Origin of the sequence: Paenibacillus typhae (assembly GCF_900099765.1) — a bacterium.
Taxonomy (GTDB): domain Bacteria; phylum Bacillota; class Bacilli; order Paenibacillales; family Paenibacillaceae; genus Paenibacillus_AQ; species Paenibacillus_AQ typhae.
Genome location: NZ_FNDX01000035.1, coordinates 1 through 57671, shown reverse-complemented (window position 1 = coordinate 57671; position 57671 = coordinate 1). Strand labels below are relative to the sequence as shown.

The window sequence follows — 57671 nt, the reverse complement described above, 5'->3', positions numbered from 1 at the left end:
CGCACAGGTGCCAAAAAAGGGTCCCCCGCAGGGATTCCTATTCTTGCAGCCGGATGAGGACTATAGCTTAGTAGCCCTGCCGGTAAGCAGGGCCCATAAGGTGGACTGTGAGGATTTAGTATTGTAACAGCTCAACCAGCATCAGTGACGGCGAAGAACTCAGCAGAACACACTCTGTTTCCTGATCAGGAAACGGAAGGCAGGAATAAGGCACTGGCAGGAACAGCCTCCTTGATCTGGCTGGCGCTTTCCCACATCAGTTTGGCCTTTGCATCTCCTTGGTTCTCGTAATATTCCACTTTAATATCATATAATTGTCCGGCCTGCAGGCTGATGCTTCCTACACGTTCGGTTCCGCTCTGCTTCACCCAGCTGTCGATGATCAGATTGCCATCGACCCAGACGCGGATGCCGTCATCTGAAGTGGTATATATGTTGTAGTTTTCACTGTACAGCGGTTTAATTTTTCCGCTCCAGCGTACGGAGAAAAAATCAATCCCAATCGCTGCATCCGGCGTGCCCTGGCGCCAGTTGAAATCAAGCACAACATCGGTACGCACCAGTGCAGGTGCACCGCTAAGTTGAATATTGTTAAAATATTCAGCCTGCAGTCCGTTTACTGCCACCGCTTGTGCAGGTGTGGCTGTTGGTACTGGTGTAGGCGCTGGCGTTGGTGCCGGTGCAGCTGTAGGAGTTGGTGCCGGTGTTGCTGTTGGCGTTGGCGCCGGTGTTGCTGTCGGTGCCGGCGTTGCTGTTGGCGTTGGTGCCGGTGTTGCTGTCGGTGCCGGCGTTGCTGTTACCGCTGCAGCGGATGCCAGCGAAGCTGTAGCTGCTGTATTGTCAGCAGCACTCTTAACAAACAGTGCGCCGGTTGGAACCACTACCTTCGCCTGGCTCGGGCTCTGCCACATCAGGCGGACGCTGGCATCGCCGGCATTCTCATAATATTCTACTTTAATATCGTATAATTGGCCGGCCTGCAGGGCAATGCTGCCTGTACGCTCGGTACCGCTCTGCTTCATCCAGCTGTCGATGACTGCTGTGCCGTTAACCCAGACACGGATGCCGTCGTCCGAGTTGGTGAAGAACTGGTAGGTTTCACTGTAGGCCGGCTTGATCTGACCGGTCCAGCGGATGGAAAAGCCGTCCACCGGGAGTACCGGATCCGGAGCAGCCTGACGCCAGCTGTAATTAATCTGTGCATCATTGCGTACAAGCACCGGAGTACCGGACAGCGTCATATTCTTGAAATACTCACCTTTGAGCCCGTTAACGGCCGGCTCTTGCACTGCGGAATCCGGAGCCAGTCCCGGCTTGACAGCCAGCACCGGCGCTTCAGTTGGTACTGGCGTCGGAACCGGTGTGGCTGTTGGTAGTGGTGTTGGTACTGGTGTTGGCGCAGGTGTTGGTACTGGTGTTGGCGCAGGCGTTGCCGTCGGCACTGGTGTTGCAGCTGCTGCTGCCTGGCTGGATGCCGGATTCTTAACAAACAGTGCGCCGGTTGGAACCACTACCTTCGCCTGGCTCGGGCTCTGCCACATCAGGCGGACGCTGGCATCGCCGGCATTCTCATAATATTCTACTTTAATGTCGTATAATTGGCCGGCCTGCAGGGCAATGCTGCCTGTACGCTCGGTACCGCTCTGCTTCATCCAGCTGTCGATGACTGCTGTGCCGTTAACCCAGACACGGATGCCGTCGTCCGAGTTGGTGAAGAACTGGTAGGTTTCACTGTAGGCCGGCTTGATCTGGCCGGTCCAGCGGATGGAAAAGCCGTCCACCGGGAGTACCGGATCCGGGGCTGCCTGACGCCAGCTGTAATTAATCTGTGCATCATTGCGTACAAGCGCCGGAGTACCGGACAGCGTCATATTCTTGAAATACTCACCTTTGAGCCCGTTAACCGCCGGCTCCTGCACTGAGGAATCCGGAGCCGGTACCGGAATTGCCGTCGGCTTTACTGTCGGCGCTGGCGTAGCTGTTGGCGTCGGCGTTGGCGTCGGTGTCGGCGTCGGCGTTGGTGTCGGCGTTGGTGTCGGCGTTGGTGTCGGCGTTGCTGTCGGTGCGGCCCATACCTTATACTTGTCGCGGGTCAGGGTATAGCTGTCATTCATAAAGTTTTTAATGGTATCATTACTGTTGTTTTCATACAGCATTTTCCCCCAGTTCATCATGAAAACATAGTTTTGCTGGGAGAGCTTCAGCTTGGCAATGCTCGGCATTTCACCGTTTTCACCGATACCAATCGGTTTACCGGCGGCCAGGCTGAGAAGACTGTCATAATATTTGTTCAAAAAGTCATTATTATATATATCTACTGCGAGCACATCCACTTTATCCGCACCCGGATAGGTCAGCTCGTAGGGATCGGAATTGGAATTGGGAGCATTCGGATTCCACACCCACAGCAAATTGTTTAATTGATGAACGTTGACGAAACGGTCATACATGATATTCCACAATTGAGCAAAGTTATTTTTCTTGCCCCACCAGAACCAGCCGCCGTTCATTTCATGATAAGGTCTCCAGAGGATGGGAACCCCTGCGTCCCGTAAACTTTTGAGCGAAACAGCCACTTTATCCAGATCAGCAATCAGGGCATTATACTCCGCTGTTCCAGGTGTTACATACTTGTTAAACTCAGCCTGGCTGATGTTTTTCTGTACATTGCCCCATTCATATTTGGTGCCGGGCAGATTCTGGTGAAAAGTCATTGCTACGATACCGCCCGCTTTATGCCAGTTGGTGGCGCTCCAGACGATGTTTTTACGCTGCGCTGCTACCCCACTCTCCGTCTGTCCGCCGATTGCTCCAAGCTCATAGCCGTGCAATGCGGCATACTGTCCGCTTATCGTCTTCAGCTTGTTGCTGATTTCATCCGGACTTTCGAAATAGTCATGCTGTCCTGTAATGATCCCCTTCCCGGAGATGGCATACATTTTGTCCAGCAGCTTAACCGCCTCTGCTGAAGCGTTGGGATTTACTGGGGCTCCGATCACGGAGGCTGCTTGCACAGATGACGGTGCAAAACCTAAACCTATGGGTACAGCGGACAATAAAACGGCCACGGACAATACGGCAGACAACAGACGAGACTTACGGTAAGCTTTCAACATTCATCTTCCTTTCGGTAGCCAGGCTGCCACTTGGTAGAGGCCCTATAGCTTTGCGTCCCTATCTTTCGAGTAGGTTTGCCTTTGTCGTTTTGGAAGGAAATATCCTTCTTACCGTAAGTATCGACTCTATGAAGTTGTAGGTTTATAGCAAAAATGAATAAATCTTAATAAATAGTTCCAATTACCTGTTTCACACTTTTCACAATTGGTTAAATAGATAAATTAGACCTATGAAATAAACTGATGCAATTCAATGTCTTCCCAGTCCAGTGTAATCCGGATGTTATCCTCTTCCACCAGCTCCGAGCCGCTCTGCACCTCGATAAACTCCACATCTGTCAGTGCCAGGATGGCATGTTTGGTTCCTTCCGGGATGCGGACGACATCGCCTGCCTTTACCTTATGCATCTTCTCATTGATGACGATGCTGGCCTCCCCGCTCACAAAGGTCCAAATTTCACTGCGTTTGTGGTGAAGCTGGTAGCTGATATTTTTACCCTGCTCGATAAAAATCCGTTTCGTCAGCACCTCATTGCCCTCATCATATTTCACATAGTCGATAACCTTGTAATGGCCCCAGCGGCGTTCCTCGTACATCGGTCTTTGCTCATGAGATTTGAGCACTTCCTTGATGCGCGGGCTTTCCGCCTTATGCGTAACAAGAATCCCGTCAGGGCTGGCGGCGATAATCAGATCCTTGGCCCCGATAACGGTAATCGGAATATCCAGCTCATTGATCAGGCAGGTCCGTTCGGAATCAGAGGTTACTACCCCTTTGCCTACCAGATTGCTGCTCATTTCTTCGGTCAGCGTATTCCATGTACCAAGATCCTTCCAGAAGCCGGCATACGGCTGAACGACGATTTTCTCCTCTTTTTCCACCACTTCGTAATCAAAGCTGATGGAAGCCATCAGTTTGTATTGCTTCTGCAGCTCCTCGTAGTTAAGCGGCAGACCCTTGCTCTGCAGTATATCCAGCAGATAACCGAGGCGGAAAGCGAATACGCCGCAGTTCCAAAGTGCTCCCTTGCTGATGAGCCCTTCTGCCTGCACACGGTCAGGCTTTTCCTGGAAGTGGCTTACCTGCAGGTAGCCGCTTGCCCCCGCCGCATCACTGGTAGGAATAATATATCCGTATTTCTCTGAAGCATGTTCAGGCACTACGCCCATCAGCGCCAGGTTCGCGCCGCTCTCCTCCATCGTCTGCTCCAGCCGGACTACCGTATCGAAGAAGGAGGCCTCCACATACGGATCGACAGGCAGAATGGCCACTGTTTCCGCCGGGGAAACGCCGGCGATGGAATACAGGTAAGCCGCTGTCAGCGCAATCGCCGGGAAGGTATCGCGGCGTTCCGGCTCCACGATAATCGGCACATGACTGCCGAGCTGACTCTGGATGGATTCCACCTGGCTGCGGCCTGTAGCGAGGTAGGACGAGCCCGTCATCCCTGCTTCCTCCAGCTGTCTCCAGACCCGCTGTACCATTGATTCCGGTTCACCCGCCGGGCTTTCCAGTACCTTCAGAAATTGCTTGGAGCGAGAATCGTTGGACAATGGCCAGAGTCGTTTACCTGAACCGCCTGATAGAAGTACTAGTTTCATGGGAACCCCTCCTTGGTATATATGACGCGAAAATTTCGGATTGTTATTGGGAGCATTTCACAGGAAAGAAAATCAAAACCTCGGGCTGTTGTTAGGGTCACTCCAAGGAATGTTTGGGCTTCCGGCCGCTGTTGTCTTCGGATTTCCTGATTTGAACCGCTGGCCGCGGTAGAAATCCGAAGACAGCATATGCTTCCGAAGCGAGCTTTCCTGCGGAAAGCTTTCAGGCGGACGCATTCGCTCCTACAGCTCCAAAATTCCTCTCCGATCCTTTTTACAACAGGTAACCTGTTTGCTGTTCACGCAGGGAAGACTCCCTGCTAAAGATCCGGAATTGCCGCTTGGTTGAGCGGCAGCTAAAGATTAAGAGCTAAAGATTAAGAGCTAAAAATTAAGGGCTATAGTTATGTCAGAGTTTTGCACTATGCACGAAAGTGATAAGAGCGTACAAGCCTTCAAAAAAATTTACGAGCTTAAACCGCGCCGGCGACCGGAGAATATCCGCTAAGCCCGCCCATCTGCGGGCGGCCGACGGAATGATACTCAAGGCCGGTACCCTCGATCTGCTCCTTCGAGTAGACGTTACGCCCGTCGATCAGGATCTGGCGGCGCATGGTGCCGGACAGGTGATGCAGATCAATATCCTTGAACTGTGCCCAGTCGGTCAGCAGGCAGACAGCATCACTGCCTTCCGCCGCCTCCTCCGGTACACCGCACCAGCGCAGCTGCGGATGGTCGTACTGTGCGCGGAAGTTGGCAGCGGCGATCGGATCATACAGCTTCACGGTAGCGCCCTCCGCTACCAGAGCCTCCACGATCTCCCGGGCCGGAGCCTCGCGGACATCATCGGTGTTCGGCTTGAAGGCCAGGCCCCAGATGCCGATCACGGCACCGCGCAGGCTGCCAAGCGATTCATGCAGCTTGGAGATAATCATGAACCGCTGGTCCTTGTTCACCTCGACCACCGATTTCAGCAGCTTGAACTCATAGTCCACGTTGCCGGCAATCTGGATCAGGGCATTGGTATCTTTCGGGAAACAGGAGCCTCCGTAGCCGATGCCGGCCTGCAGGAACGAGGAGCCGATTCTCCGGTCCATTCCCATGCCTTCCGCCACCATGGTCACGTCAGCTCCCACCTTTTCACAAATGTTGGCGATCTCGTTGATAAAGGAGATTTTGGTCGCCAGGAATGCATTGGATGCATATTTGATCATTTCCGCGCTGCGGATGTCCGTTACGAAGATGTTTTCCGTGAAGCCCTGATGAAGCTGGCGCATAGTCGGCTCAAGCTGCGGATTGTCAAGACCGATAACGATACGGTCCGGGTGCAGGGTATCGCGGATCGCGGAGCCTTCACGCAGGAATTCTGGAGCGGAGACAATATCGAAGGGGTGATTGGTGCGGGAAGCGATGAGCTTGCGGATTCGTTCATTCGTTCCGACCGGAACCGTGGACTTGGTCATGATGATTTTGTAGCCTTCCATGGCATCGGCAATTTCAGCGGCAGCCCCTTCGATATACTGTAAATCGGCTTCGCCGCCAGGCAATGACGGTGTTCCTACAGCCAGGATCACGATATCGGAGCGGCGTACCGACTCCTTGAGATCCGCTGAAAAGGACAGTCTGCCTTCACGCAGATTCATTTCGATCAATGCCTCAATGCCCGGTTCGTAGATCGGGGATTCCATCCGGTTAAGCTTGTTGATTTTTTCCTCATCCTTATCGACACAAATCACATGGTTTCCATTCAATGTAAAGCACACGCCTGATACAAGACCGACATAGCCGGTACCGATAACTGCCAGCTTCATACAATCATCCTCCTTTTAGGAAATTAACGTAGGCTTGCTCTACATACTGCTTGAACTGCACCATAAACGCCTGTTCATCGAACTTGCGGGCATGCCCCATAATCCGGCCTATATCCCATGCGTAGGACTCCACTTCGTTTATGGCCTTCAGTAAATCGTCAACTTCCTGATGCTGAAAAAATACGCCGTTCACATAAGGCACGATTGTATCCAGCGCCCCTCCGGCCTGGTAAGCAATAACCGGTCTTCCTGCAGCATTCGCCTCCAGCGGCGTGATGCCGAAATCTTCTTCTCCCGGGAAAATAAAAGCCCGGCACTGTGACATAAGCCCCGTTACCTCGGCATCCTCCAGCCGGCCCAGGAAGGACACATTGCCCTTGGCCATGCCTTCCAGACGCTTACGGTCCGGTCCGTCACCGACGATGAACAGCTTCAGCCCGTTGCGGTTAAAAGCTTCCACTGCGAGATCGATCCGCTTGTAGGATACAAGCCGTGAGACGATCAGGTAGTAGTCACCGATTGAATTGGAGCTGGTGAACCGTGCCGTATTAATCGGCGGGAAAATAATATCCGCATCGCGGTGATAATAGTTCTGGATCCGCGTCTTCACAACGGAAGAGTTGGCTACGAACTGGTTAACATTTTTACTCGTCCGCTGATCCCAGGTCTTGAGCCGCTGCATGTAGATCTTCAGCAGTCTTTTGAACAGTCCGGAATTGGTCTGCCGCTCCATGTATGTGTCATAATCCCAGGCAAAGCGCATCGGCGTATGGCAATAGCAGAGATGGAACGTCGATTCGGGCACCTGAATGCTTTTCATAAAAGCACTGCTGGAGCTCAGGACGATATCATATCCGCGAAAATCCAGATCACGGATGGCCATGGGATATAGCGGCAGCACCCCTTTAAAATTGGTCTTCACTCCCGGAATTTTCTGCAGCCAGGAGGCCCTAATGTCCGCGTCTTTGAGGTTGTCGGTCAATCGGCTTCCGTTAAACACGGTTGTGAAGATCGGAGCCTCCGGATACATGTGGTGGAATACCTCCACTACTCTTTCCGCCCCGCCCATTTGGATTAAGTAATCGTGCGCTATCGCAATTTTCATGTGAATCATCCTCAAAGTTTTATGGAGCCGCATCATCAAGCACAATCAGGTTGCCGCCAGCAGTCCTTTGTAGTAATCAACAATGTCCTTGACGGTATTCTCGATGACAAAATGCTCTTTCACCCGTTTCGTTCCATTCTCGGCCATCCGTCTGCGCTCCTCGGGATGTTCCAGCATCCATGTGATGGATTCTGCGAGTATCCCTGCGTCTCCAGGCTGGATCAGCATTCCGGTTACACCCGGTACTACGATCTCTACAGGCCCGCCTTCATTTGAGGCGATGACCGGCAGCCCGGCTGCCATGCCTTCAACAATGACCTGGCCGAACGGCTCAGGTGTAACCGACGTGTGAATCAGCAGATCGGCTTTTTGCATTAATCCCTGTATGTCATCCACATGGCCCAGCAGACTGACATTGGTCAGATCATTCTGCTGAATCGTCCGGATCAATTCCTGTTTGTATTCCTCTTCTCCGAACAGCGCATCGCCGGCCAGCCAGAATTTCACTCTGCTGTCCTGCTTGAAGGCCTTGGCTGCCTCCAGCACGACATGCTGGCCTTTCCAGTGTGCCAGCCGTCCGACCAGCAGCACGTTGAAGTCCTTCTGGTCCCGTCTGCGGGTCCCTTCACTGATCGCCTTGGCGAAGGCGGAGTAGACAACGAGTGTCTTTTTCGTCTGCGGCAGCTCCAGAGCGCTCAGTGTAGAGTGCGAATTGGCGATGACCCCGTTCGGCAGCATGCGCGACATCGTGCGGATCGCCTTGGCGACCACCGGCTTTAAGTAAGGGGCACCGATATGATCCCGGATATGCCAGATCAGCGGTACGCCCGCTTTCTTGGCGGCGACTGCACCGTAGAACGCTGATTTCAGCGAATTGGTATGCACGCAGTCCACCTTCTCCTGCTTCAGCAGGGGAGCCAGCTTGCTGCCGTAGGCCAGCAGCTTGATTGCTGCTGCCGGAGCACCAAGATTGACGGCGTTGCGGCCGCGGCTGCGGATACTCTCATCCAGCGGAATTACGCGGACATCAATGCCCTTTTCGCGCAGCCGTTCAGCAAGAGCACCTTCTTCGGCCAGAATGACCAGCGGCTGCACATTTTCTCCGATATTGGTGAGGATATTGAATAAGGCAACCTCTCCTCCGCTCCACTTGGCGGTGTGATCAATATAGGCTACTTTTAGCATCCTGCGGCCACACCCTTTCCCAAAGTCTGCAGAAATACCGATTCAACCTGATCCCCGACATGCTGCCAGGTGTACTTCTCAAGGACATGGCCGCGGCATTCTTCACGGCTCGGCAGGAGCTTGCGGTTGCTGAGCATATGAATCATACCCTCTGCCATATCGTCGCTGGCTGCACTCTTGAACAGCAGCTCCGGCCGGAAGCCCTGGAGAATTTCCTTGTTGCCGCCTACCGGGGTAGCCATAACCGGAAGTCCGGAGGACAACGCCTCGACGGTAATCAGCCCGAAGCCCTCAAGCGCCTGTGAGGGAACCACGAACATGTCGGCTGCCTGGTAGTAGGAGGCCAGCTCATGGTCGGGAATATATCCGAGCAGCCGGACCTTGTTCCCAAGGCCGTAATCGGCGATTTTTTCTTCAAGCTCGCCGCGCAGCGGCCCTTTGCCGCCGATTAGCAGAATCGCGTTCGGGAAGCGCTCCGACACCTGCTTCCAGGCATCCAGCAGCTGCAGCAGCCCCATGCGGTTCATCAGCCGCCGCACGGTCAGCACGGTGGTTGCCCCTTCGGGCAGATTCAGTGTCCGCCGTACCGCCAGCCGGTTGTTCGCCGGAACAAAGCGTTCGATATTGGCCGCTCCCGGAATCACGACAATCTTGTGCAGCGGCACTCCGTGCAGCTGATGCAGCATGTCGCGGAAGTACTCGCTAAGGACAATAAATTTATCTGCCAGCTTGTAGGCTTTGCGTTCGATGGACTTGGCGATGGTCGTCTTGACCCGGTGCTTGATGCCCTGGCCCTCGATCTTCATCTCTTCATTCCATGGACCGTGGAAGGTCATGATGACCGGAATCCCCCGCTTCTTTGCCTCAATCGCCGGCCCTACCCCATAAGGGGCAAAGTGCGAGTACAAGATGTCGATGCGTCCGCTGCCGCTGCCCATCAGATCTGCCGCTTTGCGCTGGAAGGCATCTCTGCGCTTCCAGATCGTCTCCTTGGGATCGCCCGCATTATGGATGATCAGATCCTTGGGAGTCGGCGGTGTCTCCTGGCTGCAGATCAGCGCATGCACCTGATTGCGTGTGGAGAGCTGCTCGCAGACAGATTTGAAATACGTGTTGAGCCCGCCGGGCTGCAGCGACGGCCAGCTGAGGCCGGTCGTCATAATGTTCAGTCCGTCACTGTACGGCATAGCTTCTCTCCCCCTTCTTCTTCCCTTTCTCCGCCTGGCCCTGCGCGTTATGCCGGGCCAGTCTGCCGGAGCTGGTTAATTCGTAATGCTTGAAGCCGACCATGAATTCATACATCACCCAGAATACGGATACCGCAAATCCGGAAATGCCTTTCTTGAACAGGCCATGCAGGAAGTATTTCTGCAGGAAGCGTGCCGGCGGCCGCAGCAGCAGGTTTCTCAGCTTGAACGGCTTGCCTTTCTCGAATGCCGCCTGTGCCTCAAGGTCGGTGTATTTATTGAAACGGGCCACATGGTCGTTGATGCTGCGGAAGCCCTGATGCCAAAGCACCCCGTTCAGCCGGACCGTCTGTTCCTCCTCAACCTCGGGCATCTCATGCACCAGGGAATTACGGATACCGTACTCCTTGCGGTTGTACAGGCGGACCAGGTACTCCCCTTTGTCCAGCCATTTGCCCAGGAAATCACCGATCCGGTAAAGCGAGAAGGCTACGCCCCGGTCTGTCAGCCCCGGCTTGCGCTGCAGAATATCCTGTGCCAGCTCATCGCTGACCACTTCGTCGGTATCAATCAGGAAGACCCAATCATGGACGGCGCGTTCCACTCCGAATTCCCTTTGTTTGGCATATCCGGGCCACGGGTTGACGTATACCCGGCAGCCGAGGCTTTCAGCCAGCTGCACCGTCCCGTCCTTGCTTCCTCCGTCGATTACGACTACCTCGTCGGCGAAGGGCCGGCAGGACTGAATTGCTTTGGATATGCGAACTTCGTCATCCTGAGCAATGATGACAACCGAAATCGGGTAACTGCCCGGGCTGCCAAGCACGCTTGTTACTGAATCCATGAAGGTTTCCTCCTTTACTTAACTGCTGGATCCGCGGGTTTCTTGCGGATGTAAGAATTCATCGTTGTCTTCATCCATTGGATGTCCTCCCTGCTGATCAGCAGGCGGGGAAGCTTAACTTTCAGGTTGTATCTGATATTAAGAATAATGAACAGGAAGCGCAGGATTGCCGATGACAGCATCGCCACTCCCGCTCCGAACAATCCGAACTTTGGCACCAGCAGGAAGAGCAGCGGGATTACCAGCAGCAGCCCCACCCCCTGCAGGATGGATACAAACTTCGGTTTGCCGAGCGCCATAAAGGTCTGAGCCAGAATCAGGGTGCCTCCGCTGATTGTTACCTCCAGCAGCAGCAGCCGGAATACTGTTAGTGCGGTATTGAAATCCTTGCCGTACAGCAGCGGGATAACAAAAGGGGCTACCAGCATCAGAAACAGTGCGCCGAGCAGGGTGCAGGTGGTGCTGATCCGGAAAGCCTTGAAGGTCAGCGAGATTGCTTCATCTTTCGAAAGCTCGGAGGCTTTCGGGAACAGCACCACAGTAATGGAATTCGAGAAAAAGTTGACCATCCGCGACAGGCTTACCGCCACGGCATACAGCCCCAGGTCGGCCGGCCGCAGCAGGCCGGCGATAATGATCTGGTCAATGTATGTAGAGAACTGGCCGAGCAAGTCATTACCGTAAGAGCCAAGCCCGTAGGTGAACAGTCTTTTGAAATTACGGTAAGTGTTTCTCATCTTTACTTTGTAGGTACGCAGCAGGAGCAGTGTCATCCAGATGAACAGCGGCACTGAAGGACCCAGATAAGCCAGTGCGGTTGTATATGGATTCATACTGCCGGTAAGGATCAGAATGCCGATGACCGCCAGCGTCAGGAGCGGCACCAGATACCTCTGCCAGTTGAAGGTCTTGTAATCCCCCCTGAACTGAAAGGCCGCATTGTTGATCTGTGAGACCACAATTAGCGGGCAGAGGATCATGGACACTTGCGCGAACAGCACAACCTCTGAACTGAAGGAATCTAGCCAATACGGCAGAACGATAATCCCTACTGTCATCGCTATTATCCCGAAGCCCAGGCCGATCAGCAGCGCCACCCGGTACAGCACCCCGGCTTCATCGGGGTTCTTCTTGGCGTTGTAGATCAGCGCCGACGGAATCCCGAAGCTCATACTGAACGCCAGGAACTGCGACCAGCTCACCATCGCCGTCTGTTCCCCGCGGCCGGATGGTCCGAGGTAGCGGGCGGTCAGCACGCCGGTCAGCATATTGACCAGCAGGATCAGCACGCTGACCATCATGGTTTTGACTGCCGCCGAGCTGTTGTTCTTGCTCTTGGTAAACCGTTTGAGCGAGGACCAGACCGTGCTAGTGGGAAGTGATTTGGCGTTCGACTGCTGCATGCGGTGTTCCCTTCTTTCTACTCTCAATAATCTCTTTGGCGCCGAGGCCAAGGCCAATCAGCATCCAGATCAGGTACCCCTTCAGTCCCGGGAAGCCGTTATCGGACAGCAGGCTGACTACCGCTCCTGTCCAGGCTGCCAGTGAAAGTCTGGCGTACGGCTGAAGACTGTCCCTGCTCGTGACCCTTTGGGCAATCTGTTTGATGACGACGCCCAGTGCGCCGAAGAAGAACAAGGCCCCCAGTACTCCGAAGGTGAGCAGCAATGCGATAAACCCGTTATCCATATTGCCGTACTCGCCAAGTTCGCCTCCGTTACCCAGCTTGGTACTCTGTCCTACACTGCCGATCCCCTGGCCGACGGGGTTCGAGGCTACCAGCGGCACCATGTTCTGCCAGAGGGCGAGCCGCTCATTGTAGGAGTGATCCTCCTGTACCGAGGTTAATGTCTCCATCCGTGCGACCAGCCCTTCTGCACCCGGAAGCTTGGGAACGATCCAGAACAGTGCTGCGGCGACAAAGCCGAGCTGGAGCAGCGTCTTCCACTTGCCTTTGGAAGGGGAGGAAGCGATGTAGACCAGCAGCATGACCAGCAGCACCAGCCAGGCCGAGCGGACCAGCGTGGTCAGCAGGCAAATTACGACGAGCAGGACGCCGAGCCAGCGCAGCGTGCCCTGCCATCTCCGCTCCAGAATCATCGGCACCAGGGCGAATACCAGGAAGGTAGCGGCCGGCCCGGGTGAATTCAGCGTGGAGAACACCCGGACTTCCAGCGGATACGGCGTTCCGATGGAGATCATATCGGCATTGCGCATCCAGAAGGCATCCCACGGCGGAACAGTCAGATACTGGATGATGCCGTAGATGGCTACCAGCACTGCAATGTTGGCAAAAGCGTACAGCAGCCGGTCAATATCCTTCGGCGTGAACCGGGTAACCGCAAAGAACGGAATCAGCAGCAGCGGTACGATGTAGTTCGCCAGATCGTACACCGAGCCCACGCCGTTCTTGGCCAGCCCGATCATTGCGCCGTAAGCCAGCGCCACCGAGAACAACAGAATGATCCGGGATGACGACTTGCGGATCCGGTGAATCTCCCGCAGCACCGGGATGGCAAGGGTTGCACCCGTCAGCAGCGGTGCCAGGCTGAGCAGGGATACGGAATGGTACACCCCTTCCGACCAGTCGGCGATCCGCCGCAGCTCCGGGGCCACTGCCCAGATGAGCAGCGTGTAGGCAATCAGCAGCTTGGGCTTCAGCAGTGCCAGCAGGAAGGCCGGAAAGAGCAGCCCTGCCAGAATGGCTCCCTGCATACTGTCGGAGGCACTGAGCTGTGCGCTGGCGAACCCGATGATCAGCGGAAGGCCAAGACATATAGCGCAGATCAGCGCTGTCACCGCGCCGGATTTCATCATGTTCAGGGATGGCAGCGATATACTGCTCTCATTCTGCTCCGTCATCTTCGTTCCCCACCTCCTGCCGGCAACTGTAATTATTCAAGGCTTCTGCCCTTTACCCGGTCTTTCTTGCGCAGCTCCTTGAGCAGCAGAACCAGGAATTGGGCATCGTCTACAAGATATCTCTTCCAGAGCCTTCCCGGCTCCTGGCTTAGCCGCCAGAACCATTCAAGCCCTGTCTTCTGCATAAAGTCCGGCGCCCGCTTCACGGAACCGGAGAGGAAATCGAAGGTTGCGCCGACGCCGATCGAAATCGGAGCCTGGTAAGAGGTGTAATGGCGGTAAATCCATTTCTCCTGCTTCGGCGCGCCCACTCCGACGAATACAATGTCCGGCTGGCTGTCCGTCAGCATCTTGATGATGTGCCGGTTTTCCTCCTCGTTATGCTCAAAGCCGTAGGAGGGAGAATAGCAGCCGACAACATTGATGCCGGGATAAGCCGCTTTTAAATTCATTGTCGCTTTTTCCGGTACACCTTCCGCCGAGCCGAGGAAGAACAGCCGGTACTTCCTTTGCTCGAAGGCGTTGCCCAGACGGCTGAAGAGATCCGAACCGGATACCTTCTGCTTGAGCGGCTTGCCAAGCATCTTTGAAGCCCAGATCAGCGGCATCCCGTCTGCGACGACTGCGCCCGCCTCTGAATAAACGGCCTGGAACTCTTTGTCCTTGCGCAGCTTGATTACATGATCGACATTGCAGGTCAGGATGTAGGACTGGTTCCTTTCCTGAATCGTTTTGTCGATGTAATCAAGCAGGTCCATGAAGTCATAGTTATTAAAGTTAACATCGAACATATTCACTTGATTCATCGTATCACTTCTTTTTGTGGGGAATCGGTTGGCTGTGAAGATCGATACAGGCAGTTCAGGTACCAACAGAACGGAATAATGAATTGGACCGTCGACAGCGTGTTATCTGAAAAGGAATATACTAGAAACGCTGCAATCAGGAGTGCGTAATAAGGTCTGACCCGCGGCGCCAAAGCTCTGTAAACCACAAGAAACACAGCCAGTAAAGAAAGCATTAGCAGGATGGCACCGATGTACCCTCCATCGTAGTAAAACCGGATGTACTCGTTATGCGGAACAACAAACCCGTAATAGAGTGTACCGTCATTGGCTACGGTGGCTGATCCAAGTCCCCGGCCCGCCCAGGGCGACCCGGCTGCCTTGTTCAGGAAAAACTCCCAGGCTTCCGTCCGGCCCGACAGGTCAATCCCCGTCTCGGTAGTCCGCTCAAAGGAGCGTTTTCTGAGGTTATCCAGCTGCAGATAGACAGCTCCGGAGAGTACGATCCCCCCGCCCAGAAGCAGGAACAGGTACTGTGACTTGCCTTTTAGGTACTGGCGCGAGATGTCGTAGAAATAATAGAGAACCATAGGTACGAGTGCCAGCATCGGCCCTCTCGTTCCTGTTCCGACAAGAATCAGAAAGTTCAGACCCAGCAGGGTGTAAAAAAGCCGGATATGCTGCGGGCTGCGCTTGATCTCTATGAAGCAGATCGCCACGCCCATGAACGCGAGCATCGCCAGATGCGGTGCAATATTCGCTCCCTGCAGCCGTACAGCACCTGTAAATTCAATGGACAGAAGGGAATGCATGCCTGCTATCTGCAGCAGTATTCCTATCCCTACACTGATTACGGGCAGACTCGCCAGAATGCGGATCTGCTTGTCAGCGACCTCCTTCTTCCAGTTGATCAGGAGAAACACGAAGGGGAGCGACAGTCCGATAAAAGCTTTTACAGCAATGGATGAGCTCATCTCCGGCAGCCAGATGGAGAAGCCGAAGGTGATAATCACCAGAATGAACATCGCCCACAAGGGGGGACTCAGCTTGAATCTCAGTCCGTTCACCAGAATGCAGGGTACCAGCAGCATCAGGATAACCAGCTTGTAAAGCGAGAGGATTTCGAAGCCGAACATGCTGCCGCTGAACAAAAAGTTGATCGAGACCGCTGTGGTCAGCAGTACGAAATAACTGATAACATCAGGGCGTGAGATGGAGACAGTCAGTAAAATAATCAAGAGTACGGCCGCTACCGCAAATACCGGCTGGTAAATGACCGCGGTCCCCAGAAACAATGCGGACACGAGGTAGAGCATTCCGTATGGTAAAGCGTTTAGTTTGGTGCCCCACTCAAAATTAGTCATTGTCTTCCCTCACCCCGCTGCAGATTCCCTCTTCCGGTTCCAAAACATGTGTAGCGTTCCGCGAATGCTCTCCAGGCGGCATCTGTTCAGGAGCTTTCTGCCCTGGCTTCTGGAAAAGACCGAATCGGCCATGACGTACACGATTTTGGCGGCCGTTGTACCCAGCAGCAGCAGATTGCCCTTCAACCCTTCGCTTTTCATGGCGTTGGAGATGCCCTGGCTGTAATACCTTTTCATAATCCAGTCTTCGGTCAGACGCCCTGCTGCCACGAAATGGTCTACGGCCATCTGCGGATGATACAGGATGGTGTGTCCCTGCTTCTGCAGCTGCCCGAAGAGCCAGGTTTCCTCACCGGAGATGAGGGAATCACCCTTCCTTCCGAGATCCAGCGGGAACAGGCTGATATCGAAGGCCGGCTTGCGCATCGCCATATTGGCTCCGCACGGATGCAGCCGCTTCGGATATTCTCTGACCTTGCCTCCGAGATCCACGATAGTGTAAGGGAGCTCAAACGGCTTGATCAGCCATTCCGGGCGCTTGCTTTCGAAGATCGGGGCCACCTTTCCGCCCATGGCCATGACTTCCGGCCTTTCTTCAAAGGTGCTGATTATGGTTGTAATCCAATTCCGGCAAGGTATCGCATCGTCATCGAGAAAGGCGATGATCTGCGATTTGGAAGCCAGAATTCCTGTATTCCGGGCCGCCGACAATCCCTGTACCGGCTCCAGAAGATAACGGATATCCATTTCTGTACCATGGCTTCCGATGAAGCCCTTGATCGCTGCTGCCGTACCATCCGGTGAATTGTTATCCACCACAATGATTTCAGCCTGATGCAGATTCTCAAGTCCGATCAGCGACTGAAGGGTTTTAACCAGCAGGGCCGACCTGTTATAGGTGCAGATGATAATGGAAACCTTTGGGATGTCTCCGTACTCAGTCATCGGCAATCACCCAATTCCCATATTTTTAATAAGCGTCCTTGGAACCTAGCAGCATCAGTCCGGTTTTGAAAATGATCTTCAGATCCAGCATCGTGCTCCGGATATGGATATAAGTCAGATCCAGCTGCACCATTTCGTCAAAGCCGACGCTGTTTCTGGCGTTAACCTGCCAGTATCCGGTACAGCCCGGCGTAACCAGCAGCCGCTGCTTGTCGTAATCCGTATACTGCGCCACCTCTTCAACGAGCGGAGGACGGGGGCCGACCAGACTCATGTGGCCCATCAGCACGTTCCAGAGCTGAGGCAGTTCATCAATGCTCGTCTTGCGCAGAAATTTTCCGATCCGGGTGATGCGGGGGTCATTTTTGATTTTGAACATTGCCCCGCTCACTTCGTTGTAAGCCTTAAGACTTTCCTTCAGCTCCTCGGCATTGGAAACCATGGATCTGAATTTATACATTGGAAACAGCACTTCGTCCTTGCCCACTCTGGTCTGCCGGAAGAACACCTTGCCTTTGGGATCCTCCAGCTTGATCAGGATAGCCACAAGTGCAAAGAGCGGCAGCAGTACGAGAAGACCAAGCGCGGAGAAAAGAATATCAATGATCCGCTTCATTACCAGATAGGAATCCATCCCTTTGCTTCCTTCTTTGGCATGCAGCATGTAAAGTTTCGGCAGGACGGCCTCGTAGTCTTCCGGCAGTTTTTGCATGCTCATTTCTCCTCATTCCTCCTAAAGGTTTAAATATATTTTTAGCTGCTGAGTGTGGTTTGTCCGGCTTTGCTGAGCCATTCCGCCATTGCATCCATCACCGGATAACGGAGATCATCGCTCTGGAGGGCAAATTCCAGTGTGGTCAGGATGTAACCGAGACGTTCACCGACATCATATCTGGTCCCGTCAAAGTTATAGGCATATACCCGTTCGCTCTGGTTCAGCTTCTGGATGGCATCGGTCAGCTGGATTTCGCCTCCGGCGCCTTTTTCCTGCAGATCCAGGTATTTAAAGATTTTTGGAGTAAAGACGTACCGTCCCATGATTGCCAGATTGGATGGGGCTGTGCCCAGAGGAGGTTTTTCCACAAAGTTGTTAACTCTGTAGAGCCGTCCGTCCTGCAGATCCGGTTCGATAATCCCGTAACGGTTGGTGAATTCATCCGGAATTTCCTGTACCCCGATTACTGAATTCTGTGTTTCCTCGTACTGGTCAATCAGTTGTTTAAGGCAAGGTGTACTGCCTGTTACGATGTCATCCCCGAGCATAACGCCGAAAGGCTCGTCTCCGATAAAGCGCCGTGCGCACCATACGGCATGCCCCAGACCCATCGCTTCTTTTTGGCGGATGTAGTGGATCTCCACTTTAGCGGAACGCTGAACCTCTTTGAGCAGCTCCAGCTTTCCATCCTCCAGCAGTCTGGATTCCAGCTCAAACGCATTGTCAAAGTGATCCTCGATCGCCCGCTTGCCCTTTCCGGTAACGATGATAATGTCCTCAATGCCGGAAGCGATGGCTTCTTCCACGATATACTGGATAGTCGGCTTGTTGATAATCGGAAGCATTTCCTTAGGCATGGCCTTTGTCGCAGGAAGGAAGCGCGTTCCTAACCCAGCTGCAGGGATAATTACCTTCTTTACCTTTTTCATCATCGCACTTACCTCCTGATCGTTATGTGTAGGATTGTAAATCTTGGGGCTTTACCGGGTCTGATTCATGGCGATGCCTAGAATATTCGACCCGCTCTGCTCAAGCAGCGCCTTCAGCTTGCGGACCGCTTCGCGTTTCGTCTTGCCGTGCCTGGCCACCAGGATCACTCCGTCGGAGAGCGGGGCCAGAATACGGGCATCACTGTATTCCACTGCCGGCGGGGTGTCGAGCAGGATCAGATCAAAGCTGTCCTTCAGCTCCTCCAGCAGAGCGCCCATTTTGTCGTTGCCCAGGAGATCCGGCGGACTGATGCGGGTCTTGCCTGCCGGAATGACGGCCAGGTTGGCCAGATTGCCGTATACGGCAATATCCTTCGCAGCCTCCTGACCGCTCAGGTAGGCAGCCAGCCCTTCACTGCCTTCCACCTCGAACACGGCATGCAGTCCGGGATGGCGCAGGTTACAGTCTACAACGGCTACCTTCTTGCCGTCCTGGACAAAGGATACCGCCAGATTGGACAACACCGTTGTCTTGCCCTCCCCGCCTTCGGCAGAGGTGAGGAGAAGCACCTTTCCGCTATCCCCACCGGTCAGCCCCAGCTGCCGGATGTAGGTGCGGAGCGAGCGGAAGGATTCGGAGATATGCGAGGAAGGATTCAAGTCTGCAATTAAGCTTTTATTCAGCCGTAACATAAGTACCCTCCCCTACTCTTGCTTTGGCGCTTGCCGCACTGCCCAGATCACGTTTACGGATGACAGGGATGCTGGCAATAACCGGCAGTCCGACATCGAATTCCGCTTCCTTCTCGGTACGGAGTGTTCCATTCAGCGTTTCCAGCAGCAGGATGATACCGATAGCAGCCATTAATGAAATAACAAAGCTGATAATCAGGTTCATGGCTACGCCGCCGTTAGTTGGTGCTGGAAGATCAGCCGGATCAGCCGGGGTCAGGAAGGTAACATTGTCCAGCATCATAAGGGACGGCAGGCTGCGTATGAAGCTTTGCGAAACCGCGTTTACAATGTTGGCTGCCGTGCTGTAGCTTTCGTCCTGGACACTCAGATTAATCACTGAGCTTTTCTCCGAGGATCTTACCTGCAGCTTCGCGGCCAGCTGTTCTTCCGTGAGACCAAACTCAGGATGATCGGCCACAACACTGCCCAGAATTGCTGGGGACTTCATAATTTCCTTGTAGCTCTCGATGAGGTTCAGGCTGAAGTTCAGGTTGTTGAGATTGTTGCTCTCGGGTACATTTGCGGTATTGTTGACCAGCAGCTGTCCGGAGGCGGAGTAGACGGGTGTAACGAAGTTCTTGCTGACATAGAAGGTAGTAGCACAGGAGATCAATACAAATACCGTTATCAGCCAGAGCCTCTTTTTAATCAGGTTAATGTAATCCAAAATCGTCTTTTCCACAGTAACCCTCCTTCCGCATTCATTACGTTCTGAAAGCATTCATGAAAGTTTCAGATATCTTGTGTCTTATTCTATCAATCTGTGCGGATTGCCACATGGCTCCTCCCATTACTTTAATGTTCACTTTCGAGTAAGTGAATTTGGTGCCTACGTGGGGCAGAATGGTATACTTTAGTACCATATCTCCGGCCGATCTTTTCCGGCAAATGGAAGATAAGCCTACGGCAGCCGTCATTTCATCCTCTGAACCTCTAACATTCCGTACATAAGTTGTCAGCTAAAGAAAATACGGACGCACGCAAACAGGACCGCCTTTAAGAAAGAGGGTCCCATTTTTCTGTAATATCCTTACATTTGCGCAAAACATTCTTAAATTTGCACAAAAAAACACGGACAATCCTGTCCGTGCTCTGCCGCCTGTATAAGCTTTATAAAGTGCTGTTAATCATAGGACATTTCGAATTTCGTCAGTCCGACTGCATTGGCATACAGCGCCGCCTGAGTGCGGTCGGCTACCTGCAGCTTCGCCAGAATCTGGCTTACATGCTTTTTGACGGTGAATTCGCTGATGAAGAGGCGCGAAGCAATATCCTTGTTGCACGCTCCCTGGCCGAGCTCGATCAGAACTTCCTTCTCCTTAGGTGTCAATTCGTCGGTAGGACTGCTGCCGCTCATCCGCATCTTATCTTCCATCAGGCCCGGATCATAATACTTCCGTCCCTTGTAGACCAGCTGGATCGCGAACAGCAGCTCCTCCGGAAGAGCCTCCTTCAGGACGTATCCGTCAACCAGCACCTCTTCCGCCTTGAGAAAATCCTCCCGGCTTGCCGAGGAGGTAAGCAGAATGAATTTGCTGGTGAGTCCGCGCGCCCGGGCAGCCTTGATTACATCAAGACCCGACTCGTCTGCCAGCCGTAAATCAATCAGTACAAGATCAGGCTGAGTCTCTTCTATAACCTGAAGAGCTTCCTGGCCATTCGTTGCTTCGCCTGCAAAATGCAGATTGGGCTGCATGGAAATAACCGCAGCCAATCCTCTTCTTACCAACGGGTGATCATCAACAATGACGATATTCACTTGAATGACCTCCTGCCTAAAGTTTATGCATTCTTTAATTCAGCCACGCCGACAGGTATCGAAATCAAAATTCTTGTTCCTGCATTCTCGCTGCTGGAGATGTGGAATTCTCCGCCCAGCGACTGAGTCAGATACTGCATATTCTTCATGCCAAGCCCGCCGGTGGTATCTTCAGATGTAGTCCACAGAAGATCCGTATCAAAACCGATACCATCATCTGTAATAGACAGTCTGATCCATTTGGGCTTCAGAGACAGCTCGACATCCACCCGGCTGGCCGCGCCATGACGTATGGCGTTACCTGTCGCTTCAGAAATAATCCGGAAGAGCGCCTTGTGGTAAGGATAAGGGAGGCTGAAATCATCCCCCGTTATTTTGAGTTCAATTTCAACATCATTGAGCCTCGACAGGCTCTTCAGATGCGATCTGACCATCCCGAGCCAGGTTGGCCCGCCGCTCTTCTTGGAACTGAGGCTGTAGATCGTAATCCGCAGCTCTTTGGCAACCCTGGTTGCCGAATCATGAATCAGGTCAATCTGCTCTTCAAGCTCAGAGTCGGACATTTTGCGCCAGGTCTGCTTCAGGGAATGCGTTGCGTATACGATACCGAACAGGCTCTGCGATACGCTGTCATGCATTTCATCCGCAATCCGGTTCTGCTCATTCGTGATGATCAGCCGGTTTTCAATGACACCCAGCTCATGCCGTTCCAGAATAATGGCACTCAGCTCTGACAGGAACATCAGCTGCTGAATATACCATCTGCGCCCTTCAAGTCCCTCTGAGGATTCCAGCTTCACGCCGATCATACCGACAAACCGGGTGCTCATTCTCACCGGCATCAGCAAAAAATCGCCGAGGCCCGGCATACTTTTGAACACCGGCTCACGCTGCAGCCTCCACTCGTGCTCATGCTTTTCCAGCTCTGTGAACAGAAAACGTTCTTCTTCATGCTGCCAGCCCGTCTGCCGGCTCTGCGGAGCGGGCTCACCGCTCTTTTTGGCAAACCAGAATAAGGCTTTATCCAGCTTGGTCAGCTTCACCACATAATCCGTTATGACCTGGCCGATGTTCATGAAGTCATGCTGGCTGGAGGTTTCGACGATGTGATAGAGCGATTTGATATGCTCCATGGTTTCGTTGGTCCGCGCGTTCGCTTCTTCCCGCTGCCGCTTGATCCTGTTAACCATCTGCATAACTATAACCGCAAGAACCAGGGCTAGAAACAGGTTGCCGTTCTGAAGCACTGCTTCTGATAAAGATTTGCCCGCAGTGTTCACAAACATATAACAAAATCCGGTTACGACAGCAATATAGCTCAGCAGCAAACTCCACCCGAAATACACGGACAGCGACCCTGCCGCAATCAGAACAGGGTTAAGTACATAGAGCTTAAACACACTGTCAAACCCGCCGGTCAGTAAAGTCAGTGCAATAACGCCGGCCATCTCTATGCTGACTGCCAGCATAAGAACCCGCGGTCTGGCCCGGAGCCTCCGGTAAATCATTACGAATACTTGGGCGATTAAGAAAAGCGAGATAATTAATAGGGATTTATAAATGACGGAAGGCCCCGTATGGTCCAGGAGGTACATCAGCGATGTGAGGGACAAAGAGAAGTATCTGTAAAATGCTATCATTCTGTCTTCCGCGGTTGTTTTGATTTTCATCCCACCACCCTATTCTCCACCTTTTTTGGAAAATGCGAGCTCATCAAAGCTTTGTTTAAAAGCATCATACATGAGAAAAATCACAATAACAAGTTTCTCTATTTATTGACAACGTTTTCTTTTCAAAAAAATAACATTATGGCCTAATTTTTTTTTATGATTTTATTATATTTTTATTCCCTCACCTTATACCTGGCACCGGAAATCACACGCGCTGGAATCAAGGGCACTTTTGCCCTTGATTTTGCTTATCCGGTTGCATTCCGCCAAACAGCAGGAGCCGCGGCAGGCAAAACAGCCTGTCCGCGAAGCGGACAGGCTGTTTACAGAAACATTATTGGTTACGGGCATTCAGGGCGGCTCGGCTCGACAGGATTCCGGGTCTAAGACGGCTGCGGCTGTTTATTATTGCAGATACAAATCTGATAGCGCTGCTCCCCAACGATATGATAGCCGGTGGAGAGGACCCTAATCGTATGATTATTACTCACATCAACCTTATGGAGACTACGGCAAGCAATGCAATAAAACTCTCTCATGGTTTCATCTCCGGCAAACGCATAGTCAAAAAGCACTAAAAAAATGCTAATATTATCTAAAATAATAGCATTCTGTTTTTAAGAGTGTCAACATAAATCTGCATAATCCGACAAAATTCTGCTATTGGACATTGCTGCGGCAGAGCTGCGGAGAGAGCCCCATATATTTCTTGAACAGCCTTGAAAAATAAAACGGGTCGCTGTAATGCAGCATGCCGGAAATTTCCTTGACCTGTAGCGAGGTATTAAGCAGCAGATGCTTTGCTTCCGCCATTTTCAGCCTGTGCATATATTCATGCAGCGGATAACCGCTGCCGCTGCGGACCAGCCGGCGCAGGGTGGACATAGAGATATGGTGCTTCGCAGCAATCCCCGGCAGGTCAGGCTGCTCATATATGCAGGCTTCCAGATCGCCGCGTATTTCCGTCAGTGTCCCCTGCCGGCGGAACCGCGGGTGTTCAGAGAACAGGCAGGAGCACTCCAGCAGCGTGGACTCCAGCCGCAGAGCTGCCCGGTCGGCATCGGCGGGAACGCCCCCGTCCATCAGACTCAAAACCTCCTCAAAAAAAGAGACCAGCTCCTCCGGACTGCCGGTCTGAAAGACACTTCCGCCTGCTATGAGCCCCCCTTCCAGCCACTCATCCGCCCGGCTACCCATAAAGTTGATGTAATATTCATCCCAGCTCCCGCCAGGGGGCGGACCAAAGCTGTAGCTGCAGCCCGGCCGGAAGAAGAACAGGCTTCCTGCGCGTACCTGCTGCGCTGCCTTCCCGTTCTCGGATATACTGCCGGAGCCCGCGGCAATATAGACCAGCGCCCAATGCCCGAACACTACCCCTCTCCGGAACAGCGTTCTTCCCGGCAGATGCCCGGCCTGCCCGATGCGGATGGCTGTCAGCCTTAGCATGGAAGCATCCAGCTTGGGGTCAATGATTCTGAGCGGATACGGGCTGATCATATAATCCATGATCTTGGGCATACCCTCTATTCCTCCCTTTATTGCCGCATGATATCGTTATTGCAGGTGAACATATTCTACATGAACAAGAGGTGTTTAAGCTATGCCTGAAATCTGTAATCTGCAGCTTTTGCCCGGTCCGCAGACCCTTACAATGTCTGAAGGGCTATTCCGCATTCCGTTAAAAAGCTCCATTATTCTCCCTGCAACACAAAACCGGGACATCCTGCCCGCAGCCCGCAGGCTTCAAGAGGCAATCGGCCGAATTCTTCAGCTCAGCCTGTCCCTGTCGGTCGGCATCCGCTCATCAGTCCGGCCAGCAGCCAGCTTCTGCTGCAATCCGCTGCTCCCTGCTCAAGGTTACGAGATCACAATTGCAGCAGACGGCATTACCATAACGTACAGCACACCGGAAGGCGCTTATTACGCCGTTGCAACACTTCAGCAGATTCTGGAGCAGTGCGGCAGGGAAGTGCCCTGCCTGTTCATCCGCGATCAGCCGGACTTTGCCGCCCGCGGCCTGATGCTTGATATCAGCCGGAACAAAATCCCCAAGCTGGAAACCCTGTATAAGCTTATTGACCTGATGTCTGATCTTAAATTCAATCAGCTGCAGTTATATATAGAAGGTTCTCCTTTTGCCTACGAATCCTTTCCGCAGGCCTGGGAGCTCGAGACGCCTGTTACCGGTGACGAAATTCTGCTGCTGGATGCCTACTGCCGGGAGCGGTATATTGAGCTCGTACCGAATCAGAACAGCTTCGGCCATATGGAACACTGGCTGACCCGCCCGGAATTCAACCATCTGGCGGAAATCCCCGAAGGCTTCATGCTGCCAGATCATATGTACGACCACGACCTGTATCCGGACGGCTTGTTCATGCAGCCGGGAACCTTCCACACAGGAAACCCGGAAGTTCTGGAGCTGCTGGAAACAATGTACGATGATCTCCTGCCCTACTTCACTTCAGCCCAGTTCAATGTCGGCTGCGATGAAACCTATGAACTGGGACTTGGCAAAAGCAAGGCACTGGCCGATTCAGCAGGCAAAGGCCGGCTATACCTGTCATTCCTGCTTGAAATTCATAAGCTTGTCACGGCCCGGGGCAAAAAAATGCAGTTCTGGGGCGATATTATTATCCAGCACCCCGAGCTGATTCCGCTGCTGCCAAAGGATATTATTGCCATGGAATGGGGCTACAGTGCGGAGCATCCGTTCGAAGCCGATACCCTGAAGTTCCGTGAGGCGCAAATTCCGTTCTATGTCTGCCCGGGTACAAGCTCCTGGAATTCCGTAACCGGCCGCACCGACAATATGTTGGCCAATCTGCGCAGCGCGGCTGTTCATGGCAAGGAAAACGGTGCAATCGGTTATCTCATTACCGACTGGGGCGATTTCGGCCATTGGCAGCATCTGCCGGTCAGCTATGCCGGATACGTATACGGGGCCGCGCTGGCCTGGAATGTCCGGAACAACCTGGAGGCCGATGTGGCCGGATACCTGAACCGCTCAGTCTTCCGGGACCGCTCGGATAAGACCGGACAACTGCTGCTTGACCTTGGCAATTATTACAAGATGGAATCCGGCGCCCTGAGGCCAAATGATTCCGAGCTGTCAATGCTGCTGCGCAGCCGGCTGGATAACATGGGCATTGCCCAAAAGCTCAGCCCGGACCAGCTTGATCAGCTTGAGACCTATATCCTTGGCATTGAGAACCGCCTGGAGGAGCTGTCCCCCGGCTGCAGTGATGCCGGGCTTGTCTTGCAGGAGCTGGCGAACGGCATCCATTTCCTGAAGCATGCCGTGCAGCTGGCCCGGATCAAGCTGCAGCTGGCCGGAGAGCCGGATGCTCTTAATCCGGCTGTTATCCGCAGAATGATCAAAGATCTTGACCTGCTGATTCATGAGTACCGCGGGCTATGGACCCGCCGCAACCGGCCCGGCGGACTGGAGCAGAGTGTCAGCCGGCTGCTGCGTCTTAGAGGTGAATATGAGGCCCTGCTGCACTCTCTTCCGGAGCGTCCGGCAGCACCGTCTGAATAAAAGCAGAACTCATTAACGCCCGGCTTCTTCTGCCGGGTCTTTCCTTCTCTCAAGAAACATCTGCCGCGCTTCCTCATACTGGTTCACCAGCATTTCACGCTCCCTGCGTTCATGCGCCTCCCGGTCCCCGGCCTCCCGCAGGCTCTCTTCATGCTGGATTATCGTCCAGATGTCGGAGAACAGGTAATCCCTGATTTCAACCACAGCACCGGCAAGCCTGCCCTCCTGCCAGACCAGTCCGCCGGAAGTGCGGATTACGGTACGTCCGTCAGGTGTGACCGCCTTCTGCCCGAGGCGGATTTGCATCAGCATTTGCCCGAATGTGTACCATTCCATCAGCTTCATTCCCCCTCTCAAGTCCTAATTGAAAAAGATGTTATTGCAGCATACAATCAGATTAACCTACAGCTAAAGATTTACATACAAACCTTATAGTGACAGGGGATAAGCCTATGGATTGGCTTAACGATTATGAACAGGAGCTTCGGGCGGTATTTCAGGAATGCAAGGCGATCATTTCCGGATTTCCGGAGCCGCTGGACTCCCGAGGGCTGACCTATCTTGAACAGTTCGATGTCTTTGAGGCCCGCAGCAAAAAGAATTATATCTGCTATCTCCTCCCGTTCTGGCTCCGCAGTGAATACGGGCTTGATGCTGGGCAGACGCATAGTATGTCCTCAGGCAATGTTCTTCTGATGCTCTACTTCTTCCTGCAGGATGATCTGATGGACAACCGGAGCAGCTCTGCAGCAGAACTGCTGCCGCTTGCGAATCTGCTGTATGCGGAGTTTCTGGAGCTTTACCGTCCGCTCTTCCCTGCGGAATCGTCCTTCTGGACGCATTTCAAACGTTATCTCTTCGAGTGGGCAGACAGCGTCAGCGGAGAAAAGGACGGGGATTATTACTTTAACGACCGCAGCCGGATTGCCGGCAAAGCAGCGCCCCTGAAGCTGTCTGCCATAGCCGCTCTGCTGCTCGCCGGCCTGGAGTCCTCTATTGCCGCTGCAGAAGAGGCAGTGCAGGAAGTGCTGATCACCCTGCAGATGCTAGACGACTATGAGGACTGGGAAGAGGATCTGGCTGATGGCAGCTATAACTGCCTGTTGTCCCTGGTCCGCCACCGGCTGCACCCGCAGGATGACAAAGCCGTTCTTAGTCCGGACAAAGTAAGGGCATTTATTTATACGTACGGCGGACTTAGGGAGTATGCAGCAGCGGCCGCAGCCAACCATGAACGGCTGATCTCGGGCGTTTTCCGCATTAACGGGCTCACTGCATTCCATCAGATGCTGGCGGACAACCTCCGGCAGATTGCCGCAGCAATTGAAGCGGAAAAGCTGCTGCTGAAGGAAGGCGGCTTACAGTACTGGCTTTCCAGGCATATGAAAGAAGAGCTCAGCTCTAATAATTCGGATAACAACCAAAAATAGTCATAGATTCAAATAAATTGCTATGTTATGCTTACGGGGTAATATTACCATTTCGGGGAAGGGTGATTATTGTGTCAGAGGCGATTTTTAAGAATCAAGTGATTCAGAAAGCATGGGAAGATCCGGGTTTCAAAGCTAAGCTGCTTGCCGATCCGAAAGAAGCTCTCAGAGAAGCACTAGGTATCAATCTGCCTGAGCATATTACACTCAAAACGGTCGAGGAAGGCTCCAATGAGTTCTATCTGGTTATTCCTCCAAATCCGTCCTCCGGTGTTATGAAAACGGATGTCACCACCCTAGGTTCCTGGTAAGCATACATCACGCCTCTGACTTCACAGGGAGCCTGAACCTTCCGGAGGCTTTGCCAATGGCAAAGTCGTAACGGACTCGGTTCCGGCTCCTTTTTGGCTTTCAAAACGGATTTCGCCCGCCATCGCTTCAATGATCCGGAAGGTCACCATCAGGCCAAGGCCCGTTCCCTTCGTTTTATTCGAGAAGTACGGCTCACCAAGCCGGTTCAGCACCTCAGGCTCCATTCCCTCTCCGTCGTCCTGAATATGAATATACACGTATTCACCGACACCGTAAGCGATCATCTGTATGGTGCCTTCCTCTCCAAGCGATTCAATGCTGTTCTTGATAATGTTGATAAAAGCCTGCTTGAACTTGGAGGAGTTGCCTTTGACCCATAAACCTTCTCCGGCCTGCATGAGCATTTTGCCCCCGTTCAGATGGCATAGCGGCAGCATAATGCTCTCGATATGCTTGAACTCCTCCCTGACATTCAGAATCGAAATCTGCTCGAATTCCGGTTTGGCAAAGGTCAGAAAATCCGTAATGATATTAGCTGCACGGTCCAGCTCACTGAGCGCCATGGATAAATACTGTTCCTCGCTGCCGCTTGCCTTCTCACTGAGAAGCTGCAGAAACCCTCTTGTCACCTGCAGCGGATTACGCACCTCATGAGCTACCGAGGCAGCAAGCTCACTGATAATTTCCATTTTTTCGGAACGCTGCAGCTCGTTATTGAACAGCTCCAGCTCCCTTGAATATTTGACCACCTGCCGGTGGTTCAGAGCCAGCCTGCGGCCCAGAATGACAATCAGTGAAAGAATGAACACGACCAGCGCCCATTTCCAGTAGAACAGATCGTAGTCACCGTTGTTGATATAATACCAGACCAGCTCGGCTACTCCTGTTAAGGCGGCTGTACCGAAGCCTATGGCAAATGTAATCGCGTCCTTGTTCTTTTTTAGCGAAAAGAAGATTACACAGGCAATGAGCAGGACAAACTGGGTGATCATAATAAAACCGATTACTGTAGTAGAGACAAAATAATAGAACTCCACAAAGCGGTTGTCTGCCAGTGTATTAATGATCAGGCACAGAATGCAGAATGCAGAGTATGCCGTCTGAAAAATGCGGAACCGCCGGATGATGGCGAAGCGGCCGCTGCCAAATATTTTCTCAAACAGAAACGTAAGCGCTGGCAGCAGCGACAGCAGCCCCAGATCCAGAAAGATGATGCTTAACGCTCCGTATTGACTGTAAAACGTATAAATAAAGGGCGAATAGGTAATCGCCAGTATACCCGTGGCCGCAATGACAATGGATAAAGACACGGCAATCGTAAAATGCTCCCTGTCCAGGAAAAAACCGCACATAAACAGAACCAGCGCCACAAAAATAAAAGAGCCGCCTAGAATGACATCAATGAGCCCGTTTTTGACAAAATGGCGGATAAGCTCGCTATGCTCGCCGATCACGATTGAATTCTTGATTCCGATCCGGTCCTGGAGCGTCGAAGTCCAGATATACATGGTTTTACCGTTATCCTCGCCTGTGAGCGGTACAAGCAGGGAATAGTTGTCCTTGATGTAGCTGCGGTCCCCCTCCAGCACCAGCCGGTTCTCTACAAATACCTTGATATGCAAGGCATAGAGCTTTTCGATGTAAACGGCAGGCGATACATAGTGAAAGGCCGGAAGCTGGATGCGGATCCACGCGGAGGATAGCCCGTCCGGAAGATCGCCTGCAGGATTGGCCGTTCCGCTGTCGAACCAGGCCCCCTGATCCCCGTCCGGGACTTCAAGGCCTGTGTCGCCCGGGCTCTGGCCCCACTGCATCTGCCATTCCGTTATTTTATTTGCAGCATAATGCCCTTCCCCGGAGGCTGACAATGACACGAACGACAACATTATCAGCAGCAGCATCGCTGTTATATGTACACTTTTACCGATCAAGCGCATGCAAGCACCCCAAGAGAATGTATTGGTATAAATGCGGGACAGATCACAGCTAGTATTTCGCCCAGCAATGCCCTTATCCCTTTTAAATACCCTTTTTATATCAAATCTTTTCTATTTACTGTGATCTGCTGGTAATTTTACAACAACCTCGGTTCCCTGGCCTTTTTTACTGTGGAATTGAATGGTGCCGTTCATCGCTTCGACGATCCGGAAGGTGACCATCAGCCCCAGGCCTGTTCCCTTGGTTTTATTGGAATAATACGGCTCTCCCAGACGGGACAGCTCGCTCGGCTTCATGCCCTCCCCGTTATCCTTCACACTAATGATGATATGCTGGCCCGACTTCCAGGCTGAGACCGTAATCAGTCCTTCTTCGTACAGCGATTCTACACTGTTCTTGATCAGATTAATGAAGGCCTGCTTAAACTTGGCGGGACTGCCCAGCACATAAAGCCCTTCCTGCAGCTTCAGTTCAATGGTACCGCCCTGCAGATTAGCCAGCGGCACCAGGATGCCGGCAACATGCCGCAGCTCCCCGGACAGCTCGAATATATCCACTTCCTCCAGTCCGGGCTTGGCAAAGGTGAGGAAGTCTGTAATGATCAGGGAGGCCCGGTCCAGCTCCTGCACCGCCATATCGAGATATTCCTTCTCTTTGCGCCCGGACCGTTCACCCAGAATTTGCAGGAACCCTCGCGTCACCTGCAGCGGATTCCGTACTTCATGTGCTACAGAAGCAGCGAGCTCGCTGATGATCTCCATTTTTTCCGAGCGCTGCGCGGTATTGTTGAACTGCTCCAGTTCCCGGGAATAGGCGAGTGCCTGCTCGTAGTTTCTGGCAAAGCCCCTGCCGAGAATGATGATCAGCGAGAGGATAAACGCCACCACGCCCCATTTCCACCAAAAAAGATGGAAGGGGCCTGTGGAGGTAAAATATAATACCAGCTCGCTGATTGAAATGACTGCAAAGACGGCGAAACCGGTGGAGAAAATAGCGGCATCCTTGTTGCCCCGGTAAGCATAGACTACGGCCAGCCCGAGCAGATAGGCCAGCTGAACAATCATCAATACCCCCAGCACATTCACCGTCATGATCACATACAGCTTGTCCAGCCTGAAGGACAGCAGGACATTCACCAGCAGAAAGACAAAGCACAAACAGGAGTACCCCAGCTGAATATTACGGAAGCGGACAAGATGCCGGCCTTTGCCGGGTCCGAAAATCCGTTCGAAATATAACGTAAAGGCCGGCAGCAGGATAAATAATGCCGTATCAAAGCTGGCTTCGATCAGCCGCTCCCTGCTGCCTATAACCAGCGACAGAAACGGGGAGTAAGTAATAAACAGCACGCCGAATGCAAGGATCACCAGCACAAGATAGTACCCGCCGGACAATGTCTGCATCCGTATAAAAAATAAACATACCAGCAGGACGGCAGCCATAAAAATGAGCGAGGTCCCCAGGATCACATCCACCAGGTCATGTTTGACATATAGCGACATTAGACCATCATAATGTCCCGCTCTGATCTGCCCCCCTACCCCGAAGCCCCTGTCCCCTCCGGTGCTCCACAGATACAACGGTCCGTCACCCTGCGTAACTGTTAACGGAATCAGTACTTTACTGCCGCTCAAATTAACGTTCTGCCTCGAATCGTAGATGAGCGTGTTATTGCGGTAAGCCTTGAGCGTTGTTCCGTATACTTTATCAATAAGCAGCGCTGAATCTGTCTGCATTTGCGGAATTTCAAAGCGCAGCCAGGCTGCGTCAACATCTGCGGGAGGCAGCGGTCTGTCTATATCCGCTGAACATTTCATCCACTCCTCCTGCGGAGCAGCTGCTGCTTCATCAACAGTCTCCTCCCCGGATTGCGCCCATTTCAGCTCCCATTCCGGCAGGACAATATCCTGTTCACCGCTCCGCCCGATCACAATCCCTGCAGTCACCAGAAAGGTCAAGAGCAGAAGCATGAATATGGCGGCCACTCTCTTTGGTGATGACAGCTTCATTAGACACCTCAATAAATCATAAGTTAGATTTTAATAGTTCGTATGATTCTTACTTTCGACAACCTTCGCACTTTCCCTGCCTCCATCGGCAAATTCCAGCGGAAACCCTGTTTTTATTATCGGTACGGTTAATCAATCTGAAGAATGAATATATTAAGAATGCCGTGCCAAGCCCGGGAGGTGCAGATTCGCCGCTGTGTAATCGGGTATAGAATTACTATAGATCAGGGTAAGGAGGTCCGGCTATGACTGACAAAAGGAAATCTGATGCCAGCGCGGAACGGGATGACGACGGGCTCGTAACCGAGCGGGATATAGATGAGGATTTCGGCTTGTTTCAGGAAGGCTCTTATCCCGGTGCACTACGGGATGAGGAGCAGGAAGCTGCCATCAATCACGCTGTCCCCAAAGAGGGACAGACTTAAATCTAAGGAGCTGAACGGCTATGGGTAATGATTTCAACAAAACTGAAGCCGATTTTGCATATGAGCGCTATCAGAAAATGGGCGACGCTCCCCCGGAACAGGATATTCCGCTTGAGGACCGGCGCCCTCTCGGCACTATTACGGAGCAGGGCGTAAGCGGTGTAACGCTGGATGTGGAGCGCCAGCCGCTGGAGTCCTCACTGGCCAGTCATGAGCCTGCTCATGAAAGACCTGTTGATTATGTGGACGGCATAGCGGATGAAGGGGCTGATCCGGCACTTGAAGGCGACTCCATCCTCGCTGCCGATATCGGTGTAAACGAGCCTCAGCCGGCACTTGGCCGCAGGGCCGACCGGGATAGCAGCGTCATCGCTTCCCCTGCCCCGCAGCGGGACGAGCTGCTGGAATCGGATTCGGTTTTCGCCGCCGGAGCAGCCGGTTTAACCGGCAGTGTCATCGACTATGCCGATGAAGAGGACAGCTATGAGGAGGAGCAGCCGCTGGAGGATGTTCCGGATGCCGATGAGCTGCAGCCCGGAACTGCGGTTGACCCGGCCGCCCCGCCGGTTGATGCTATGCCCGGAACCGATCTGCTGAACGGTTCTACAGGTGAAGAGGATTAGTCAATGAGCTTTAGTTAAAGATATTTAAGCGATAATGTGCAAAGGCTAAAAGCAAATCCGGAAACGTTTTCCGGTGCTTTTGGCCTTTTGTTATTTTTATTTTAGATATTGCCGCTTGCCTGTGTATCTGCTGCTTCTCCGTGGGCTCGCGCTTCAACGACCTTGGCCTCCAGGTTCCGCAGCTTGACCAGCAGCGCTGCTGCAAGCAGCATCATTCCGTTAATTACGAATACCCAGCGGATCGGGATGAACGCGCCCAGAAGTCCGCCGATGATCGGCCCGGCCATGGTAGCTAGCTGCGAGGCTGCCTGATTCAGGCCGAACGCGCGGCCGCGGAAGCCGGGTTCAATCGTCTGGACAATCATTGCATTGACTGAAGGCAGCACTCCCGCATAGAACAGGCCGTAGACAAACCGCAGAATGGCAAACTCTACATAGCCGGACACGAAATATTGCAGGATGTTGCCGATCCCGCCGCCGATCAGGCCGATGAACAAAATAAACCCGAAGCCCTTCCGGCTGCCGATCCGCCCCCACTGCGGAGCCATTATTACCGTCGCTATGCCGACAGCGGAGAAAACAATACCCGAGCTAAGCGATGCCGTGTTCTTTGAAATCCCCATATCCAGCAGATAAATCGGCAGCAGCGGCTCCAGAATCATAACTGAAAAGGTGCTGATCCCGGCCAGTGACAGCAGTGTAATGAACGCTTTATTTTTGACTGCCTCCCGGATGTCATCGCTGACACGCGATCTTGCAGCAGAACGGTTAAAGTTCTCCTCCCTGGCAAAAAAGGTGGCAATCAGCGCTGATACGAGCACAATGGCCGCCGAGAACAGAAATGCATCGCGGTTGCTCGAATAATAGCTCACCACCCCGCCGATCAGCGGGCCGATAATGCTGCCTGTTGCTCCCGCTGTTGACATGATGCTGAGCGCATAGCCGGTCTTTTCCTCCGGCGTATTGGTCGCCACCATCGCAATTGCGGCCGGAACAAATCCGGCAAGCAGCCCCTGAAGCACACGTACAATCAGAAACACATACGGGTCATGAACAAAGAAATTAATAAGATAAAGTGCAGCCAGACTGAAGCCCGAGCGGATCAGCATCGGCTTGCGCCCGTATTTGTCGGCCAGAGACCCCCAGTAAGGTGAGATCAGCGCGCTTGCAAGAAAGGTAATCCCGAAGCTCACCCCCGACCAGATCTCCAGATGACTGGTAACTCCGAGCTGGTCACTAAGAAAAATCGAGAGGAACGGAATCGAGATCGAGTAGGCGGTGCTGCAGAAAAACACACCTATCCAGAGCACGATCAGATTCCTTTTCCATGAAAATGCCAAGACAACCACCGTCCCTTCTGTTAAACCCTGAAGTATCTACCATTCTAGACCTATTTTCCCGTGATGCCAAACCATTGTGCTTCCCGAACCTTTGCATCAGACGGGACAAACCATGTATGATGAGTGATGAGCAATCCAGCCTACTCATGATTAAAGGAGAGATTTACACCGTGAAGCGCATTAGAAGAACCCCAGTCATTCTGCTGCTGATGATGACCCTGCTGATGATCTTTGCAGCAGGCTGCGGCAACAAGCCGGCGGACAACAATGCAGCTGCCGCCACCGAAGGCGTCCCGTCTGCCACGGCCAGCCATCCTGTCGTTACCATTGAGATGGATAACGGCGGCATTATCAAGGCTGAGCTCTACCCTGAGGTTGCCCCGAATACCGTAAACAACTTCATTTCCCTGATTCAAAAGGGCTTCTACGACGGAACGATCTTCCACCGTGTTATCCCGGGCTTTATGATTCAGGGCGGTGATCCCGAAGGCACCGGCATGGGCGGTCCGGGATATAGCATTGCAGGCGAATTCTTGGCCAACGGCTTCACGAATAACCTGCTGCACACCGAAGGTGTGCTGTCCATGGCCAGAGGTCAGGCTATGGACACCGCCGGCTCCCAGTTCTTCATTATGACCGCAACTTCTCCTCACCTTGATGGCAGCTATGCCGCCTTCGGCAAGGTAACGGAAGGCCTGGATGTTGTGCAAGCCATCGTTAACCTGCCGCGTAACGACTCGGACCGGCCGGACACGCCTCCTGTCATGACCAAGGTTACGGTAGACACGCTGGGCGTTACTTATCCGGAGCCGGAAAAAGTAGAATAGCTCCAGCCCTGACCGGGGGAGCTTCAATCCGTACAGTATAGAAGCCCGTCTCCGGGTTATCCGGAGACGGGCTTCTTCACGTTACAGCAGCCTGCACCGTATGACTTCCGGTGCAGGCTGGCTGTTATCTTCTGCTGATGGCATGATGCGGATTACGAAGGAAGGTGCTGCGGCTGTTGCGCAGCAGGGCAATCCGTTCCTCGGCCAGGCGGTCTGCTGCCGCATACGCCGGAATACCGCTGATACGCGAAATCTCCAGCACGCGGGTAATGCTGTCATAGATTTTGCCGATCTGCTTGAAGGCACGGTCCTTATTGTAGCCGTTCAGTTCGTCGGCAATATTAATAACGCCGCCGGCGTTAATGACATAATCGGGCGCGTAGACGATGCCCATCTCATGCAGGGCGTCCCCGTGGCGCGGCTCCTTCAGCTGGTTGTTGGCTGCGCCTGCAACCACCTTGGCCTTAAGCAGCGGCAGCGACTCGTCGTTGATGGTCGCCCCAAGCGCGCAAGGTGCGTAGATGTCGCACTGTACACTGATAATATCCGAGGGATCAACTGCCTTGGCACCATAGGCTTCAACGGCCCGGGTCACCGCTTCCTTATTGATATCCGTGACAATCAGCTCTGCGCCTTCCTCATGCAGATATTTGCACAGTGTAAACGAGACATTTCCGACACCCTGCACAGCAACCGTTCTGCCGGCCAGCGAGTCGCTGCCAAAGGCGGCCTGGGCTGCTGCCTTCATCCCTTGATAGACCCCGTAGGCTGTCGCTGGTGACGGGTTACCGGAAGAACCGTAAGTAGCCGAAATCCCGGTTACAAAGTCGGTCTCCTGATGAATAATGTCCATATCCGCTTCTGTGGTTCCAACATCCTCAGCTGTAATGTAACGTCCGTTAAGTCCTTGTATGTATCTGCCGAAAGCACGGAACATGGCTTCATTTTTATCCTTCTTCGGATCGCCGATGATGACGGTTTTACCGCCGCCCAGGTTCAGACCGGCCACGGCATTTTTGTAGGTCATCCCTTTGGCAAGCCGGAGCGCATCGGTTATAGCGGCCTCTTCAGTAGCGTAGGTCCACATTCTCGTTCCGCCCAGCGCCGGTCCCAGTGTAGTATCGTGAATCGCAATAATTGCCTTGAGGCCCGATGCTTTATCCTGGCAAAACAACAGTTCCTCGTAATCGTCCTGCTCCATTGCTGCAAACAATTCCATTGTGTCCATATCCCCTGTCTTATCGCATTATGCGTGTTACGTTTCATAACAAAGCTAGTATACTCAACTTTTGTTGTCAAGTTCATTTGTCCCTTTTATTAGAATAAAAAGCGAAATAAACCCAATAACGGACATCAATATAACGTGTAATGTAAGTCTCATTGAACCGGGCAAGCCGTCCCCAGTCCTCAAAAAAAGAAGCGCAGATGCGCCTCTATTCCCAGTATTCATCCGGCCGGTATTCAATTTCCGATTGGACAGTGATGCTCAGACATTCAGCATCCGCATCGTACACGACAGGATGATCCCCGACATAATACCAGTGCTTGATCACCGGTCCCTCCGCCGGCTCTTCAAACCGGAAGACATTCAGCTCCGGGCTCAGCTCCACCACGGCCGCCCCCTGCGCAGCTTTTACTCCGCAGAGCTTAATAAGCGTAAGCTCCCCCTGCGGGCTAAACGTGTAGCTCAGTCCGTCCGTGCTGCTGACAAGCATACGCCCGGTTACAGAGTGCTTCACCAGCACCCTTTCCTGCTGCTGCATTTTGGCTCCTCCTTCATAATAGGATTGTACGTGCCTGACTAGGGCAGATCAATAACCATGACCAGAGTATCAGCTTCAGCGGTAAGCGCAAGCCTGCTGATTCCCTCAATCCGGGCCGAATCTCCCGGCTGCAGGAGCTGACCGTCCGGCAGCTTAACCTGCCCTTCAATTAAATAAATGAAAATACGGCGGCCATCCTCCTGCTCAAACGTTAGCTGCCGGCCCGCCTCGGTCCGGCCGAGATAAATGGTCATATCCTGGGCGATGTCTACAATTTCCGGGGTGCGCTCCGGGGCAACCACCGGCAGCAGTCTGTCTTCAAGCCTGGCGGGATCAAACCGCCCGGTTGTATAGGAGGGTGCTGTACCGCGTGTGCGCGGCATGAACCAAAGCTGCAGCAGCCGCACCGGTTCTGTGTCCGAAGGATTATGTTCGGTATGGATCGCCCCGGTACCGGCCGACATCCGCTGAACGCCGCCGAACTCCGTCTCCGCCACATTGCCCAGATTGTCCTCATGGCGCAGCCGCCCGGACAATACAATGGAGACAATCTCCATGTCGCTATGCGGATGGGCACCGAAGCCTCTGCCCGGTGCAATGGTATCATCGTTACAGACGCGCATAGGACCAAAAGCCGTATTATCGGGATCATAGAAATCCCCGAACGAGAAGCTGTGGCTGCCCTTCAGCCAGCCATGATCAAACCGGTGCGCGGATGCCGCGGGATAAACCTTGATCATATCGATCCCTCCTGATTGTCTGATGAGTTTGAGTTAATCATTCAGTGATTGCTGGAAGCATAAATTCTGCTGTAGAAAGCCTGCATTATTGCATGGCACTAACAATAGTTTAGCAGAAAGCCCGGCAAAACCAAAAACGACGGTCAGCAGCCGGGGAAGGCATTCCTTCTGCCAAAAAAAAGAAGCAGCCTGCATACGCCAGCTGCTCCTTCAATTTCAAGTTACCCCTCGAATCCGTTCCACTGGACTACTTCTTCCAGCGGCAGTCTGGCGGTGGAGCGTCCTTCTGCTGCGGCTTTGCCCAGAGCAATCAGCATTACAGTCTCGTAACGTTCAGGAATGCTGAACAGCTCACGGAACTTATCGGGATGGAAGCCGCCCATAGGTACAGTATCATAGCCCTTCGCCTTCGCCGCAAGCATCAGCTGCATGGATACCAGGCCGCCGTCAACGAGGGCTATTTCCTTCAGCTTCTGGACCGGCATGCTGGAGTAGCCGTCTCTGCTGCGCTTAGCCATTGCCGCCCCCACCTCTGCAGTGACATATCCGGCTGCTTCAGCGTACTCCCATATTTTCTCTGCATTGCGGTAAGCCTCGATGTCGCCGATAACAGCAATCGTAGCCGAAGCATCGACAACCTGCTGCTGGTTATTGGCAATTGGAAGCAGCTGCTCCTTCAGTGCCGGATCTGTAATAACAATAAAGCGCCAAGGCTGCAAATTGGATGAGGACGGGGCCAGAATGGCGTCATCCAGAATCGCTTTGATTTCCTCATCGGAAATTTTCCAGGACGGATCATATTTCCGCACCGAATGCCGCTCCCGGATCACCTTACTGAACTCCGCTTCCACCTTCAATTCTGTTGTCATTGTCTAACTCCTCCTCTTCCTGATCCCAATTCTGTGATTATAAAAGCACAGTTAATGTCAAAAAAAATCTGCGTCATCAATTCCTATGCTATCCAACATTTAACTGTAATTAATTACGCACAGTTTAGTTCACAAAAAAGCCTTCTGTCAACAGCCAGCCTTACGCACCATTTCAGCTAGCGTATATTTTTCCAGCACAACCACGATACTGCGGTCCATTTCGGCAAAAAGTTCACTGCAGGCGCCCATCATCTGCTCACCTAGCGCATTGCCGCACATCGTCTCATTCACCGCTTTGCTGCACGCTTCGCCAGCCTCCAGTGCCTGAAAAATGTCGGCAAGGGTCAGCTTTTCCGGGTCACAGTTAAGCGCGTAGCCGCCGTCCCGGCCTTCTTTGGTTATCAGAATCTGTGCACGCGTCAGCTTGGCCATCGTCTTTCTCAGCAGGGTCGCCTCGGAAGAGAGCAGCTCGGCCATTTCACAGCTTGAACAGGTATCACCTTTGCGGGCCAGCACCACCATTGCCTGCAGTACGAGTCCGAACGATTTATATTGGGAAGCGCCACTGCTGCGTGTTTTTGTCATACGGGCTCCTTTCTGACTCATTGATGTATGTTAAGTATAGAACGCCCGGCCTTTTTTGGCAAAAAGAAAGCCCCCGCCCTAACGACCCGCAGGTCCAAGGCAGAGGCTTGCTGCTATAAACGCGGGCTGTCAGCTGGTAAGCCTACTCGCCCTTATATATTGACTAGAGCTTGGCGATCGTTTCAGTGAGTACCGGCACGATCTGTGATTTGCGGGATACAACGCCTCTGAGCAGCGCTTTGTTGTCATCCAGCTTCACATTGTAAGCCTGCTCTACTGCACCGGCGAGACGGCCGAGCGCCAGACCTACAGAGTCGTTGTTCAGGATATCTGTTACGACGAACAGAAACAGATCCAGTTCTTTTTCAGCAATAATAGCTGTCAGCGCCGCTTCCAGCTCTGCCTGCTTGGAGAGCACATCGTTCACGTCAACCGCGTTGACCTGGGCAATTTCAACCTTGTAGTCACCCATTTTGAATTCCTTGGCATCCAGGGAGATCAGCTGAGCAATGCTCTTGTCGCTGAGGTCAGCACCGGCTTTAAGCATAGCCAGACCGTATTCTTCGGCATTTACACCGGCGATTTCAGCCAGCTCACGCGCAGCCGCTACGTCCTGCTCGGTGCAGGTCGGCGATTTGAACAGCAAAGAATCGGAAATGATTGCGGACAGCATCAGACCGGCGATTTCCCGGGGAATTGCTACACCGTTTTCTTTGTACAGCTTGTTCAGGATAGTCGCTGTGCAGCCTACTGGCTCAGCACGGTAGTAGAGCGGGTGCGCCGTTTCGAAGTTGGCGATCCGGTGGTGGTCGATCACTTCAACTACACGGACCTGCTCAATTCCGTCTGCACTCTGCTGGCGTTCGTTATGGTCAACCAGAATCACCTGAGCGGCTTCTCCGGCAACATTTGTAACCAGACGGGGTGCAGCTACGCCGAACTGATCCAGCGCGAATTGAGTTTCCCCGCTTACTTCACCCAGGCGTACTGCTTCAGCATCCCAGCCCAGTTCCTTCTTGAGTGCCGCATAGGCAATTGCTGAACAAATTGTATCCGTGTCCGGATTTTTGTGTCCAAAGACGAGTGTTTTTTCCATTTCCAATCTCCTTACTTTGTTTTTTGTGAGAATAATATACCATACATTGATAGGGACAAGCCAGAAAAGGAGCAGGAAGTCTTTGTTGTCCCTTCATTCTATAATTTTTGGCAGCTAAATGCCTTTAATCACCGCCATCGGTTTGCACTTGGCTACAACATCGGCCAGCCCCGCCCCTGTGATGCTGTCAATAATCTGGTCCACATCCTTGTAGGCCTGCGGGCATTCATCGAGAATCGTATCCAGGGAACGGTGGTTAACGATAATCTCCTCGTCGGTACCCACCCGCAGCGACTGGCTGAACTCATCCACTGTCACCGCAAGGCGGGTGGCTCTTCTTGAACGTACCCGGCCGGCACCATGGCAGATGGAATAGAAGTTCTTCAGGCCCTCGTCGCGGCCGAGCATAATGTAAGACGAGGTGCCCATGGAGCCGGGAATGAGCGCCGGATGCCCTGTCGCTTTGTACACCGGCGTGTTCAGAAAATGCCCCGGCGGCAGCGCCCGTGTAGCCCCTTTACGGTGCACCAGCATCGGCTGCCCGCGGTGGAACTCTTTTAACGCATAGTTATGCATCAGGTCATACAGCACCGGCATTTCGAATTGCGGCCCGTACAGCTCCCGGAAAGCCTCCTGCACCCCGAACGCAATCATATGCCGGTTCGTCACGGCAAAGTTCAGCGCAGAGTACATCAGATTCAGATAGGTCTGGCCCTCGCGGCTGCTGATCGGCGCATAATTCAGGTTCGGATCGGGGTTCGTTACACCCCAGAGGTGCATCGCTTCTTTAATAGTCTTCGTATGCTCCCGGCCGACCATCGCCCCCCAAGCACGAGAGCCGGAATGGATCATGACAACAACACCGCCGTCAAAGAGCCCCCACTTCGCCGCCAGCTCCTTATGCTCCTCGGCAATTTCCAGATACTGAATCTCGCAAAAATGATTACCGCTCCCGAGCGTTCCGAGCTGGCCGTGGGCGTTTTTGCGGATTTTTGGGGGCAGGTTTTCCAGCGCAGTATGGTCATAGCGGAAGTTGCTCTCCTCCACATGGGTGATCCATTGCGGGGAAGGGATATATTTTTCCGGCAGACCGTTCAGGCCGCTGCGCACAATCTCCATAATATCAATGTCGGCATAATTGCTGTTGACCCGCTCGTTCGTTGGCACATATTTTTCAATCGCTTCGATCAGTCTGCGGCGGACCTCCTTATCCTGCAGATCCCGCTTATGCAGCGGCGTCGTGTGCACGCGCATCCCGCAGCCGATATCCACCCCGACAATCGAAGGCGAGACCATCCCGTCCTTCATGTTCCACACCGCCGTTGTGCCGATGCAGGTTCCCACACCGACATGCGCATCCGGAGTATAAGCCATATATTTATTGCGCGGAATCCGCAGATTGTTGTCCGCCATCTCGAATACCTTGTCTTCAAAAGACTCGTAGATCTCCTGATTGGCGAACACATGCAGCGCCCCGTGCGGGAGCTCCAGCTCATAGTGGTTGCTGCCGTGCGATTTGATGCTTCTGTTCATTGTTACTCCTCCTGTAGTTTTGTTTATATAAAAAAGCTGCCGGCCCGCGCCGTCTCTGCTCAACCTGTAACCAGGCATAGCGAAACCCTGCGCAATCCGGCAGCTCTCATTCAACGTCTAGTGCTGCAGCACGGCTAGGCCGTGTTGCGGCAGATATAAACCAGACTTGCACCTCTGCCCCGTGTGAGAGGGAGAGATGGCGGGATGAGACGGATAACAGCCGGATGGATAGAGCCCGCGCGGGTAGAGGCCGACTCGGAGCCCGTTGCCGGGTTTAGAGCCGGAGCCGGAGCTGACGTTAGAGCTGGCGTTATGTCTAAAGCCGGGGCGGATTCCGAGAATATAGCAAGAGCTACAGCTAGATACGGATCGGATTTCATGGCCGGAATTAGAGCTGGAGCTAGAAATAGATCTGATTTCAGAGCCAGATCTAGAGCCAGAGCTGATTGCGGAGTCGGAGCTTGTTCTTTGCCTACACCTGTGCCCGTCTGTGTGCCCGGCGCTGCTGTCCGCTCTATGTGCTGCTCACTCCATCTGATTAGTTTGCTCATTCTTCTCTCTCCTTTCAGGGGTATGGTATAAGGTGCTGGCTAGGTGTGGGATCAAAGGGTTTTTCCCCTTTGATTTCAGCTTTCGGACCGTTCGTGACTCGGATCAAAGGGATTTTTCCTCTTATTTCGGCTCTATAGCTCAGGTTTCAGTTCGATTAGTGGGATTTTTCCCCTTAAGCCTTGCTTACTCAACGTCTAAGAACAACAAAAAGGCTGCGTCGAGCCGCCCTTCTCTCTGCCCCTTGCACAAGGTCAAAGAAAAAGGCTGCGGTGCACGCAGCCTGAAATCCCGGTATTGCCATAGATTTGGCGGCAGAATCAAATCTGCCTGACCCAAGGCAAGGGAGCGCTGCGTGAATCCTGAGTTTCCTCTGAATAGGAATATGCCGGACGTGTGAAAGGTATAGTTAGCTCACGGTCATATAGTTGGCCAACGTGTTCATCCCTGTTCAATGTCTGCATTATTCCTGCTCCTCCCTAAGCCATCTTCGGCGTAAATTTGTAGCCAGCTTACCATGGTTTTCCAGAAGCTGTCAACCTCAAGAATGGTTAGTACACATCAATATCATAAGCCTGCTGCTCATACTTTTCCCCATACTTCTAGCTACTGCAGCACTTAAACTACCTGTTTGTTCCCAGGCTGAGCTGGAATCGGCAATTCTGCGCCAGCCTCCAGCCTGACTAACACTACCTAGCCCTGCCCGGCACCCGTTCGCGGCAATCTCCGCAAAGTCTTGGGCAGGGGATCGGGCACGGCCTGGCCGTCCAGCGGTTCGTTGTCTCCGAACAGATCCGGGTTCCCGGCCAGCATGCCGCTTAGGATGTCCGTAGTCTTCACTGCACTGCAGATCATGACAGGAGCATCGCCGAAATCCCCCCTGCGCAGCGCTCCGCCGTCCTCCAGCACATGCTCCACCTTCCAGAAATGCTGGGACCACGATAGCCCGCAGTGCCTGCGCGATGGTACAGACAGCTCGGTTCCGTCCGGTGTAATCGTGTACAGCTGCTCCGGTTCATCGGTCATTCTGCCCGGAATATCCACCCATTCCTCAATGCCGTGAATGAACGTGTTCCGCCGCAGATCCACGCCAAGCAGCATAATCTCCGCCTCCCGGTCGAGCAGCTTGCCGTAGACCGATCCGCGGGCACAGGGAGTATCCCAGCGGTGATCCCCGGCGGTAAAAGCTTCGGCATCCTGCCCAAGGGCAGCTACCGAGTGGGTCGGATGCCAGGAACGGATAACGCCTGGACGTTTCCGGAACAGCTCCGGCAGAACACCGACACAGGATGGTGAATCCTGCACAGAGAAGCGCGGATTCGTCGCATCAATATATGACCAGGTATGTGTCGGCAGGACAAGCAGCCCGTCCTTCATATATTCGGACAGCACATCCAGCACGGTATCTGCGCCACCTTCTACAGGTCCAATACTTTTTAATGAGGAATGGACCAGCAGCGTTCCTTGGGGATTAATATGAAGCTCCTTCAGCTGTTCGAGCAGGCTGGCTTTCGTGTACATTGCAGTACTCTCCTTTTTACGGTCGATATATAGTTTCCGCTTGCAATTCAATCAACTTACTATTAAAATTATAGTAACTTAAAATAATTCACCACTAAACCCAATAGTGGCCCTGCAACATTTTGTAAATAATAAAAAAGCATTAGTGAACCTTGTCTATTCCAGTTGTCCCTTCACTCCCAATATTCAAAAAATACGCTTACACACTTCTTTAACATCACAAATCCGAGGAGGATCTACCATGAGTTTAACATTAAAAGGCCTTCACCATGTATCCGCCATTACAGCCAAAGCTCCGGAAAACTACAAATTTTACACTGAGGTTCTGGGACTCCGGCTGATCAAAAAAACAGTGAACCAGGATGACATCTCCGTCTATCACCTGTTCTACGGCGATGAAGCCGGCAATCCGGGCACGGAGCTGACCTTCTTTGAGCTTCCGAACGCCGGACGCAACCGGGACGGCAATAACAGCATCTCCGCCCTGTCGCTGCGTGTACCGGATGATAAGGCGCTGGATTACTGGAAAGAACGTTTCACAGCCTTCAATGTAGACCACGACAGCACCATCACTGACCGCGGCGGCCGCCTTACCCTTGGCTTCCGCGACCATGAGGGTCAGCGGTTTCTGCTGGTCTCCGACCAGAACAACCAGGGAGTTGCCGGCGGCAAGCCATGGCCGGCCAGTCCTGTGCCGGCGGAATACGGCATCACCGGTCTTGGCCCGGCTCATCTGACCGCCCGGGACGCTGAGCCGACAACGCTCATCCTGCAGGATCTGCTCGGCTTCCGCCGCAAAGGAAGCTACCCTTCACCGGTGGCCGGACAGCCGGACGTCGTCGTATTTGAGACCGGTGAAGGCGGCTCCGGTGCTGAAGTGCATCTGGAGGAACGCAGCGATCTGCCACAGGAGCGCCTGGGCCGGGGCGGCGTGCACCATGTTGCTTTCCGGGTGGATAATGAGACGGAACTAAAACTATGGATCGAGCGCATCCGCACCGTCCAGCTGCCCAATTCCGGATTTGTGGACCGCTTTTACTTCCGGTCCCTGTACTTCCGCGAGCCGAACGGCATTCTGTTCGAGCTGGCTACGGACGGCCCCGGCTTCGCAACCGATGAACCGCTGGAGCATCTCGGTGAAGCCCTCGCCCTGCCTCCATTCCTGGAAGCAAAACGGGAGCAGATCGAAGCTTACCTGAAGCCGCTGGACACCCGGCAGCAGCAATGATATAGACTCAGACTGTAATCTATTCCCAGCCCAAACAGCTGCGTTCCAAACAGGAACGCAGCTGTTTCTGTTGCACCTATTCCCGGTCCGCTTTAACTGCAGATACCCTCAGGAGCGGTCAGCTCTCCGACCAGGTTATGGTGAAAATATTGAAGCCGGGCCGGGCCGTCGAAGGCTTGCCCGTAATCGAGACGGGACTTGTGCCGCCCAGCCGGCCGGTAATCTTCACCGTTGTTGCCAACACGGTCTGCGAGGCATTGTCGAGCCGTTTGATTTTGGCATATTCACTGTATACGAAGCCCATCGTCTCCAGCGATTCCTGTGTGGAGTAGCTGAAGGCAGCCTTCTTCACGCCGTCCGCATCCGTATCCAGTGTCGTTGCGATGATAGCATCACTCGGTATCGGAAAATCCTGCGGCAGGTTGACCGGCCGCACCGTGCTCTCCACAGGCGCAGCAGTGCCTGAACCTGAACCGGAGCCAGAACCGGCAGAGGCTCCCGCATCTGCACCAGTACCGATCCGGACTTTATAGTTTACTGCATCATACGTAATCGGCACATCCAGCGCCTCCGCAACCGAGCGGACCGGCAAATACGTAAGGCCCTCGTACGTAATCGGCCTTAACGTTTTGCCGTTGCCGTCTCTCAGCCAGTATGGCGTGCCGTCAACAACGACTCCAATGCTGTTGTTCAGATAGGCCTTAATCTCCTGAAGCTTGGCTCCGGCATATACACCGGCTGAGCCGGTCAGCGCCATACCGGCGGCAACCGCGGCGATCAGCCATTTCCGGTTCATTTTCATGAGAAATCCTCTCCTGTTCGCTAGGATAATGTAGCTATAAATACTGCGTCCTAATATATTTAACACCGGAAGAAGTCTTCCAACCTTTTATCAGGGCAAAGCACCTGCCACTAGCGTCTATATCATCACTTAACAATATCCAGCAGCTCCGCCAGTTCACGGATTTCATAGGTCGGCTCAACACCGGCACCGTTAGTCTTCCCTAAAGGATTGAACCAGCAGGTATCAATTCCATAGTTAACCCCGCCGCGGATATCGGAGGTCAGTGAATCCCCCACAATCAGCACCCTGCTTTTATCGGAAATGCCCAGCTTGTCAAAAGCATAATCAAAGATCCCGGCCGCCGGCTTCTGATAACCCGCTTCCTCTGAAATAATGATCTGCTCAAAGGTCTCAGCAAGCGGCGATCCCTTGATTCTGGACAGCTGCACATCCTTGATCCCGTTCGTAATAATCGCCAGCCTGCAGCCTTCAAGCGCCCCGCACAGCTCGGCCGCCCCCTGGATCAGAAACGTGCCTTCCCCCAGAAAACGCAAATAAGCCTCGCTGAATTCTTCCGGATTGTACTCCAGATTATGCCGGACAAACAGCCGGTTAAAACGCTCCACCCGCAGCGCTGCAGAGGTAATCTGCCCCGCCTCCAGATCGGCCCACAGCGCACGGTTAATCTCCTGATAGCTCGCAGCATACTCCTCTGCTCCGGCCGGCAGCCCAAAGTGGGTGAACACATTCAGAAACGCCTGCCCTTCAGCCATTCCATAATCAAACAGCGTATCATCAGCATCAAACAGAATTACGTCGTATTTCATCATCCGCCTCCAAAATGGTTGTACAATCGACAAGGTATTGCACTCTGAGATATAATCTAGACAGCCCTGCTCATAAGACAATTTATCGTGGTACATCTTAAGCTTATCTTTTTAAAAAATCAACGGTGGTGATTGTCATTTTTTACGTTTTGGCGTTTCTGGTATCGTTTTGTATCGTTTATCTGCTCATCCCTCCGCTCGGCAGGCTTGCGTTCCGGCTTGATTTTGTGGACAGGCCACGTGAGGATGTGGAGCGCAAAATTCACAGGGAGCCCATCCCCCTGACAGCCAGCTATGCGATATTTATCGGCTTTTTCATTACATACCTGCTGTTCGCCCGTGATTTCTCGCTGGAGACACTCGCCCTCTTTATCGGCGGGGTGCTTCTGCTCACTATAGGTACTATTGATGACTGGTACAAGACCAAAGGCAAGGATTTTCCGGCCCTGCCCAAATTCATCGTACAGATTGCAGCAGCCGTTCTTGTCTTCCTGTCCGGCAATGCTTTTACCGGCTTCATCAACCCGTTCTCGGGAGATTACGTTTCCCTCCCGTTCATCCTGCAGTTCATACTGACGATCGTCTGGATCTTCGGGGTGACTACAGTAATTAACTTTTCCGACGGAATGGACGGGCTGGCCGGCGGGCTTACAGCAATTTCAGCTGTTACACTGTTCATCGTTGCGCTCACCAAAGGCCAGTCTGCATCTGCCATCATGGCTATTTCCCTGGTCGGTGTCACACTCGCATATCTGCGCTTTAATAAGGCACCGGCCAAAATCTTCATGGGCGATGCCGGCGCTACCTTCATGGGCTTCATTCTGGCCGTCATCGCGCTTGACGGTGCCTTCAAGCAGGCTACGGTGCTTTCGCTGTTCATTCCGATCCTGGCGCTCGGCGTACCGATCTTCGACAATCTGTTTGTCGTGATCAAGCGGTTCCTTCAGGGCAAAGCGATTTATCAGGCCGATGCCAGCCAGGTCCACTACCGGCTGCTCAAGGCCGGCCTGAACCAGAAGCAGGTTGTTGCCGTGCTCTACCTGGTCAGCGTCTGCCTGTCCCTCTCTTCGATTATTCTCTTGCTTATCGAAACCTGACGGCTTGCCGGCAGCATGCTGTCTGAAACAGCAGCACCTCCCTCGCTTATGTGAGGGAGGTGCTTTTTTTATCTTCAGCCCTTCTCCTGAATGAAGTCGTATAACTGCCGGTAAATTCCTACAATCTCTGACATCGGCATCCGGACCAGACCGCTGGAGGATGGGGCAACGAACTCGCGAACGCCGTCGACAACGGGCTCCGCTGTCTGGAAGCCCCATTGCGCCTTGGGCCTGCGGCTGAATTCCGTATAGACCCCCTTGCCCACAAAGCAGGCAATCTGCGGCCGGTACTGCTCAAGCTTCCCGCGCAGCAGTTCCCGCCCGGTATGATACTCCTCGCGCGTGATATCCTCTGCGCCGACCGTTGGCCGGGCCACAATATTCGTGAAGCCGTACCCAAGCTTCAGCAGCTCGCCGTCCTCCGCAGCCTCATACAAGCGCGGCGTCAGGCCTGACTGCTGTAGAATCCGCCAGAAATTGTTGCGCGGATTCGCATAATGATGCCCCAGCTCCCCTGAGCGGATGCTCGGGTTAAAGCCGATAAAGACGATCTGCAGGCCGTTCTCCAGGTGATCCGGCACTTCCTCCATGAACATCCCTCCTGCCATCCGTTATTTCTCCGCGTTCTCCAGCTCAGCTACGTGATAACATCAAGCAGCTCCTCCAGCAGGCAGGAGCCGTCCTCCGGATCAACAATTAATCCGTACTGCTCCGGCGCATGCCGCAGCATCCTGGTCATAAATTTGCTGAGGGAAACCTCAGCCTTAGCATCCAACATCCTATAAAACTCCCCTCATCCTGCTACAGCCGGGGATCAACCGGGTCAGACTCCAGCGCAAGAGCGGCCAGCACACATTCATGCACGCGCTCCAGCGGCTCCCTGCGGATGAACCGGTTCACGGATTCCACACTGAGCGCGCATTCCATCAGGGCGTGCCGCTCCTTTTTGGAGGTCCTGCGCTGCTTGAGCCGTTTCAGGTTATCCGGCTGCAGATAGTCGATACCGTATATAATGTGCAGGTATTTCCGTCCCCGCACCTTGATGGCCGGCTGGACCATGTGCCTGCCGTTCTTCGTAATAAAGATTTCCGGCTTGATGACGATGCCTTCATGGCCGTCCTCCGTCATGTCCTGCCACCATTTAATGACATCCGCCTCATCAGCTGCGCTTCGGATGACCCGGTATTCCGTCTCCATGAACAACGGCGAAATTCCGGCCAGCTGCCGGGCCTGCTCCATATGCCAGATATGGCTGTGATCAAAAAAGCTCTGCCCGCTGTGTGCCAGTATATGAAACGGAGCGATCCGGATGCCCTCAAGCCCGCTTACATCCCAGCAGTACTGCTGGAAGGCCTGGCGGAAGACCTGGACACTATGCAGCTTCGCTTCCATCTCCTGCACCCAGCCGGAGACATCGCGGCCCGCCGCTTCTGCCTGACGCAGCTTAACCAGCAGATGCTCACGGTCCATTTTCGCCGCTTCGGCAACATGGGCATATTGGGTGGCAATCAGCTCCCGCGCCTTGAGGTTCCAGGGAATAATCTCCGCATCCAGCAGCAGCATTTCCGTATTGTATCTGGTAAAATAACCGGCCTGCACCAGATCGGCATTCAGCCGGGCCAGCACCTGCACTTCCGTCTCCCGGTCAAAAAACGCCCGGCCTGTACGGCTATAAATGGTGCCCAGCGCCGGCCGCCCGATATAGGACACCGCCGCCTGCTCGTCGCGGAAGAGGAGCAGCACGGCACGGCTGCCCATATGCTTTTTCTCGGCGACCATTGTGGTAACTCCCTGCGAACGGAAGTAGTCGAAAGCCTCCTGCGGATGCTCCAGATAAGACTCATCCGCAGATACAGACGGAGTCGGACTCATGGTCGGCGGGATGTACACCAGCTCCTCCAGGGGAACTGTATAGTGGGAGACACTGTCGACCGCCGCCTTCACATAATCCCCACGCACCGAGAGCTCGCCGTATGCATCCGTAAAGACGGAATAGCCGTTCACCAGCTTGCCGAGATTAGGCGGAGCAAACCGCCCGCGCTCCCAGCGGATCAGCGGGCTGTCCGGATCTTCCGCATAATCGCGGTGTGCCTTGACGCTGACAAATGCCTGCTCCGGGTAGCGGTAAGCCGTAAGTGCTCCGCCGAATACCGCCCCCTGGTCGATGTTGATCGTATTCTTTACCACTGCTGGATACGGACGCGGATCATGGCCCCAGATAATCAGCTCGCCTGATTCATGTCCTGTATACCACTCTTTGCGTACCGGTGCTCCTGCAGCATCCAGCCCGTCGGTGTCACCGTAACGGCAAAAATCCTGAACCCGGCGGGACTGCCTGCCGATATATTCGTCGCGGATACCCGCATGGGCGATCACAAGCCTTCGCACCCCGTCGCGGCACATGACCAGATGGCTGGGGGCAGACAGAAGAAACTGCTTAAGCTCTTCTTTTAAGGCTGCAGCCGCCTCAGGTCCGGCTTCCTCTTCAAATAACCTGAGCTCTGCAGCAATATTCTCGTCGCCGTGGCTCAGGGTGACGTTGCGTCCGCTGAGGTAACGGGCTATTTTCCAGCCGTGGTTGCTGTCGGTCATCCGGGCGATCCCGGCGTCAAAGTGACGCTTCCAGAAGATCATCGTGTCCAGCGATCTCGGTCCGCGGCTCATGACATCCCCGACCGAGACCAGTGTCCGGCCGGCGGGATGCCTGTACAGCCCGTCTTCACCGGCAGCATAGCCAAGCTCTCCGAGCAGCTCCAGCATTTCATCGTAGCAGCCGTGGATGTCGCCGATCACATCTATTCCTGCGCCTATATCAGCCAGCAGCGGATTGTCCCGGCGCACAAACTGCACAGCCTCAGGCTCCTTCAGCATGTATGTAAAGTCAAAGCCCTCTTCGCGCAGCCCGCGCAGTGAGCGCTTGAACTGGCTGTACTGGCTTTTGACCCGCTGTCTGCCGCGCGGCTGCTCCCGCGTCTTGTCCCGTGCAAGCAATGTCTGCTCCGGCACATCAAGCACCCAGGCCACGCAGGGCAGATCATGCTCCGCTGCAATATCAATATACTTGCGCCGGTATTCCGGCTGCAGATGCGTAGCGTCCACTACCGTCAGCTTGCCCAGCCTGCTGCGCATCGACACCACAGTGTTCATCGCCTCAAAGGCCAGGCCGGAGAGCTTCTGATAATCACTATAAAGAATATCAGCCTCCTCCCGCGGCCGCCCCTTCCAGTCCAGGTACTCGACATCACCAACTAGTGTACGGTAGGTATCCGAGGATACCATTTCCGTCTCCAGCAGCACACCTTCCTCTACCAGTCTGCGGAGCAGAGTGGTTTTACCGCTGTTTGACGGCCCGACCAGCACGATAATGCCTCCGTGCGGAAACGGAATGGTCCGCTGCGCTTCATTTTTTTCCGTCATTGCAGTTGTTCTCCTCTCGTAAATACCGCCATCTGCGTCGGGTATCCATACTCCGCAGAACCTTCACCGATTCCAGTAATCTCAGCTGCATAAGGAAAAGCTCCAGTCCAGCGGCTGCACCAGGCCGAGAAGGCTTCACGCCCCCACTCGAACCGGTGGTCGCCATGCCGGATTTCCTCCTGCTCCATCCCGTAAACGGTGTTGTAATCCTTGTTCGGCGTTGTCACAATCAGGGTCTTGGGGCCATACTGGCCAAAAATAGTATCCATCACCCGGTCCAGCCGGTGTTCATCAATATGCTCAATAACCTCACACAAAATCATAACATCCCTGCCCCGCAGCGACTCATCGAAATAGAATAACGAGCCGGTCACCGGCTCGGGAACCACCGTCCCCGTTCTGCCCTCAAGCTTGGCGAAGCGCTCCATCGCCCGCAGCTGCGAAGCAGCTGAAGGCTCAACCGCCCGGATCTCACGGACGCCCGGCACACTGCTGAGCCTGGCCGACAGCTTGCCTTCCCCGGAGCCGAAGTCCACGATGCTCGCTCTTTCGTCCAGCTCCCCGACCGTCCGGGCAATCGCCTCATAGCGCAGATCGTTAAGCCGTACCTTCGGTGCTTCCTGAACTCCGGGTGGTTCTGCTGAACCGCCGGGGGCGGACTCTTCCAGTACGGGGATGTCTGCCGGTGCTCCGGGGCCGCCGCCGGCTGTCCGCAGCTCTTTTGCCGCCATCTCCTCATACTGCCTGATCGCTCCTCCAAAACGCAGCGTGCGCTTCAGAATCAGTGCCCGCTGCGGATGCTGCTCCAGCCAGCCTGCGCCGTAACGCCGGATTTTATCCACTTCATCATCACTGATGTAATAATGCTTGTAGTCATCCAGAGCGGGTATCAGCACAAACAGCTGCTGCAATGCAGTCTGCAGTGTCTGCTTCCCTTTAAGCCGGATATATCTTGCCGAGCTGCGCGCTTTTAACGCAAAGGTATATTCCGCATCGCCGCGTTCCAGAGAAACCTCATAGCCAAGGGCACCAAACAGCTCTTCCACCGTGTGGTCCGGCAGATTGGATGCCACAGGCCCGAAGCTCAACGCAAGCTCCAGCGGCTCCTTCACCCAGTGCACATAGGCTTCCTTCGGTTTGCCGTTTAGTGCCGTACCAAGCGCCGCCCGGATGTAAGTGCAGAACAGGCTGCTGGTCACAAATTCCCGGTCATTGATATATTGCGTAATATCATTGTGCGCCTGTGAGTCTCCCTTTACAAGCTCCACCGGGTCAGGCGTTACATAAATAACGGCTTCGGTCACCTCTTCGGAGGAGGCGGTAAAAACAATGCGGACTCTCGCCTCTTTTTCAGTCCGGTCGTACAGGTTATTCGGATTTTTGGCCAGCAGATGGGACAGCATGCCTGCTCCCGCTCCCGTCGCCCTGATGATTAAATGCATCTCTAGTTCCCTCCATTAGCGCCCGCCTGACGGCCTCCTGACCTCTTTTAATCCTCTAGTCCAGGAGCTTTCGTTACCCCAAACCTCCGCCAGTGCGCTGTAAAATAGTACGTCCAGTTGTTCATCCGTTACTCCGTGAGCTGCTTCAAACAGGGAAGCCGACTCTTCAAAATGGGCAATTGACTGCTCCAGATAATTATTTATAACCTCAAGCCGGGGCTCCACCTTCAGCTCATCGCCGGACATTTTACGGACCAGCAGCTGATTCACGGTTTCCCGCAGCAGCGTTCCCTCCGGAATCAGTGTTTCTACGAGCACGGAGAACTCCAGCGGCGGAACCCCGTTATATTTCTCAATCCAGGCACAGGCGAGCAGCGGCCGGAGCACATAGAAGTATTTCTTGATCTTGACTTCGCTCCCCTGCAGATAGGTGCGGTAGTTGCCCCGGGCCATGTTCAGATAATGATAAATGCAGGATTTCGGTGAAAAGCCGAGCGGCGAAAGCGCGCGGATGCTCTCGGCCACCGTGTAATTTTCCTCATACCGGATCCCGGACTGCAGCCATTCCAGCAGAGGCGGGTTCGATTTGCGGAACAGCAGCAGCGCTTTTTTCAGATCCCAGCCGCCTATGTCCAGCAGATTGCTGATCGGCCGCTCAATGACATCCCTCGGTTCAAAAATCGACAGATAGGCTTCAGGCCGGCGCACGTACAGGAAACGCACATCGTAATCACTGTCCCTGGACGGAAAACCCCAGGCCCGGCTGCCTGATTCACAGGCATACAAGATACGCACATCTTCTTCCGCCTCAATCATGCGCAGCTGGCGTATAATCTCCAGCTCAATTTCAGACATTCTGTTCATGCTCCTTTCCGCTCAAAAAAAATATAAAAAGGCCATGGACTCCGTCGTCCATGGCCTTACCCCAATCTGCAGTTAACTGCCGGTTACGTATCGCGGCTCCCGGTAAATACCGGTACCGTCAATAAATTACCTGCTGCTGAGACCGGGTTATGATCCAGGGAGACCAGAGGGATGGAATACATGCGAGGATTCTCGGAATGCATAAAATTTTCATAGCTATTATTGTTGTTGAGCTCATTGTTGTAAGTATTCATCTGCCTCTGACCTCCTTTTACATTTTGTTTGGGTAATTGAATTGAAGACATATGCTTTGGTCCGATGTTAGCATTTTCCAACAGCATAATTCACAGGCCCAGTTTCTGTCAACCCGTCAAGCACTGGCGGGCCGGTGCCCGGCACACTGCAGAGGCTACGGAAGAACCGCCCTGATTGCCGGAGTCAGATCCTCTTCCCGCAGGGTTATGAAGTCCTCTCTGCCCTCTTTATAGACCAGCTTCACCAGATATCCCCCGCTGGAGTTAGTATAATAACGTCCCCGGTCAAGGATATCCTTAATAGCAGCAGCATCATTAACTGAAGCGGAGCGGTTCTCCTTGCGGGCCAGTTCCAAGTGGCGTTCGGGATCATAGCGGTCATTGCCACTCAAACGGCTGGCATATTCGTTCGGAATAATCTCTGCTGATTTCACATCTCCCGGAGTAATGCGGATTTTGTCCGCATAACCCAGCTGCTCAAGCCGCTCCGTCAGCTTGCTGAAGGAATGCTTCCACTCATAATTAGAGAAGTAAGGATATCCTTCATCATCAGGCATGCCTATCATCTGAATGGTTGCGTATGAACGCTGTCCTCCAGTCTGGTCCTCATAGCTCATATTCAGAATTTCTTGTTTCAATATTTCTTTCAGCTCATTCATTTCCTGCGGGTCCGAAATAATAAGTGCCTTGTTGTAATCACTGAAACGCAGGCCTTCTATTTCTTCATCCAGCTGATAAAGCCTGTACAATGTACGTTTATACCCGTCGCTCTCCATTACAGCCCGCAGCTCCGGTTCAAAACCGGCAACGGGAACCCGGTAGCTCCGGTTTAAAGTCCGCCCGTTATCCAGTTTATACATGAGATAAAAATCACGGTATTCCACATTCTGCGGATGAGGCCGCATGGTTGCCATTGCCTGATGCAGCTTGCGGACAGCTTCAACATAGTCCTTATCCCCGATGAAGGGGCTCTGTTTATCTGTAAAAGGATACGCATTGTTCCAGTAGGCATCGTATGTGGAATAATTATCAGAAGCATATACACCGACTATCTTATCCGCAGCCGGAACCCGGTTCTCGTAGCCCGTGAGTCCGGACACCGGAATATACAGCACAAGCCCCAGCAGTACTGCATATCCGGCAAACTCGAGCGCAGCCTTGCGGCTCAGAATCAGCCAGGTTTTGCGGATAATCATCTCTGCGGCAATATAGCCGATCAGTGCACCGACCAGATGTCCGGCGATAATCCAGCCAAGCTGCTGATTCCGCAGATGAGCGAAATAAGTGCCTGAGATCAGCATGGCACAAAGCATAACCCCTGCCTTGAACAGCGGGTTAAAGTACGTAAAGGCGATTGCCTGCCCCGCCTTCTCCCCGTCGCGTTTACGGTACAGCACGAAGGACAGCGCGAAGAAAAGGACGGACAGGGCCGAATAGAGCCACAGATAACCGGCAGTGAACGGATTGGTTTTGACATAGATCATATGCATCAGCGGAGACCACACTTCACTCCGTCCCCTTAATCCGTACCATGCCGGATAACCATACAGATACATGCTGAAATGTTCATTCACCAGCATCAGCAGCACAGTGGGCAGAACCAGAAGGATATAGATCACCACCCCCTGCAGCACGGATTGCCCGGTGCAGATGCCGACAAACACGCTGAAAATAAACAGGAACAGCGTAAGGATCGTCAGTGTAAGGCACCATTGTCCCACATCTGCCCAGGAGTAAATATACATGTTGCCGGCCATTGGCCTCACTATGGCGGTCACGGCAGCAGTCAGCCAGACCGGTCCGAGCACCAGAATCAGCCCGCTTGCCGTATGGGACACCAGCAGGTGTTCCCGGCGCAGCGGCAGGCGGTGCCACAGGTCGGATGGCGCTTTGGCCTGCAGATAACGGAACAGGAACAAGGCTGCCGCGACCGGCACCGTAACGGAGAACAGCATCTGAATCTCTCCCCCGATGAAGAACAAATTGTCCACCGTCCGGCGCTCCGGATTAGGGTCATTGTTCAGGAACAGCTGCAGCGGCAGCGCGAATAAAAGAACGAGCGAGTAAATAATTCCGATCCAGCCGTGCTGGCGCAGGTTCTGGCGGATGACACTGCTGTTAAAGAAGAATCGGCTGCGCATCATATCCGGCATCCCCCATTTCATAAATAAAGATTTCCTCCAGCGTCAGCGGCAGCAGGTCGAATACATAAGGCTCATACACATGAAAAGCCTGCGCGATCCGCTCACGGTCGCCTTTTACGATATACAGGCTTACGCTGCCGCGCTGCTCCTGGTGAAGAATCTGCAGCTTGGCGGCGAGCGCACCGGCGTGACGCTGATCGCGGAAGGCCACCTGAATTTTATGCGTGTCCGCCTTCAGGTCATCCAGCTCCTTCTCCACCAGCATCCGCCCGCCGTGCATAATGCCGACATGGTCACACAGATCTTCGATCTCGCGCAGATTGTGGGAGGAGATCAGGACGGTCAAGCCGCGGTCAGCCACTTCCTGGAACAGCAGATTCTTGATCTGCCGGCGCATCACCGGATCAAGCCCGTCGATCGGCTCGTCCATGATCAGCACCTCCGGCGTACAGCTCAGTGCAAGCCACAGTGCAGCCTGACGCTGCATCCCTTTGGAGAATCGGCTGAGCTTACGCTTCCGGTCCAGCTTAAAAGCTGTACCCAGCTCCTCGAACCGCTTCTCACTCCATGAAGGATAGATAGACCGGTAAAATGCAGCCATACTCCGCACCGTTGCCTGCGGGAAAAAATATGGGCTGTCCGGCATGAAAATAATCCTCCGCTTTACATCCGGAGCTTCAAAAACCAGCTCACCGCCAACCGTAACGGTCCCTTCGTCGGGCCGGTAAATCCCGGCCAATGTCTTAAGGAGCGTGGTTTTGCCTGCGCCATTTGATCCGAGCAGGCCGTAGATCGTCCCTTTCGGCACAGTCAGCGAGAGGCTGTCGACGGCCTTCTCGCCCTGAAAGATTTTGCTTACCCCGCGGATACTAATCATGCTTCTCCCCCTCTTTTGCCTTCCAGAACCTGCCGGTACAAAGCGCTTATCTCGCCTTCGGTGAAGCCGAGGTACACCGCCTCCGCCATCAGCCGCAGCAGACCTTCGCGCAGCTCTGTCCGCTTACTCTCACTGCGCTCCTGCGCAAGGGGTGCCACGAAGCTCCCTTTTCCGGGCAAGGAATAAATAAAGCCTTCCCGCTCCAGCTCCCGGTACGCCTTCTGAATCGTATTGGGGTTAACCGTTAGCTGCGAGGACAATGTTCTAACCGATGGAAGCTGTTCGTCCGCCTGAAGGATGCCATGCATAATCATCTCTTTAACCTTGTCAGTCAGCTGCTCATAAATCGGCTTGCGGCTGCGGACATCCAGTTCGAACATAGGTGCCCTCCTTTACTAAACTAAAGATATGGAAAACTTATCTGTATTAACTGTACTATTATTATTAATACAGTTAAACAGGATTGTCAACGTAAAGAAACGGCCTGCCCGCTTTTAGCGGATGGGCCGTTGTTTTACTTTAGCTATTTGTAGACTAGTTTCGTCCGAGGTTATGTAGATCGATTTCGCTGAATTTTTTTCATCGTAATCAGTACCGGTTGCTTGATTCAGCCCCTAGCAGAATCGCTCCCTTTGGGCAGCTCACCGGATAACTGCATTTTGTGCAACTAAAAAGGGCAATTTTGAGTCTCAGTCGGCTTTAACTGTACTTTGGAGACAATTTCATAATCCAAAACCCTTGCTGCGCTTGGATTTTTTGAGCATAGAAAAAGGAGTACCTCCCCAAATTCTCGAAGTTATAGGCGACCAAACCGACATCCGAGAAAGAAAAGAGGTAATCCCTATCTATTCAATTCGACAAGAAGAGCTATTTTCCTTTGAGGAATTGCTCCTGATGCGCCCAGAAAATAAATACTGCCAAATCTTTGAACACTTAGATCTGGCTCCGGTCCTGCACGTCCTTCGGAAAAAGAACCACCGTGGTCGGCCGCAGGAGCTAAACATTCCTGCCATGATCTACTC

At 53.4% G+C, this 57671-nt stretch carries 52 protein-coding genes and 1 riboswitch; of the genes, 8 read left to right on the top strand and 44 right to left on the bottom strand.

Features of this window, described 5'->3' with window-relative positions; genetic code table 11:
* Window positions 1-185: 185 nt before the first annotated feature.
* The 19 genes from BLR64_RS30905 to BLR64_RS22020 form a co-directional block, all read right to left on the bottom strand.
* Window positions 186-2999 carry a PA14 domain-containing protein gene (locus tag BLR64_RS30905; protein WP_425262172.1) on the bottom strand — a complete coding sequence of 938 codons (2814 nt, stop codon included), beginning with the start codon at window positions 2997-2999 and terminating at the stop codon, window positions 186-188.
* A 127-nt stretch (window positions 3000-3126) separates the two neighbouring features.
* Window positions 3127-3206: riboswitch (cyclic di-GMP riboswitch) on the bottom strand.
* Window positions 3207-3344: 138 nt separating this feature from the next.
* Window positions 3345-4718 carry a sugar phosphate nucleotidyltransferase gene (locus BLR64_RS22115; protein WP_090717576.1) on the bottom strand — a complete coding sequence of 458 codons (1374 nt, stop codon included), beginning with the start codon at window positions 4716-4718 and terminating at the stop codon, window positions 3345-3347.
* 473 nt (window positions 4719-5191) lie between these two features.
* Window positions 5192-6529 (bottom strand): UDP-glucose dehydrogenase family protein, encoded by a 1338-nt coding sequence (locus BLR64_RS22110; protein ID WP_090717573.1) that lies wholly within the window; start codon window positions 6527-6529, stop codon window positions 5192-5194.
* Between the two features lie 4 nt (window positions 6530-6533).
* The gene (locus BLR64_RS22105; RefSeq protein WP_090717570.1) at window positions 6534-7634 is read right to left on the bottom strand and encodes a glycosyltransferase; all 1101 of its coding nucleotides are present in this window, start codon (window positions 7632-7634) and stop codon (window positions 6534-6536) included.
* Between the two features lie 45 nt (window positions 7635-7679).
* Complete coding sequence (locus BLR64_RS22100) at window positions 7680-8819, bottom strand: glycosyltransferase family 4 protein (RefSeq protein WP_090717567.1); 1140 nt, start codon at window positions 8817-8819, stop codon at window positions 7680-7682.
* Complete coding sequence (locus tag BLR64_RS22095; RefSeq protein WP_068720666.1) at window positions 8813-10006, bottom strand: glycosyltransferase family 4 protein; 1194 nt, start codon at window positions 10004-10006, stop codon at window positions 8813-8815. The genes BLR64_RS22100 and BLR64_RS22095 overlap by 7 nt, the downstream gene beginning before the upstream one ends.
* On the bottom strand, window positions 9993-10850 hold the full coding sequence (locus BLR64_RS22090; RefSeq protein ID WP_090717566.1) for a glycosyltransferase family 2 protein: 858 nt from the start codon (window positions 10848-10850) through the stop codon (window positions 9993-9995). The genes BLR64_RS22095 and BLR64_RS22090 overlap by 14 nt, the downstream gene beginning before the upstream one ends.
* A gap of 14 nt (window positions 10851-10864) precedes the next feature.
* Window positions 10865-12253: an oligosaccharide flippase family protein gene (locus tag BLR64_RS22085; RefSeq protein WP_090717563.1), complete on the bottom strand. Its 1389-nt coding sequence runs from the start codon at window positions 12251-12253 to the stop codon at window positions 10865-10867.
* Window positions 12219-13667: an O-antigen ligase family protein gene (locus BLR64_RS22080; RefSeq protein ID WP_341833397.1), complete on the bottom strand. Its 1449-nt coding sequence runs from the start codon at window positions 13665-13667 to the stop codon at window positions 12219-12221. Before BLR64_RS22080 ends, BLR64_RS22085 begins: the two co-directional genes overlap by 35 nt.
* Before the next feature lie 77 nt (window positions 13668-13744).
* The gene (locus BLR64_RS22075) at window positions 13745-14518 is read right to left on the bottom strand and encodes a WecB/TagA/CpsF family glycosyltransferase (protein ID WP_068720658.1); all 774 of its coding nucleotides are present in this window, start codon (window positions 14516-14518) and stop codon (window positions 13745-13747) included.
* Entirely contained in the window at window positions 14515-15861 is a 1347-nt protein-coding gene (locus BLR64_RS22070; protein ID WP_068720656.1) for an O-antigen ligase family protein, read from the bottom strand. The genes BLR64_RS22075 and BLR64_RS22070 overlap by 4 nt, the downstream gene beginning before the upstream one ends.
* 9 nt (window positions 15862-15870) lie before the next feature.
* A complete protein-coding gene (locus tag BLR64_RS22065; protein WP_090717557.1) occupies window positions 15871-16806 on the bottom strand; it encodes a glycosyltransferase in 936 nt (311 codons plus the stop codon).
* A gap of 25 nt (window positions 16807-16831) precedes the next feature.
* Window positions 16832-17524, bottom strand: coding sequence for a sugar transferase (locus BLR64_RS22060; protein WP_068720652.1), 693 nt, complete (start codon window positions 17522-17524; stop codon window positions 16832-16834).
* A 35-nt stretch (window positions 17525-17559) separates the two neighbouring features.
* Complete coding sequence (galU, locus tag BLR64_RS22055; RefSeq protein WP_090717554.1) at window positions 17560-18453, bottom strand: UTP--glucose-1-phosphate uridylyltransferase GalU; 894 nt, start codon at window positions 18451-18453, stop codon at window positions 17560-17562.
* Between the two features lie 48 nt (window positions 18454-18501).
* Window positions 18502-19143: a CpsD/CapB family tyrosine-protein kinase gene (locus tag BLR64_RS22050; protein ID WP_090717552.1), complete on the bottom strand. Its 642-nt coding sequence runs from the start codon at window positions 19141-19143 to the stop codon at window positions 18502-18504.
* A complete protein-coding gene (locus tag BLR64_RS22045; protein WP_090717549.1) occupies window positions 19127-19867 on the bottom strand; it encodes a YveK family protein in 741 nt (246 codons plus the stop codon). Before BLR64_RS22045 ends, BLR64_RS22050 begins: the two co-directional genes overlap by 17 nt.
* A gap of 441 nt (window positions 19868-20308) precedes the next feature.
* Window positions 20309-20944 (bottom strand): response regulator, encoded by a 636-nt coding sequence (locus tag BLR64_RS22035; RefSeq protein ID WP_090717544.1) that lies wholly within the window; start codon window positions 20942-20944, stop codon window positions 20309-20311.
* 23 nt (window positions 20945-20967) lie between these two features.
* On the bottom strand, window positions 20968-22614 hold the full coding sequence (locus BLR64_RS22030; RefSeq protein ID WP_090717541.1) for a sensor histidine kinase: 1647 nt from the start codon (window positions 22612-22614) through the stop codon (window positions 20968-20970).
* 660 nt (window positions 22615-23274) lie between these two features.
* Window positions 23275-24132, bottom strand: coding sequence for a helix-turn-helix transcriptional regulator (locus tag BLR64_RS22020; RefSeq protein WP_090717536.1), 858 nt, complete (start codon window positions 24130-24132; stop codon window positions 23275-23277).
* Between the two features lie 82 nt (window positions 24133-24214).
* On the opposite strand from BLR64_RS22020, the gene BLR64_RS22015 reads away from it, so the two are divergent.
* A complete protein-coding gene (locus tag BLR64_RS22015) occupies window positions 24215-26155 on the top strand; it encodes a glycoside hydrolase family 20 zincin-like fold domain-containing protein (protein ID WP_090717534.1) in 1941 nt (646 codons plus the stop codon).
* A 12-nt stretch (window positions 26156-26167) separates the two neighbouring features.
* Here the strand turns inward: BLR64_RS22015 and BLR64_RS22010 are convergent, their stop codons facing one another.
* Window positions 26168-26491, bottom strand: a complete 324-nt coding sequence (locus BLR64_RS22010) for a hypothetical protein (protein WP_090717590.1) — start codon at window positions 26489-26491, stop codon at window positions 26168-26170.
* Between the two features lie 116 nt (window positions 26492-26607).
* Between BLR64_RS22010 and BLR64_RS22005 the strand changes: the two genes are divergently transcribed.
* A complete protein-coding gene (locus BLR64_RS22005) occupies window positions 26608-27585 on the top strand; it encodes a hypothetical protein (protein WP_090717531.1) in 978 nt (325 codons plus the stop codon).
* Between the two features lie 68 nt (window positions 27586-27653).
* Window positions 27654-27896 (top strand): NHLP leader peptide family RiPP precursor, encoded by a 243-nt coding sequence (locus tag BLR64_RS22000; protein WP_090717587.1) that lies wholly within the window; start codon window positions 27654-27656, stop codon window positions 27894-27896.
* 21 nt (window positions 27897-27917) lie between these two features.
* On the opposite strand, the gene BLR64_RS21995 is transcribed toward BLR64_RS22000, so the two are convergent.
* Together BLR64_RS21995 and BLR64_RS21990 are read right to left on the bottom strand one after the other, a co-directional pair.
* Entirely contained in the window at window positions 27918-29834 is a 1917-nt protein-coding gene (locus BLR64_RS21995; protein ID WP_090717528.1) for a sensor histidine kinase, read from the bottom strand.
* Between the two features lie 111 nt (window positions 29835-29945).
* Window positions 29946-31844 (bottom strand): sensor histidine kinase, encoded by a 1899-nt coding sequence (locus tag BLR64_RS21990; RefSeq protein WP_090717524.1) that lies wholly within the window; start codon window positions 31842-31844, stop codon window positions 29946-29948.
* A 245-nt stretch (window positions 31845-32089) separates the two neighbouring features.
* On the opposite strand from BLR64_RS21990, the gene BLR64_RS21985 reads away from it, so the two are divergent.
* Both BLR64_RS21985 and BLR64_RS21980 read left to right on the top strand, forming a co-directional pair.
* On the top strand, window positions 32090-32269 hold the full coding sequence (locus BLR64_RS21985; RefSeq protein ID WP_090717522.1) for a hypothetical protein: 180 nt from the start codon (window positions 32090-32092) through the stop codon (window positions 32267-32269).
* A gap of 20 nt (window positions 32270-32289) precedes the next feature.
* Window positions 32290-32892 carry a hypothetical protein gene (locus tag BLR64_RS21980; RefSeq protein WP_090717519.1) on the top strand — a complete coding sequence of 201 codons (603 nt, stop codon included), beginning with the start codon at window positions 32290-32292 and terminating at the stop codon, window positions 32890-32892.
* Window positions 32893-32993: 101 nt separating this feature from the next.
* Here the strand turns inward: BLR64_RS21980 and BLR64_RS21975 are convergent, their stop codons facing one another.
* Window positions 32994-34232 carry an MFS transporter gene (locus BLR64_RS21975; protein WP_090717518.1) on the bottom strand — a complete coding sequence of 413 codons (1239 nt, stop codon included), beginning with the start codon at window positions 34230-34232 and terminating at the stop codon, window positions 32994-32996.
* Between the two features lie 170 nt (window positions 34233-34402).
* On the opposite strand from BLR64_RS21975, the gene BLR64_RS21970 reads away from it, so the two are divergent.
* A complete protein-coding gene (locus BLR64_RS21970; protein ID WP_415841159.1) occupies window positions 34403-35059 on the top strand; it encodes a peptidylprolyl isomerase in 657 nt (218 codons plus the stop codon).
* 124 nt (window positions 35060-35183) lie between these two features.
* Here BLR64_RS21970 and BLR64_RS21965 read toward each other — a convergent pair whose 3' ends face one another.
* The 9 genes from BLR64_RS21965 to BLR64_RS21925 form a co-directional block, all read right to left on the bottom strand.
* On the bottom strand, window positions 35184-36278 hold the full coding sequence (locus tag BLR64_RS21965) for a Leu/Phe/Val dehydrogenase (protein ID WP_090717515.1): 1095 nt from the start codon (window positions 36276-36278) through the stop codon (window positions 35184-35186).
* Window positions 36279-36492: 214 nt separating this feature from the next.
* The gene (locus tag BLR64_RS21960) at window positions 36493-36822 is read right to left on the bottom strand and encodes a hypothetical protein (protein ID WP_090717513.1); all 330 of its coding nucleotides are present in this window, start codon (window positions 36820-36822) and stop codon (window positions 36493-36495) included.
* Window positions 36823-36860: 38 nt separating this feature from the next.
* Window positions 36861-37562 carry a pirin family protein gene (locus BLR64_RS21955; protein WP_090717510.1) on the bottom strand — a complete coding sequence of 234 codons (702 nt, stop codon included), beginning with the start codon at window positions 37560-37562 and terminating at the stop codon, window positions 36861-36863.
* Window positions 37563-37595: 33 nt separating this feature from the next.
* Window positions 37596-37757 (bottom strand): hypothetical protein, encoded by a 162-nt coding sequence (locus BLR64_RS30405; protein ID WP_167360756.1) that lies wholly within the window; start codon window positions 37755-37757, stop codon window positions 37596-37598.
* A 26-nt stretch (window positions 37758-37783) separates the two neighbouring features.
* Window positions 37784-38431, bottom strand: a complete 648-nt coding sequence (locus tag BLR64_RS21950; RefSeq protein WP_090717508.1) for a nitroreductase family protein — start codon at window positions 38429-38431, stop codon at window positions 37784-37786.
* Window positions 38432-38578: 147 nt separating this feature from the next.
* A complete protein-coding gene (locus BLR64_RS21945) occupies window positions 38579-39016 on the bottom strand; it encodes an RrF2 family transcriptional regulator (RefSeq protein ID WP_090717505.1) in 438 nt (145 codons plus the stop codon).
* A gap of 163 nt (window positions 39017-39179) precedes the next feature.
* Window positions 39180-40112 (bottom strand): manganese-dependent inorganic pyrophosphatase, encoded by a 933-nt coding sequence (locus tag BLR64_RS21940; RefSeq protein ID WP_090717503.1) that lies wholly within the window; start codon window positions 40110-40112, stop codon window positions 39180-39182.
* 114 nt (window positions 40113-40226) lie between these two features.
* Window positions 40227-41645: an RtcB family protein gene (locus tag BLR64_RS21935; RefSeq protein WP_090717501.1), complete on the bottom strand. Its 1419-nt coding sequence runs from the start codon at window positions 41643-41645 to the stop codon at window positions 40227-40229.
* Window positions 41646-42887: 1242 nt separating this feature from the next.
* The gene (locus tag BLR64_RS21925) at window positions 42888-43715 is read right to left on the bottom strand and encodes an AAC(3) family N-acetyltransferase (protein WP_090717496.1); all 828 of its coding nucleotides are present in this window, start codon (window positions 43713-43715) and stop codon (window positions 42888-42890) included.
* A 241-nt stretch (window positions 43716-43956) separates the two neighbouring features.
* Here BLR64_RS21925 and BLR64_RS21920 point away from each other — a divergent pair, with 241 nt between their 5' ends.
* Entirely contained in the window at window positions 43957-44943 is a 987-nt protein-coding gene (locus BLR64_RS21920; RefSeq protein WP_090717494.1) for a ring-cleaving dioxygenase, read from the top strand.
* Window positions 44944-45061: 118 nt separating this feature from the next.
* Here the strand turns inward: BLR64_RS21920 and BLR64_RS21915 are convergent, their stop codons facing one another.
* Window positions 45062-45745 carry a hypothetical protein gene (locus tag BLR64_RS21915; protein ID WP_090717491.1) on the bottom strand — a complete coding sequence of 228 codons (684 nt, stop codon included), beginning with the start codon at window positions 45743-45745 and terminating at the stop codon, window positions 45062-45064.
* A 125-nt stretch (window positions 45746-45870) separates the two neighbouring features.
* A complete protein-coding gene (locus tag BLR64_RS21910) occupies window positions 45871-46554 on the bottom strand; it encodes a YjjG family noncanonical pyrimidine nucleotidase (RefSeq protein WP_090717488.1) in 684 nt (227 codons plus the stop codon).
* Window positions 46555-46691: 137 nt separating this feature from the next.
* Here BLR64_RS21910 and BLR64_RS21905 point away from each other — a divergent pair, with 137 nt between their 5' ends.
* On the top strand, window positions 46692-47651 hold the full coding sequence (locus BLR64_RS21905) for an MraY family glycosyltransferase (protein WP_376744635.1): 960 nt from the start codon (window positions 46692-46694) through the stop codon (window positions 47649-47651).
* 74 nt (window positions 47652-47725) lie between these two features.
* Here the strand turns inward: BLR64_RS21905 and BLR64_RS21900 are convergent, their stop codons facing one another.
* From BLR64_RS21900 to BLR64_RS30600, 10 genes are all read right to left on the bottom strand, one after another.
* Window positions 47726-48241, bottom strand: a complete 516-nt coding sequence (locus BLR64_RS21900; RefSeq protein WP_090717486.1) for a mismatch-specific DNA-glycosylase — start codon at window positions 48239-48241, stop codon at window positions 47726-47728.
* 47 nt (window positions 48242-48288) lie between these two features.
* Entirely contained in the window at window positions 48289-48429 is a 141-nt protein-coding gene (locus BLR64_RS21895) for an RNA 2'-phosphotransferase family protein (RefSeq protein ID WP_208607217.1), read from the bottom strand.
* Between the two features lie 23 nt (window positions 48430-48452).
* Window positions 48453-51068, bottom strand: a complete 2616-nt coding sequence (locus BLR64_RS21890) for a polynucleotide kinase-phosphatase (protein WP_090717485.1) — start codon at window positions 51066-51068, stop codon at window positions 48453-48455.
* Complete coding sequence (locus tag BLR64_RS21885) at window positions 51065-52510, bottom strand: 3' terminal RNA ribose 2'-O-methyltransferase Hen1 (protein WP_090717482.1); 1446 nt, start codon at window positions 52508-52510, stop codon at window positions 51065-51067. The genes BLR64_RS21890 and BLR64_RS21885 overlap by 4 nt, the downstream gene beginning before the upstream one ends.
* A gap of 15 nt (window positions 52511-52525) precedes the next feature.
* Window positions 52526-53365: a nucleotidyltransferase domain-containing protein gene (locus tag BLR64_RS21880; RefSeq protein WP_090717480.1), complete on the bottom strand. Its 840-nt coding sequence runs from the start codon at window positions 53363-53365 to the stop codon at window positions 52526-52528.
* 92 nt (window positions 53366-53457) lie between these two features.
* Window positions 53458-53628 (bottom strand): hypothetical protein, encoded by a 171-nt coding sequence (locus BLR64_RS30400; RefSeq protein ID WP_167360755.1) that lies wholly within the window; start codon window positions 53626-53628, stop codon window positions 53458-53460.
* 155 nt (window positions 53629-53783) lie between these two features.
* Window positions 53784-55793: a DUF6449 domain-containing protein gene (locus BLR64_RS21875; protein ID WP_090717477.1), complete on the bottom strand. Its 2010-nt coding sequence runs from the start codon at window positions 55791-55793 to the stop codon at window positions 53784-53786.
* Entirely contained in the window at window positions 55747-56649 is a 903-nt protein-coding gene (locus BLR64_RS21870; protein ID WP_090717473.1) for an ABC transporter ATP-binding protein, read from the bottom strand. Before BLR64_RS21870 ends, BLR64_RS21875 begins: the two co-directional genes overlap by 47 nt.
* On the bottom strand, window positions 56646-57029 hold the full coding sequence (locus BLR64_RS21865) for a GntR family transcriptional regulator (RefSeq protein ID WP_090717470.1): 384 nt from the start codon (window positions 57027-57029) through the stop codon (window positions 56646-56648). The genes BLR64_RS21870 and BLR64_RS21865 overlap by 4 nt, the downstream gene beginning before the upstream one ends.
* 461 nt (window positions 57030-57490) lie before the next feature.
* Window positions 57491-57671 (bottom strand): hypothetical protein (locus BLR64_RS30600; RefSeq protein ID WP_208607216.1); only part of this gene is annotated, 181 nt, incomplete at its 5' end.

What these genes read in the sequence shown, in the direction of transcription:
- BLR64_RS22115 (WP_090717576.1), bottom strand. Translation starts at nt 4,718, where the DNA reads ATGAAACTAGTACTTCTATCAGGCGGTTCAGGTAAACGACTCTGGCCA.
- BLR64_RS22110 (WP_090717573.1), bottom strand. Translation starts at nt 6,529, where the DNA reads ATGAAGCTGGCAGTTATCGGTACCGGCTATGTCGGTCTTGTATCAGGC.
- BLR64_RS22105 (WP_090717570.1), bottom strand. Translation starts at nt 7,634, where the DNA reads ATGAAAATTGCGATAGCGCACGATTACTTAATCCAAATGGGCGGGGCG.
- BLR64_RS22100 (WP_090717567.1), bottom strand. Translation starts at nt 8,819, where the DNA reads ATGCTAAAAGTAGCCTATATTGATCACACCGCCAAGTGGAGCGGAGGA.
- BLR64_RS22095 (WP_068720666.1), bottom strand. Translation starts at nt 10,006, where the DNA reads ATGCCGTACAGTGACGGACTGAACATTATGACGACCGGCCTCAGCTGG.
- BLR64_RS22090 (WP_090717566.1), bottom strand. Translation starts at nt 10,850, where the DNA reads ATGGATTCAGTAACAAGCGTGCTTGGCAGCCCGGGCAGTTACCCGATT.
- BLR64_RS22085 (WP_090717563.1), bottom strand. Translation starts at nt 12,253, where the DNA reads ATGCAGCAGTCGAACGCCAAATCACTTCCCACTAGCACGGTCTGGTCC.
- BLR64_RS22080 (WP_341833397.1), bottom strand. Translation starts at nt 13,667, where the DNA reads ATGATGAAATCCGGCGCGGTGACAGCGCTGATCTGCGCTATATGTCTT.
- BLR64_RS22075 (WP_068720658.1), bottom strand. Translation starts at nt 14,518, where the DNA reads ATGAATCAAGTGAATATGTTCGATGTTAACTTTAATAACTATGACTTC.
- BLR64_RS22070 (WP_068720656.1), bottom strand. Translation starts at nt 15,861, where the DNA reads ATGACTAATTTTGAGTGGGGCACCAAACTAAACGCTTTACCATACGGA.
- BLR64_RS22065 (WP_090717557.1), bottom strand. Translation starts at nt 16,806, where the DNA reads ATGACTGAGTACGGAGACATCCCAAAGGTTTCCATTATCATCTGCACC.
- BLR64_RS22060 (WP_068720652.1), bottom strand. Translation starts at nt 17,524, where the DNA reads ATGAGCATGCAAAAACTGCCGGAAGACTACGAGGCCGTCCTGCCGAAA.
- galU (WP_090717554.1), bottom strand. Translation starts at nt 18,453, where the DNA reads ATGATGAAAAAGGTAAAGAAGGTAATTATCCCTGCAGCTGGGTTAGGA.
- BLR64_RS22050 (WP_090717552.1), bottom strand. Translation starts at nt 19,143, where the DNA reads ATGTTACGGCTGAATAAAAGCTTAATTGCAGACTTGAATCCTTCCTCG.
- BLR64_RS22030 (WP_090717541.1), bottom strand. Translation starts at nt 22,614, where the DNA reads ATGAAAATCAAAACAACCGCGGAAGACAGAATGATAGCATTTTACAGA.
- BLR64_RS22020 (WP_090717536.1), bottom strand. Translation starts at nt 24,132, where the DNA reads ATGCCCAAGATCATGGATTATATGATCAGCCCGTATCCGCTCAGAATC.
- BLR64_RS22015 (WP_090717534.1), top strand. Translation starts at nt 24,215, where the DNA reads ATGCCTGAAATCTGTAATCTGCAGCTTTTGCCCGGTCCGCAGACCCTT.
- BLR64_RS22010 (WP_090717590.1), bottom strand. Translation starts at nt 26,491, where the DNA reads ATGGAATGGTACACATTCGGGCAAATGCTGATGCAAATCCGCCTCGGG.
- BLR64_RS22005 (WP_090717531.1), top strand. Translation starts at nt 26,608, where the DNA reads ATGGATTGGCTTAACGATTATGAACAGGAGCTTCGGGCGGTATTTCAG.
- BLR64_RS21995 (WP_090717528.1), bottom strand. Translation starts at nt 29,834, where the DNA reads ATGCGCTTGATCGGTAAAAGTGTACATATAACAGCGATGCTGCTGCTG.
- BLR64_RS21990 (WP_090717524.1), bottom strand. Translation starts at nt 31,844, where the DNA reads ATGAAGCTGTCATCACCAAAGAGAGTGGCCGCCATATTCATGCTTCTG.
- BLR64_RS21985 (WP_090717522.1), top strand. Translation starts at nt 32,090, where the DNA reads ATGACTGACAAAAGGAAATCTGATGCCAGCGCGGAACGGGATGACGAC.
- BLR64_RS21980 (WP_090717519.1), top strand. Translation starts at nt 32,290, where the DNA reads ATGGGTAATGATTTCAACAAAACTGAAGCCGATTTTGCATATGAGCGC.
- BLR64_RS21965 (WP_090717515.1), bottom strand. Translation starts at nt 36,278, where the DNA reads ATGGAATTGTTTGCAGCAATGGAGCAGGACGATTACGAGGAACTGTTG.
- BLR64_RS21960 (WP_090717513.1), bottom strand. Translation starts at nt 36,822, where the DNA reads ATGCAGCAGCAGGAAAGGGTGCTGGTGAAGCACTCTGTAACCGGGCGT.
- BLR64_RS21955 (WP_090717510.1), bottom strand. Translation starts at nt 37,562, where the DNA reads ATGATCAAGGTTTATCCCGCGGCATCCGCGCACCGGTTTGATCATGGC.
- BLR64_RS30405 (WP_167360756.1), bottom strand. Translation starts at nt 37,757, where the DNA reads ATGCAGGCTGCTTCTTTTTTTTGGCAGAAGGAATGCCTTCCCCGGCTG.
- BLR64_RS21950 (WP_090717508.1), bottom strand. Translation starts at nt 38,431, where the DNA reads ATGACAACAGAATTGAAGGTGGAAGCGGAGTTCAGTAAGGTGATCCGG.
- BLR64_RS21945 (WP_090717505.1), bottom strand. Translation starts at nt 39,016, where the DNA reads ATGACAAAAACACGCAGCAGTGGCGCTTCCCAATATAAATCGTTCGGA.
- BLR64_RS21940 (WP_090717503.1), bottom strand. Translation starts at nt 40,112, where the DNA reads ATGGAAAAAACACTCGTCTTTGGACACAAAAATCCGGACACGGATACA.
- BLR64_RS21935 (WP_090717501.1), bottom strand. Translation starts at nt 41,645, where the DNA reads ATGAACAGAAGCATCAAATCGCACGGCAGCAACCACTATGAGCTGGAG.
- BLR64_RS21925 (WP_090717496.1), bottom strand. Translation starts at nt 43,715, where the DNA reads ATGTACACGAAAGCCAGCCTGCTCGAACAGCTGAAGGAGCTTCATATT.
- BLR64_RS21920 (WP_090717494.1), top strand. Translation starts at nt 43,957, where the DNA reads ATGAGTTTAACATTAAAAGGCCTTCACCATGTATCCGCCATTACAGCC.
- BLR64_RS21915 (WP_090717491.1), bottom strand. Translation starts at nt 45,745, where the DNA reads ATGAAAATGAACCGGAAATGGCTGATCGCCGCGGTTGCCGCCGGTATG.
- BLR64_RS21910 (WP_090717488.1), bottom strand. Translation starts at nt 46,554, where the DNA reads ATGAAATACGACGTAATTCTGTTTGATGCTGATGATACGCTGTTTGAT.
- BLR64_RS21900 (WP_090717486.1), bottom strand. Translation starts at nt 48,241, where the DNA reads ATGGAGGAAGTGCCGGATCACCTGGAGAACGGCCTGCAGATCGTCTTT.
- BLR64_RS21895 (WP_208607217.1), bottom strand. Translation starts at nt 48,429, where the DNA reads ATGTTGGATGCTAAGGCTGAGGTTTCCCTCAGCAAATTTATGACCAGG.
- BLR64_RS21890 (WP_090717485.1), bottom strand. Translation starts at nt 51,068, where the DNA reads ATGACGGAAAAAAATGAAGCGCAGCGGACCATTCCGTTTCCGCACGGA.
- BLR64_RS21885 (WP_090717482.1), bottom strand. Translation starts at nt 52,510, where the DNA reads ATGCATTTAATCATCAGGGCGACGGGAGCGGGAGCAGGCATGCTGTCC.
- BLR64_RS21880 (WP_090717480.1), bottom strand. Translation starts at nt 53,365, where the DNA reads ATGTCTGAAATTGAGCTGGAGATTATACGCCAGCTGCGCATGATTGAG.
- BLR64_RS30400 (WP_167360755.1), bottom strand. Translation starts at nt 53,628, where the DNA reads ATGAATACTTACAACAATGAGCTCAACAACAATAATAGCTATGAAAAT.
- BLR64_RS21875 (WP_090717477.1), bottom strand. Translation starts at nt 55,793, where the DNA reads ATGAAATGGGGGATGCCGGATATGATGCGCAGCCGATTCTTCTTTAAC.
- BLR64_RS21870 (WP_090717473.1), bottom strand. Translation starts at nt 56,649, where the DNA reads ATGATTAGTATCCGCGGGGTAAGCAAAATCTTTCAGGGCGAGAAGGCC.
- BLR64_RS21865 (WP_090717470.1), bottom strand. Translation starts at nt 57,029, where the DNA reads ATGTTCGAACTGGATGTCCGCAGCCGCAAGCCGATTTATGAGCAGCTG.